Consider the following 54418-nt stretch of genomic DNA (forward strand, 5'->3'; position numbering starts at 1 on the left):
GCGGAGATCCACTCTTCTGTTTCGGGCTTTATTTCCTCTCCCTCAAGGCGGAAGAAAGACGTTTTGAGAAGGCAGGGCACCCGGACGAAACAGCGCCGCTGGACCCTCTCCGCATCGGAGACGGGAACAACCCAGAGCAGGGGAACACCGTCCTGGAGCCCTCCCCTGGCGACGGAAACGGTGGCCTGGTACAGGGCTCCTTCCGTCTCTATCTTGAGCTTGAGCTCCACGTTCCGAAGAACGGGAAGGAGGGCTCCGCGGAGCAGGGGATGGGAAAGACCCACCAGGTCTCCCTTCACGTCCTCCACCCTGGAGGGATAGGTTCCCTTGTACAGCCCGGCTTCGTTGAAGAGGATGACCTTCGAGCCGATTCTGCCGTTCAGGAAGGCCAGGAACGCCTGGGGAGTCATGGTCTCCATGGTTTACCTCCTCAATCCCAGCCCGCGGGCGAGCCTGAAAAAGAAGGATTTGACGCCCCTTCCAGGCCCAAGAGGCTCCTGCTCGTCCCCGAGACCGAGGATCTTACCGGCAACTGAACGGATGCAACGGGAGGCGTCGCTGTCCGGGAAGGCAGAGAGAACCGGCGTCCGTCTTTTCACCGCAAGGGCGACCGTCTCGTCCCGAAGCACAGTGCCGCCGAAAGCCGGCGAGAGGCCGAGGAACTGGGCCGCCGCGCTCCTGATGCGGTCGGCGACATCCTGCCCCTCTTCCGGGGAGGCCGCCATGTTCACCACCACGGTTACCTCCGTCTTGCCTGCCGCATCCGAAACCAGCGCTTTCAGAACGCTGTAGGCGTCCCTGATCGACGTGGGCTCGGGGGTGGTCACAAGCAGTACGGCGTCCGACGCGGCGCCGAAGGAGATGGTGTTCCTGTGGATGCCTGCCCCGGTGTCGATGACAAGAACGTCGGCCATACCCTCGAGGACGGACATGCTGTCGATGAGATTCAACAGGGCATCCTCGTCGAGGTCGGCCATCTCCCGGACTCCCGGTCCTCCGGGAAGAACGGAAATGTTCTCTCCCAGGGGAAGAATGATATCCCGGACCTGCTTTTCTCCCCGTACGACATGGGCAAGGTTGAACTTCGGCGAGAGGCCGCAGAGCAGGTCGACGTTGGCCATGCCGAGATCGGCGTCGAGAAGCACGACCCGTTTGCCTCTCTCCGCCATGGCCAGGGATAGGTTCACCGAGATGTTGCTTTTGCCCACCCCACCCTTGCCGCTCAGGACTGCGAGGGAACGGAGCCCGGAAAGCCGGCCGGCCGCCCTGTGCTGCATGCCGACGATACGCCGCAGGTCTTTCGCCTGGTCTCCCTTCCTCGTCTCAACGTCAGGCACCGCTTGTTCCCCTCTCTTCCCCGAGGAGCATTTCGGCCAGCCGCACTCCCGATGCCACCTCGATATCGTTGGGTACGTTCTGTCCCGTGGTGATGAAAGAGACAGGTCGGTCGAAGTCCAGGAGGATGTTGAGAAGGGGGCCGTAGGTGGTGGTCTCGTCGGTTTTGGTGAAGATGACCCTGGAGACGGGGACCACGCCCATGCGCTTCACCACGTCGAGCATGTCCCGGTACTTCATGTTCGCGGCGAGAACGAGGTGGACCGCGTCAGGCTGGTAGGCAAGATAAAGTTCCCGCATTTCTTCGATGCGGACCCCGTCCCTCTGGGAACGGCCGGCGGTGTCCAGAAGGACAAGATCAGACTCGCCGGTCTTCTCCAGGACGGGACCGATAAGCTTGGGATCGTCCACCACGTCCATGGGGATACCGAGGATCTTGGAATAGGTTTCAACCTGCTTCACGGCGGCTATCCGGTACGTGTCGGCTGTGAGCAGAAAGACCTTTTTCTTTTTCCACAGGGAATGAATGGCCGCCAGCTTGGCGATGGTGGTGGTTTTTCCCACGCCGGTGGGGCCGATGAGCATGACCTTCCGGCCTCCCAAGGCTTCCCAGGATTCCTGGGCCGCCACGGGAATCTTTTTGCTGAGCCACTGGGCAAAATCCTTCCCCCCGGGGTCGTCCCGGAACCGCTCCACCAGGGAACGGGCGTGAGTTTCGCTCACTTCGGCGGCAAGAAGCTTTGCCAGAATGTCCTTCCCCCCGTCGGACGGGAGGGGAGGAGGGGCCGGTTCGGACCGCTCGGTTTCAAGACGTTTCAGCACGAGGTCCAACCTTCGGGCGATTTCGTTGACTTCATTCTGAAGTTTCTCAGGGGAGACCGTTTCGGGAGGGCCGGCGGGCGGGGGCGTTTTTTCCGACGCCAGCGCAAGCCCTTGCCGCGAAAACTCCACGCCGTCAGGGGTGCCATCCTGGGGGAGAACTTCTTTCTTCACTTTCTGGGGCCGGAGAGAATAGACGCCTGCGGCGGAAAGTGTCCGGTCTCCCCTGAAGGTTTCCCCGTCCAGGGCGGAGGCTTCGTTCCCCGTAACGCCTTCTCCCGGCGAAACCATGGCCTGCTTGATCTCAAGCAGCTTCTGGAACGCCGCGAGCCGTTCCTTTTTCTCCGCGTCGCTCTCGGAACGACGTTCTTCCTCGAGAACGGCGGCGCTCACCTGGAGGACGGTGCGGCGGAAGAGACCGAGAAAGCCCCCGGCCTTCACCCGCCGGGAGGAGAGAATGACCGCGTCCGGCCCCAGACGGTCCCTGACGGTCCGGAGAGCTTCCGCGTCATCTTTCGCTTCGAAGGTGATTTGCGTCCCCCTCTTGATTTTTATAGCCAATTATTCCACCATCCCGACCGATTTAAGCTGTGCACCCTGTGATATTTCATTATAGGATATCACGAACAGGCTTGGCAACGATCCTTCAAGAATCCGCCGCAGGACGAGCCGTACATCGGGGTGGACAAGCAGCACGGGGAGCAGCCCCTTCACGGACATGTCCTCCGCGGCTCTCGAAACGGCTCCGATCATCTTCTGGACTTCCCCGGGATCCATGTTGAACTGCCATCCCCGGAGAAGGTCGCCTTCCATGGCGGCCTTGATCTTCTGCTCCCAGTTCGGGGAAAGGGTGGCTACTGTGACGGTGCCGGTTTCATCCTGCATGCGTATCGTAATCAGCCGGGCAAGGGATTCCCGCACCCGTTCGGTGAGAAAATCCACGCTCCTGGAAATCTTGCCGTAGTCGGCCAGCGCTTCGAAGATACTCACCAGATCACGGATGGGAACCTGTTCCCTGACGAGATTCTGGAGGACCTTCTGGATCTCCCCGAGGGACAGGGCGGCCATCATTTCCTCGACCACGGCCGGTGCGACCTCTTTCACCATGTCGGTGAGTTTTTGTACCTCCTGCCTGGTGAGCAGGTCGGCGCCGAACCGTTTGATGACCTCCGATAGGTGCGTGGCCAGGACAGAGGGAGCGTCCACCACGGTGTACCCGAGGGATTCAGCCTTGTCCCGCATCTCCGGGGAGATCCACACCGCCGGCAGCCCGAAGGCGGGCTCCACGGCGGGAACCCCCACGATTTCCTCCTCGGCGGACCCTGTGTTCATGGCCAGGTAATGGTCCGGAAGAAGCTCTCCCCGTCCCGTCTCCGCTCCCTTGACCCGCAGGATGTACTCCGTCGGTTTGATCTGGATGTTGTCCCGGATCCGTATGGGGGGCACGATGAGGCCGAGTTCCACAGCCATCTGCTTCCTGATGGTCCCGATGCGGTCCAGCATGTCTCCCCCCTGTCCCGGATCCACGAGGGGAATGATGGCATACCCGATTTCCACCTCCATGGGATCCACAGTCAGGAGGTGCATGACATCTTCCGGGGAAGACGGCGCCGCAGCCGCTTTCGCTCCCTCTCCCGGAGCGCCCGGCGCCTGGGGTTTCCCACCTTCCCGCCGCTTCTCCCCTCCTTCGGATTCCTGAATCTTCCCTTCCCTGTAAACCCAGTAGCCCATGAGGGTCAGGAAGCAGCCAAGAAGAAGAAAAGGAATGGTGGGAAGCCCCGGAACCATGGCCAGGGCAAAGAGCAGCACGGCCCCGATAAAGAGCGGCCGGGGATAGTTGGTCAGGGATGTGAAAATGTCCTTTCCCAGGTCCGTCTGCCCTGCGGCCCGGGTGACGATGACTCCGGTGGCCGTGGAGAACAGGAGGGCGGGAATCTGGGAGACGAGACCGTCCCCCACGGTCAGGAGGCTGTACAGGCCCAGGGCCCGTTCAAGGGGAAGGCCCCTCTGGAGCACCCCGATGGACAGTCCGCCGACGATGTTGATGAGGGTGATGATAAGGCCCGCAATGGCGTCTCCCTTGACGAACTTGGAGGCTCCGTCCATGGCTCCGTAGAAGTCCGCCTCCCGCTGGATGGTGAGCCGCCGCTCCCTGGCGTCCGATTCGTCGATGAGCCCGGCGTTCAGGTCGGCGTCGATGGCCATCTGCTTGCCCGGCATGGCGTCCAGAGTGAACCGGGCCGCCACCTCCGCCACCCGCTCGGCTCCCTTTGTGATGACGAGAAACTGGATGATCACGAGGATGAGGAAGACAACTGCGCCGACCACGTAGTTTCCTCCAACCACGAAATTGCCGAAGGCGCTGATGACCTGGCCCGCATCGGCGTTCAGAAGGATGAGCCTCGTGGTGGAGACATTCAGGGCGAGGCGGAACAGGGTCACGATCAGGAGCATGGTGGGGAACGCGGCGAGGTCGAGAGCCCTCCTGGCATAGAATGTGGAAAGCAGGACCACCACGCCGAGGGTGATGTTCACCGTCAGCAGCACGTCCAGAAGCCATGTCGGCAGCGGGATGATCATCATCACCACGATGAGTATCACGAGCCCTGCCATGCCTATATCAGAGTAATGAAGCATTTTTTTGAACACTGACATGTTCGTCGTCGATTCGACCACGCTATCCATCCTTCCCGTGAGCACGTGCCAAGATCCGTTCTATTCTACATGAAAACAGGGGGTTGCCCGTCCTTTTCTTCCGGACCCCGCTGTCCGGCGGCGGGGGAAGGGGGATGTTTTCCCGTCCTGATCCTGTAGACGAAGGCAAGGACTTCGGCTACGGCCCTGTAGAATTCCTCCGGGACTTCCTCCCCTACCTCGAGAGTACCAAAGAGCGACCTTGCCAGGGGCTTGTTCTCGACGACAGGGACGCCGTTTTCTTCGGCGACCTCCCGTATTTTTCCGGCCAGGAAGCCGCTGCCCTTTGCACAGACCACCGGAGCGTCCATGACCTTTCTGTCGTACTCGAGGGCCACGGCCAGGCGCGTGGGGTTGGTGATCACCACGTCGGCCTTTGGCACCGAGGACATCATGCGATTCCTGGCAAGTTCCCTCTGTTTCTGCCGTATCTTGCTCTTGATCTGGGGGTCTCCCTCCATCTGCTTGTACTCTTCCTTCAGCTCCTGCTTGCTCATCTTTATGGACCGCTCAAACTCCCACTTCTGGTAGGCGTAGTCGAACACGGCGATAACGAGGAGCAGGAAGGCCAGGCGAAAACTCAGTCCCAGGAGCTTCCACAAGAGCTGGGAGACCCCCGCCTCGAGGGGGAATCGGATGGCACGGATCAGCTCCGGAGTGTCCTTCCGAAGGGAAAAATAGATCACCAGGGCGAACAGGGCCGCCTTGAGCAGCCCCTTCGCCATTTCCACCAGGAAGCGGAGAGACAGGATTTTTTTCAGTCCCGAGACAGGATTGAACCTGTCCATTTTTGGCGTCAGGGGCTTCGGCGTGATAAAAAAACCAACCTGGGAAACGGTGACGACGAGAGCCCCCAGGGCAGCGGCAAGCCCGATGGGAAGCCAGGGAATCACCAAGGCATACGCCGTCTCCTCCCGGATGACTGATAACCAGCCGTCCTCCCTGAGGGTGTTCTCTCCCATGAAGGCGATCATGTCCGTGGTAAAGGCCACGATCCATGAAAAAAGAAACCTCCAGAAGACCAGGAGGGCAAAGAGTCCCACGAGGATGACGGCCGCGGCTCCGAGGTCCTGGCTTTTCGCCACTCGTCCTTCCTCCCGCTCCTTCCGCCTCTTTCTCGGGGTGGCGGGCTCGGTCCGTTCCTGGGAGAAAAACTGGAGATCGAAGATCATCGCCACGCCGTCGCTCCCTGGAGGGCGAATTCCACGAACCTTTCCAGCTGTTCCGCCATGACCTCTACCGTAACGGGAAGGACCACCATGAGCACGAAAAAACCGAGGGCGATCTTCAGGGGAAGGCCAAGGACAAAGATGTTCATCTGGGGGACGGTCCGGGCGAGAAACCCGAGTCCCACGTCCGCCAGGAGAATCGCCCCGTAAAAAGGGAGGACGAACCGGAGACTCAGGACGAAGGCCTGCTGCAGCCACTCTCCCAGACCAAGATCCCGGGAAAGGGCAAGGGCAAGCTTCCCGGGAGGGACCAGCCTGAGGCTTTCCACCACCGACTGGGTCATCAGAAGATGCCCGTTCCATCGGAAAAAGAACCACAGCCCCACGAGAAACTGGAGCTGGGCGATGATTGAGGCCTGGGTCTCGCTCAGGGGGTCCATGAGACTCACCATGGAGAGTCCCATGGATATGCCGATGAGTTCTCCCGAGATCTGGAGCGCGTACAGGGGGAGCGCCGCGAGAAATCCGATGGCCACGCCGATGAGAAACTCTCTCGCCGCCGCGAGCAGGATGGATGTCCAGTGGTCGAAAACCGCGACCGCCACCGCGGCGTCAGGGATGGTTCCCACCGCCGCGAGAGTGAGAAAAAAAGCGCACCAGAAGCGAAGAGGCAGGGGCATGCTTGACGCCATGAAGGCGGGAGCGGAGAACATCATCCCCGTGAACCGGATCCCCACGAGGAGATAGAAAAGGAGGAGGGTTACGAACCTGGTCTGTTCCGCCGTCATCGGACAAAACGCTCAAGCTGCCCGAAGATGAGCCGCGCCATGTCGCCGACCCGCCCGAACATCCAGGGACCGAAAACCACGAGAGCGAGCAGAACCGCCATGATTTTCGGGATGAAGATGAGGGTCTGTTCCTGGATGGAGGTGGCGGTCTGGAGAATGCCTATAACGAGGCCCACCAGCATGGCCACGAGGAGCACCGGGAGGGCGGTGGTGAGGGTGATCCAGATGGCGTTGCTGAGCACGTCGTACATGTTCACTGAAAACACCGTTCACCCCTCCTAGGAAAAACTTTTCAGCAGGCTCGTCACCACGAGATTCCAGCCGTCGGCCATGACGAAGAGCAGCACTTTGAAGGGAAGGGAGATCATCATGGGCGGCAGCATGATCATTCCCATGGCCATGAGGACGCTGGCCACGATCATGTCCACCACGATGAAGGGGATGAAGATGACCACCCCCATCTGGAAGGCCGTCTTCAGTTCGCTGAGCATGAAGGCGGGCAGGAGGACCCTGGTGGGGATATCTTCCTGGTTTCTCGGCTGCTCCATCCTGGCCATGGTGACCATGAGGGACAGCTCCTCCTGCCTGGTGAACCTGAAAAGGAACTCCCTGACGGGCTTGATGGCGCCCTCCCAGGCCTGGGCTGAGGTTATATTCCCGGCGAGATAGGGGGAGAGGGCGTCATCGTAGACTCTGCCCCATGTGGGCCCCATAACGAAAAGGGTGAGAAAAAGGGCGAGACTGACGATAACCTGGTTGGGGGGGGTCTGCTGGAGTCCGATGGCCCGCTGGACAAACCCCAGGACCACCAGAATCCGCGTGAAGCTCGTCACCATGAGAACGATGGCCGGGGCCAGGCTCAGCACGGTCAGAAGGGCAAGGATCTGGAGGGTCACCGCCACGTCTGAGGGAGATTCCGCCATGCGGACACCGAACTGGAGCGCCGGAAGGGGTATGAACGGAGCCCCGTCCTGCCCGAAGGCCGGGACGGCTCCCGACGGGGCGAGGAACACGGACAAAAGGAGAAGAATCCTATTGAGGGCGGTCTTCGTCCTCGTATTGTTTCCAGTCTTCATATCGCCACCTGCCGATCACCCTCGTCCCGGCACCTCCCGATGCCAGGGCGACCACGTCCGGTCCAAGCCGGACGATAAAAAGAACATCCTTGCCGAGAGGCAAGGATGCCAGCATGCTTACGGCTCCCTTCGCCTTCAGGGGAGCGGCCCGCCGGGAATAACGAACTGCGCCGTATCCCGCGAGAGCGAGAATGGCTAGGCTCAGGCCAATCCGGATCATGTACCCGGTCAAAGAGGGGGATTCAGCCGAAGAAGCCTCCGCGGCGGATGGAATGAGGAAAAACGCTGCCGCGGCGCAGTAACGGGTCATGGCAATCTTTCTAGCCGAGAGCCTTGTTGAGCGCTTCCACCACCCGGTCAGGCTGGAAGGGTTTTACGATGAAATCGGTCGCTCCGGCCTGGATCGCTTCTATGACCATGGGCTGCTGCCCCATGGCGCTCACCATGACGATCCTGGCGCTCCCGTCGATAGCCTTGATGGCCTTCACTGCGTCGATTCCGTTCATTTCCGGCATTGTAATGTCCATGGTGACGATGTCGGGCTTGAATTTCTGGTAGGAGGCCACGGCAACTTTCCCGTTTTCCGCCTCGGCCACCACTTCAAAATCGTTCTTCGTCAGAATGTCCTTCAGCATCATTCTCATGAAGGCGGCATCGTCGACTATCAACACTTTCCTTCCCATTCTTCCACATCCCTCTCTCGGAAACAGCTTGAACGGCGGATTCCTTCCTAGAGTGAATGAACCCTTCCTGCGGAAGACACGATTTCGGTTATGCGGACACCGAAATTTTCGTCAATGACAACCACTTCGCCCTTGGCGACAAGCTTGCCGTTGACCAGAATATCCACAGGCTCACCGGCCATTTTGTCCAATTCTATCACGGATCCCGGCGTCATGTTCAAGATGTCGGAAATATTTTTTCTCGTCCGGCCCAACTCCACTGTTACCCGAACGGGAATATCCGCCACGAGATCGATCCTGCTGTTGCCGTATCCCGTTCCGGGTTTCTGTAGCAGGGGGACGAACTCGGCAGGACGAACATCGACGGAGGACTGGTCATACACGTTTCCGAAGGATGGATGTTCCGCTTCCGGCGCTGCCGTTTCCGCCCGGGGAGCGCCCTGGGGCTGCTTTGGCCCTGACGAAGGGGTCCTGTCGGCTGCCGGAGCTTCTTTTTTCTCCTTCCCGGCGACGAGCTCCCGGACCTCGTCGGCCAGTGCCGTGGCCATGTCTAGGGGAAGCAGCACCCAGAGGGGAAAATCACCGAGCCCCTCGATGGAAACGGATGCGGAGACTGTCCATGTTTGGTCTTCCGGTGACCTGGTGGGAAAGGGTAACCATTCTTCCGGCTCAAGGGCGGAAGAAATATTTTCCGGTATGAGGCGCTTCCCTCCGAGCATGCCGCTCACACCCGTGAAAGCGGCCCCCACTACCTGGCTCAGTCCTTCCTGGGCGGCGTTCAGGTAAAGTTCCCCCGCCTCATCGGGAAGCTCCTTACCCTCTCCGCCCATCATGAGGTCGGCGAGGGTAAGGGCCCCCCGTTCCGTGATGACGAGCACCAGGGGAGCGTCATTGAGCCCGCCGCACGTCGCCCGGAAGGCAAAAGCCGCACCTTCCGGTCTGGAAATGAAATCTCTCTGGGAGAGCACTGCGGTTTCCCGGACAACGGAGGTGACCTCCTTGCCCGCGAGCATGCCGTAGACGCTGGACACCGACGCGGAAAAAATGCCTGCGATGTCGTCCAGAATGCCCTGCCGCTCCGGGGGAATTCCCCCTGTGTCCTTTCCGGCTCCTCCGTCTCCGCCGAAATCGGCTCCTGACAAGAGAGCGTTTATTTCGTCCTGGCTCAGAAGTTCGTCAATCATGGGGCCGCCCCTCCCTCTCTTTCGGGCAGATCATCCTCGCCCTGAATTATCTCCGAAATTTCCGCGGCATACCTGCCGTTTACCGAACCCGGTACGGCCCTGAACTTGACGAGGTTGCCGATGCGTACGCTCAGGGGGTCTTCAAGAGTCTCGTCGAGCTTGATCACATCGCCCGTCCTGAGCTGCATGACGTCCGCCACATTGAGTACCGTGTGCCCCAGTTCCAGGGCAACGGGAACGCGGACGTTCCGGAGGTGCCTCAGGATGTAGTCCCGCGATCCTTCTTCACCCTTCCTCCCCGTGGAGGCGAACCACTGCTGGGAGCTCAGCTTGTCCATGATGGGCTCCATGAGGAAGTAGGGAATGCAGATGCTCACCATTCCCTCGACGTCACCCACTTTCAGCTTCAGAATGACAAGGAGGACCATATCGGTTCCAGGACAGATCTGAACGAAGAAAGGATTGCTCTCGAGGTTCTCGTAGCGGAAACGGACGTCCACCACGGTGCTCCAGCTCTCCTCGAGGAGCTCGAGCATCCTCATGATGACCCTTTCCACCACGGTTCTCTCGATGTCGGTCAGCTCCCTGATCTTTCCCGAAAATCCCCCCTTGCCGCCGAGCATCCTGTCGATAATGGCGAACACAAGGTTCGGGTTGATCTCGATAAGGGCGTTCCCGCTGAAAGGGGACATCTCCAGAATCCCGATCACCGTGGGCTGGACCAGGGAGCGGACGAACTCGTCGTAGGCGAACTGGTCCACCGACGCGACTTCCGCGGAAACCATGGACCGGACCATGGTTGACATGGTCGTGGTCAGCTGCCGGGCAAAGGATTCGTGGATCATCTGGATGGCCCGGAGCTGGTCCTTGCTGAACTTGTCGGGACGACGGAAGTCGTACAGCTTGATCTTCTTTTCGTCTTCCTTCCGCATGGCGTCAACGTCGACGCTTCCGCTTGAGAGCGCTTCGAGGAGAGAGTCTATTTCACTTTGAGAGAGCACATCCGGTGTCACTATAATCCCCACCTCCTTCCCGGTGTACGGATACCCCCGCCCGGCCTACTGCAGAACGAATCCCTCGAAAAGGACCCTGACCACCGGGGCCTTGTCCCGTACGGGGGGCATAATGGCGTTTATCGTTCTCTTGATGTCCTCGGCAAGGGCGAGGATTCCCTCGGCATTCGTCAGGTCCTCGAACAGCCTGTCCTTCGTGAGGAGAATCACCTCGTTCTTCACCCTGGCGAGCCAGCTCGGAGACGCGATCATCTCAAGGGCCCTGGGGCTGCTCATCTCCATGGAGAGCTTGAAATTGACCACGTGATTTCCGGCACCAGCAAGGTTGGATATGAAGTCACCCACAAAAAAGACGGGGCCGGGTTCTTCGATCACCGCCCCCGGCGATCCGCCCTCGGGACTGAGCCACGTCCTCCCGGCGAACACGCCGCCGCCGAACCCGAGGGACAGCAGAAGAAGCGCCAGAAAAAGAAAAAGCAGTATCCGTTTCATTCGAACATCCCCCTTGTCGGCTGCCCTTGCCCCCAGCCTGTTTTACTGCTTCGGATGCCGGGACAGGAAGACCAGGTCCACCCGTCTGTTCAGCGCCATGTGCTCGGGTGTGTCGTTCGGCACAAGGGGCTGGTTGGGCCCGTATCCGATTGCCTGCAGTTTCCGGGGGTCGAAATTTGCCCGGGACTGAAGGTACGACGCAACCGCCGCCGCTCTCGCAGAAGAAAGCCCCCAGTTATCCCTGTAGATTCCGCCCCTGAGGGGAACGGAATCGGTATGCCCCTCCACGGCCACCGCCGGAACGGAATCCTTGATGAACTCCGCAATTTTGGAAAGAACCCGCATTCCTTCCGGCTTCAGATCAGCCTTTCCGGAATCGAAAAGGAACTGGTCCGAAATGGAGACTGCCACGCCTCTCTGGTCGATCCGGACAACCACCTGCTTGTCCAGTCCTTCGCTCCTGAGGTAGTTTCTGAGGTTCTGGGCGACCTGCTGGATATTGGGTGTTACCCTCCGGGACTCTCCGGCCTGGGACGCCGGCCGGCCTCCGAAGACGGCCGCGTCCTGCTGCACAGCTTTCCCTCCCGGCATGAAACCGAGGGCACCCTGGAACGACATGATCATCATCTCAAACTTCTGGACGTCGATGGAAGAAAAGGAGAACAAAAGCACAAAAAAGGTGAGGACCAGGGTCACCATATCACCGTAGGTGACAAGCCACAGCGGCGCCCCGGGAGATGATTCCTCTTTCTTCTTTCGTGTCATCAGGCTCCTCCTTTCGCCTCAGCGGCCTTCTCCTCGAGGTCATGACGCTGTTTCGGGGGAAGAAAGACCTTCAGTTTTTCCTCGACGATCCGCGGGTTCTCACCTGCCTGGATGGCAAGGACCCCCTCCACCATGAGCTCCATGGAGAGAACCTCCTGGGAGGAACGCACGGCAAGCTTTTTCCCTATGGGAAGGGCAAATCCGTTGGCAATGAGCGAGCCGTAAAAAGTGGTCACAAGAGCTACGGCCATGCCGGGACCCAGGGCGTCGGGATTCGAGAGGTTTCCAAGCATGGTGATAAGCCCGATGAGCGTCCCGAGCATGCCGAAAGCCGGCGCCAGTTCGGCCATGGAATCGAAGAAATACTTGTTGGACGAGTGGCGGCTCTCAAGAATACCTATTTCCGTGTCGAGGATGGCCTTGACGAGTTCAGGGTCGGTGCCGTCCACAACAAGCTGGATTGATCTTTTCAGGAATTCGTTGTCCAGTTCCGAAGCATCGGCTTCGAGGGCAAGAAGCCCTTCACGTCTCGCCTTTTCAGCAAAACTTACGATGGTCTGCACCAGGGAGACCAGATCCGGCGATCCTCCGGTAAATGCCATCTTCAGGATCTTCATAAAACTCTTGATCCTCTCGGGAGGGTTCGACACTATCAGCGCACCGCTCGTTCCCCCGAGGACGATCAACATGGACTGGAAGTCGATGAAAGCGACCCCCTGGCCTCCCGCCACCACACCTCCAATGACGAGGATGAAACAGACAGCCAAGCCGATGACGGTTGTAAGATCCACGAAAATCCTGCCTCCCCTGTTGCCGCGTCAGTTGCCGGGACTATAGATCAGTCCCGCTCTCCGTCTTCCGGAAGGGGGGATTTTCCCCCGAAGAAGGAAAAAAGAACCTTCTGCCTGTACTTTACCACTAAATCCACTATTTCATCCATCGGTTCGGCCACCACGTACCGATGACCGTTAACCAGACGGATGACCGTGTCGGGGGTAGACTCCACCGTTTCGATGAGGTCGGCGTTGATGGTGAAGGCCTCGCCGTTTATCCTGCGAAGGGTGATCATGCTTCAGACCTCCCCTACCGCTTGATGTTGATGACTTCTTCGAGTACCTGGTCGCTGGTGGTGACCACCCTGGCGTTGGCCTGGAAACCGCGCTGGGCGATGATGAGCCGGACGAACTCCTCGGAGAGGTCCACGTTGGCCATTTCCAGGGTGCCCCCCGCAATGGTTCCCGCTCCCCCTTCCCCTGCCGCCACGATCTGGGCGAGCCCGGAGTTGTTGCTCGACGCGAAGGCTGTGCTGCCCACCTTGGAAAGGCCCGTGGGGTTGGAGAACTGCGCGAGGGCGATCCGGTACAGCGGAATGGTGACGCCGTTGCTGTAGACGCCCGTTATGGTGCCGTCCTTGCCCGCCGCGAAGTCGTTCAGGATGCCCATGGCATAGCCGTCCTGGAAATACCCCTTGGTGGTGTAGGCGGATCCGTACTGGGTCACGCCCTCCATGACGTCCTTGCCGAAGGCCTCACCGGTGAAATCGAGGGTGATGGCGGCGTCCTCCGCACCGAGGGAAGCGAAATTCAGCCCGATGACCCCGGAGGACCCCGCTGTGATCTTTCCGTCGGAATTGAATTCCATGATCCCCGTATTGTTCGAAATGGTTATTCCGGGTTCGGACGGAAGCCATGCCCTCCAGCGCCACTGGTTGTTGTCGATCTTCTCCCAGCTCACCTCGAGGGTGTGGGCATTGCCCAGGCTGTCGTAGACATCGAGCTTCGTGTTGTGCACGCCGGCGATCTTCTGGTTGAGCGTGGCCACCGATACGCCCCCGTTGAGAAGGGTGACCCCGAGACCGTTCTCGGTGGCCCGGGCGCTCAGGGGACTTCCTCCGATGGCCGTGGCAGCGGCAAGCTGGAATGTGCCGTCGCTGTTCATGGGGATCTCGAGGGTCTCGGGGTCGGCGGCCGTTTCGCTCCAGAGATTGAGAATGCGGTTCCCCGTGGCGGCATCGTCGTCGAACTCCACGAGATAGTTCACGGCCGTTCCCGAGGAGGAGTCGGTCACCATCTGGATGTTCATGAACCCCGAGAGTTCGATCTTCGAAACGATCTGGTTCGAAGAATTGAGCAGGGTCAGGGTGCCGGTTGACGAGTCGTAGTCCGTAGTGAGAGGGTTCGTCGGATCGGCGAAGGCTCCGGTCAGGGTGACGTTAAGCAGGGGGTATCCGGACGTGGTGTCGATTCCGTCGTAGGCGCACACTATCCCGGCGGGGAAGGTTGCTCCCGCGGCGGTTGACAGTGTGAGGAATCCCGCCTGGGTACTGTTTCCTGAAATGTTGCTGAGCACATACCGGTCGGTTCCGAGGTTCACCGTCAGGGACGAGTCGTTGGTTTCAATTCCCATGGGGAGGTAGGCATCCACGCGGCTGTCGAGGTTGCACCGGAATCCGGCAAGCTCCGTGGCCTTGGCGGGAATCTTCTGCCCCACGGGGATGTTGATGTCCATGAGATTGGAACCCATGGTGTAGGAGGATGGGTCGATGGGGTTCACGGACATGCCGAAACCCTTGACCATGTAGCCTGTGCCCGACTGGACAAGATTGCCGTTCGCGTCGAGGATGAAGTTTCCTGCCCGGGTGTAGAGCTGGTTCGTTCCGTCGCTGACCACGTAATACCCGTCGCCCTCGACGGCCATGTCCGTCCGGTTGCCCGTGAACTGGAGCTGTCCCTGGGAATGGATGGTTTCGATGGCAGCTACGTTTACTCCCAGGCCCACCTGCATTGGGTTGATGCCCCCTCGTGCTTCGCCGGGGGCGGAAGCGCCCTTGCTGGTCTGGTACATGAGGTCCTGGAATGTCACGTTCGATTTCTTGAAGCCCACGGTATTTACGTTGGCGATGTTGTTTCCGACCACGTCGAGGAGGGTCTGGTGCCCCCGCACGCCTGATACGCCGGACATAAGGGATCGAAGCATGGTTTCATTTCCTCCTTGTCAATTCTGATATGCCGCAGTCCCTTGCAGTTTCCAGTTCGCCCGGCCTTCCCTGGAGGGCGGTGGTCGGTCCTTGTCGTCACTGAACCGATCCTTCTATTGAATCGGAGGTCCCGGCTGTTTTCTGAAGCCCTTTTTCAGCCCACCGCCACGACCTTTTCGAGGGGAATTTCGATTTCTTCTGTGGTGGCGAGGATAACCCCCGATGTATCGAACCGGACGAAGGCCACCGTGCCGTAGGCGCTCATCCCCTCGTCGTCGAGATACTCCACCACCCGGCCGATATAGTTCACCGCTGAGCCCTTGGTAACGGCATTCATCTGTTCGATGCTCTTGTTCATGTTGGTCATCTGCTCCAGGGTGCTGAACTGGGCCATCTGGGCTATGAAATCCTTGTCCTTGAGCGGGTCGAGAGGATCCTGGTTGCTCAGCTGGGCGATGAGTATCTTCAGGAAGGCATCCTTCCCGAGCTCGCTGTTCGTATCCCTGAGGGCTTCGTCCGCGGCCGCCGTGTAGTTCGCTTCATTTCCGCCGGTTACTGCCGATATGGTCATTTCTCCACCTCCTAGGCCACCCAGTGAAGGAGGCCCTGTTCAAGATCCACCGCAAAGGATGGAGCGTCCTCTTCCGTTTCTCCTGTTCCTGCCGCTGCGCGGACATTCCTGCCCTTCGTCCGGTCATGGGCACCGCGACTGCCGTCCCCGCCGCTGTCCCTGATGTCCACGGTAAACTCGGCAACCTGCACGCCCTGCTGCTGAAGGTGCGTCCTCAGAAGGGCTATCTGGTCCTGGACCAGCTGACGGAGCTGTTCGTTGCCGACCCTTATGGATGCCTCCACGCCGCCCGTTGTGGCGGCGAGTTCGATCTCCACCCGCCCGAGAGCGGGAGGATCAACGATCATGGATGCCCGGTGGTGTCCTTCCGCCCTCATGAACCTCACCACGTTGTGCATTCCGTCCTCGAGGGCGGCGCCGCCCCGTCCGGCCAGAGCCAGTTCCCGGGCGAACCCGCCGGGGAAGGGAGACGCAGCAACACGGACTCCGGCCGGCCCCTGGGCCGGCCTCTGGACGAAAAGGGCCGCTCCGGGGTCGTCGTTCTTTCCGGAAAAGGACTGCCGTCCCTCGCCCTTCTCTCCGTCTCCGTTCTTTGAAGTTCCCGGGAGAACGCTCTCTTTTCCTGAAGCGGAGGCCGACGGCCTGTTGCCCCGATCTTCGGCGCCGCCGTTCCTCTCCTGTCGCTCCTGAGTGCGGTCCGTCGCAAGGGCTCCGGCAGTTTCCTCCTGCTCCGCGTTGTCGTTGCGGGGAACGGTTTCACTTGCCCGTTTCCCGCCTGGAAGAACGCCGGAGAGTTGCTTTTCAGGGGAGGCACCGTCCTCCTCCCCGGTGCCGGCAGCTTCACCCCGTTGACGGAACGGCGATTCCTTTGGCGATAGTTCGGCAGAGGAATCTGCGGGAAGGGGCGATCTTCCTTTCTCTTCCCCCGGACGGGGCACTGCCTCCTGTGCCGGAGGCTCTCCCTGCTTTTCATGGAGGAGCCGGTCATCCCGGACGACCATTACTCCGCCCGCAGCGGCCGACTCGCCGCCAAGCGCACCCTCCTGGGGGAGATCGCCGGAAAGTGAAAGTTCTTCTTCTGGCGAAAGCGTTTCCTCTTCCGGGATTTCGCCCGAAAAAGGGAGGTCGGTTTCCTGTAGGGAAAGGACGGCTTCCGTCCCTTCGATTTCCGCGGATATATCGTCGGCGCTCCGGGCAATTATGCTCTCGCTCGTGGCTTCCGCCCCTTCGATTTCCGTGGAGATATCGTCCCCTCCGTCGGCTCCGGTCACTCCCCGGAGCATCGCCGGAAAAACCGCGCGGGGCAAAGGGAAGGGAGTGTCCTTCGGTCCGGTTTCCGCAGAAGAAGCCGTCGGCCCCTGCTCGCACCGGTGAAGCAATCGGGAGAACCGGTCGTTCTTTTCTCCTTCGGGTTTCAGTTTTGTTCCGACCGGATCCGGGAAAAGCTCCGAAGCACTCTTTTTCTGTACTGCCGCAGAAAAGGGAGAGATCATAGGCCGCACCTCCGAGTGTGTCACCGCGACCCGCCGGCCGCCAGCCGTTCCGTCAGCCTTGCCGCTCTCACCGCTTCCATGCGGCCGAGAATCGATGCCCGGGCATCCCTGGGCATTGCCTCCAGGAGTTTCACAGCCAGGTCTTCCCGCAGCTGCTCGAGAATGAGAGCCGCCCTCCTGGGCGAAATTTCCTGGTAGGTTTTCATGAGCATGTCGAGGTATTCTTTTTCCTCCTGCTGGTTCTCCGGAGGCTTGATCCGGGCCGCGGCCCGCTCCGCCTCGATTTTTTCCAGGGCGGCGGACCGCATTTCCAGGTCCGCCGATAGGGCGGCTAAGCGTTTTTCCCGCTCACCCAGTTCCCTCTCTCTTTCATTGAGCCGGTCGTTCCATTGCTGAAGCTCGATAGCCCGTCTCTGTTCGGCCGTCAGGGAGTATTCCCCGGGGATTCCGACGGCGGCCGCGAGATTCTTCCCTATCCACGGAATGCGCGGGACGGACCAGTACATCACCGGGCGGGCATCCCAGCTTCCCGATACGTGGAGACCCACGGCCGCTCCCGCCGCGAGAAAAAGAAATAAAAAAAGGAGCGTTCCTTTCCGGCTCTTTTTCTTTTCGTTTATCCTCGCCGGCTGGGGGGAACTCTCCTCCCGGTCATCCTCCAGGTTTCGGGGTTCGTCAGCCATCAGTCATCGCTCCCTGAATTCTTTCGGTACATGGAGAGGACGTTTTTCACATATCTTTGCGTCTCCGCAAACGGGGGAACCCCTCCGTAGGAGTCCACCCGCCCCGGCCCGGCATTGTAGGCCGCAAGAGCTTTCACCAGGTCTCCCTGATATTTATCGGACAGTTGGGAAAGGTATTTAATCCCACCCTCGAGATTCTGGACCGGATCGAAAGGATCATCCACGCCGAGCATCCCGGCGGTTTCGGGCATGAGCTGCATCAGTCCCATGGCACCTTTCGGGGAGACGGCCATGGTCTGCCCGCCCGATTCCATCCGTATCACCGCCCGGACCAGGGCTTCTTCCACTCCGTACTTCGCAGCCAGGGGGGCGATATGGTCCTCCCAGCCGCCGGACATCGTTCTCACCGGTGAAACGATGCCGGGAACGACGGGATGCCGCGTTTTTTTTTCCTTTTCCGGCAATTTTCTTTCTTTTTCCTCCGCCGTTTCCAGAACGTCCACAAAACGGTCCTTTTTTTTGTCCAGGACGTCTTCGTCCTTTTGCGGCCGGATTTTCCGCTCGATCTCCTCGATGCGGCCCATGACCCTCGACACTCCCGAAAGATTCGGTCTCATTGCCTTCCCTCCTTCGGTGGACCATGACGGATGCAGGCGATGTCGTCCAGCTCCGACTGCTCCTTCTTTCTCGTTTCCTCCTGAAGGTTCAGGACCATGAAGGAAATGTATTTTTCCATCGCTTTCACGTCCCGGTGTTTTTCAAGCAGCCGGGCCTCGGTATCCTCTATGGACCGCCGCACGCCGCAGAGAGACTCTCCCTCGCGGCAGATCCTGTTTTCCAGAAGGTCGATGGCCTTCCGTCTGAACCAGATATCCTGTACGGTGAAGGTTTCGTCCTTCTGGGAGCCGAAGGACTCAAGGGCTTTTTCCTTTTCCGTTCCGAGAGATTCAAGGACGGAGAGAAGGCGCTCCTCCTCCTTTTTTTCACTGGAAAGAAGGATCCGCTCGTCATCCCTCACCTTGACCTTCGTCCTGAGAATACGTTCAAACCTGTTCACTTTCGCGTTCATGTGCTCCTCCGGCTGAAGACATTACATACTTATTCATCGGCAGGGGGATGCCCTGCCTTGACCCCTGTCAGGGTACAAGGGAAAGGAGCCGGCCTTCCATCTCCTCAAAGCCCACCTTCTCCCCCACGGTCTGGCGGAGGAAGGAGTGAACCCCCTGAAGATGTTCCACCGCCCAGTCCACTTTCGGGTTGGAGCCGCTTTTGTAGGCCCCTATGCTGATAAGGTCCTCGGCCTCCCCGTAGACGGCAAGGAGCTCCCGGACCCGTCCCGCTGCGGAAAGGTGCTCCGGACTGACGATGGAGGGCATGACCCTGCTCACGCTTTCAAGTACGTCCACGGCGGGATAAAAATTCCTGGCGGCGATTTTCCTCGACAGGACAACGTGGCCGTCAAGAACGCCTCTCACCGTGTCCGCCACAGGTTCGTTCATGTCGTCCCCTTCGACCAGGACGGTGTAGATGCCCGTGATGCTCCCCCGTTCTCCCGCACCGGCCCGTTCGAGAAGCCGGGGAAGCATTTCGAAGACGGAAGGGGTGTATCCCCTCGTGGTGGGAGGTTCGCCGATGGCCAGTCCCACTTCCCGCTGAGCCCTGGCCACCCTGGTCACCGAGTCCATCATGAGGAGTACATTTTTGCCCTGGTCGCGAAAATACTCAGCGATGGCTGTGGCGGTGAGAGATGCCTTGAGACGGATGAGGGGAGGCTGGTCGGAGGTGGCGATGACGAGGACTGAACGGCGGCGCCCCTCGTCGCCCAGGTCGCGGTCGACAAACTCCCGGACCTCCCTTCCCCGTTCCCCCACCAGGGCGATGACGTTCACGTCCGCCTCGGTGTACCGGGCCATCATGGCGAGCAGGGTGCTCTTTCCCACTCCCGATCCGGAAAAGATGCCGATCCTCTGCCCTGTTCCGAGGGTGAGAAGGCCGTCGATGACCTTGACGCCCACGGGAAGAGGGGAGGTGATCATTTTTCTGCGGAGAGGATGGGGAGGGTCTGCATAGAGAGGATAGAATCCGGAAGCCGCAACAGGCCCCCGGTCGTCGATGGGGTTTCCCAGGCCGTCGAGAATCCGGCCGAGAAGAGAATCGCCCACCCGGACACCCAGGGGGCGCTCCATGGAAAGGACGTCGCATCCCGGACCGATGTCCTTGAGGTTGCCCAAGGGCATGAGGAGAACCCGGTCGCCCCGGAAGCCCGCAACCTCCGCCGACAGGGATGCCCTGGCGCTGTTTCTGTACCGTATGGAACAGAGATCGCCCACCCGGACGTCGGGACCCCTGGATTCCGCCACAAGGCCTACCACCTGGACGATGCGTCCGTTGATCTTGGTGAGCTGGACCCCCGAAAGGCGCTGCTCGAGAATGGCCAGCAGCCCTCCTTCAGAAACTGCCGTCATTCCCGTTCCCTCCCTCGATGAACAGGTGCTCGATCTCGCCGGAAACCTGTTCCAGTTGGATCCGCCACCGGGCATCGTAAATACCGAGGTTGGTTTCCACGATACAACTTCCGGCGTCCACGTTCCCGTCGGGAATAAACTCGAGGTGCCGGATTCCCCTGAGGAGGTCGCTGAATTCGTCCTTCCTGCCCCGTACAGCGTCCACGTCCTCCGGGTTCAGGTAAACGATCACCCTTTCCTTGTCGCTGATGCGCTCCAGGACACCACGGAGCATCCTGACGGCCGTTTCACCGTCGATGGAGACTTCTTTCCGGAGCATACGGGAAAGAAGGAATTCCCACATGCGGATGAGCCTGGGCATCTGGAGGGAACAGAGAGCCCCCAGGTTCTCTTCGAGGGAGCGGTGGACGGATTCAAGCAGCGATACAGCCGAGCGGACCTTATCCCCGGCTTCCTTTGCCGCCTCTTTGCGGGCATTTTCAATGCCCTGTTCGTACCCGGCCTTCCTCCCTTCCTCGAATCCTTCGGAAACCGCTTTTTTCCGGGCTGCGGCACCCTCGGTCTCGAGAGCGGACACCATCTTCTGCCGCTCTTCTTCGAGACGGACCCGCTCCCTGGAGAGCTCTTCCTCGAAGACGGACGCCCGGAAGGCGAGGTCCCGTTTTTCCCTTTCCGATTCCTCGAGCCTTGTTTTCAGAAGGGAAAGTTCTTCATTAAGCTGGGAAAGCAGGTCCACGGGATGGTTCCCTGCTTCCGGTTCCCGAGGAATCTTCTCCTGGTTTTCCCTCTTGTCCCGGGGGACATTTCCGATCCGGACGGCCTCCGGAAGCAGGCGCACCGCCCGGAGGACGTTGGGACGAAGAAGTTTAGACAACCAACTCTTCCTCTCCTCCTCTGGAAATGACGATTTCTCCCACATCCTCCAGGGCCCGGATCACGTTGACCACCTTCTGCTGGGCTTCCTCCACGTCCTTCACCCTGACGGGGCCCATGTAGTCCATGTCCTCCTTGAGCATTTCGGAGGCCCGCTTGGACATGTTCTTGAAGAACTTGCCCCGGAGCTCTTCCGTGGCACCCTTGAGGGCCAGGGAGAGCTCCTTCATCTCCACTTCGCGGAGCACTCTCTGGAGAGACCGGTCGTCCATCTTGATGACGTCCTCGAAGACGAAGAGCCGCCGCTTGATTTCCTCCGCAAGCTCGGGATCGTTCTCCTCGAGGTGTTCCATGATGTTCCGCTCCGTGGCCCGGTCCGCGTTGTTTATGATGTCCACGATGGCGTCGATGCCGCCTGCAAGGGTAAAGTCCTGTCCCATGACGGTGCTCAGCTTCCTTTCCAGTACCCGCTCCACCTCCCGGAGCACTTCCGGGGTGATCCGGTCCATCCTGGCGATCCGCTTGGCCACCTCGGCCTGCACGGCCCCGGGAAGGCCGCCGATGATGGACGCCGCCTGCTTGGGGTCGAGGTAGGACATGATGAGGGCCACGGTCTGGGGATGCTCTCCCTGGATGAAGCCGAGAATCTGCTGTGCGTCGGTGTGCCGCATGAAGTCGAAAGGCCGGACCTGGAGGCTGGCAGTGATCCGTGTAAGGAGGTTCTGCGCCCTTTCGGGGCCGAGGGCCCGTTCGAGGATATCCCGGGCATAGTCCACGCCTCCCCTGGCCATGTACTCCCTGGCGAGGAGCATTTCCTGGGCATCCTTCAGAACCCCGAGCCGCTGTTCGGGGGTCACTTTTCTCAGGTTGGCTATTTCCAGGGTAAGGATTTCGATGGTGGAATCGTCCAGCCGCTTGTAGACTTCGGCAGCCACTTCGTTTCCGAGGGCCACCATGAGGACGGCCACCTTTTCTCTTCCCGTCAGTCCCTTGGTCGTTGTCTTCGCCATGATCCCGCCTCCTAAGACTCGTCCGCAAGCCAGTCCTGAGTCAGGTTGGCTATTTCTTCTGGCTTGCTTCTCGCGTAGGCGCGAAGCTGTTCTTCCAGTACGGCCAGTTCTCCCTGGGCTTCAAGCAGTTCCGGGGAAGAAAGAAGTTCCTGTATGCTCGGGATGCGCTTCCGCTCCTCCGCGGGAGGGAGAGCGGCTTTCCTGGACCTGCGTCTCCTCATCCACAGAACCCCCGCGAGGGCGGCGAGAAGAAGAAGCACCGCCGCTGCGACAAGGGCGATGATAAGCTGCATTCTCTGCTGGAGCTGAAGCTGTTCCGCAAGGCTGTCGGCAAAGGTGGTTGAGAATTTCATGGACTGGATGACGAGCTGGTCTCCCCTGGCGGCATCAATACCCAGGGCAGGCGCCACGAGGGCCCGGAGCTCCGTCAGCCGTTCCTCCTCAAGCTCCCCGTCCACCAGTACAGACGCGGAAAGCCGCCTGACCGTCCCGGGAGTCACTACCTGCTGGGTTTCCCGGGTGGTGATCTCGTAGTTGTTGGTGGTTTCGGTCTTGTTGTATTCGCTCGCCGTTCCCTGCTGCTGGGCGATGGCGTAGCCCGGGATGTTCGTGGTGGTTCCCGGGGCACCGCCGACGGGGGCACCCGTTCCCGTGTAGGTTTCCTCCATGTTCTGCTGGCTCCGGAGGACGCCCCTCCCCGTCTCTCCGGGGATAAATTCCCTGGAGGAACTGGTCCTGCGGTCGAAGTCGAGGTCCACCTTGATCCGGACTACGACCCTGCCCGGCCCGAAGACCCGTTCGAGCATGATCCTGACCTTGTTTTCGAGCTCCCGTTCCTGCTGCCGCTCAAGCTCCCGCTGGACCGAGGAAACGGTCCGGCCGTCGCCGCCCTGGCCGTAGATGAGCAGCTCCTGGTCAAGCAGGTCAGAGAGGACTTTGCCTGAAGTGTCCACCACCGTTATGTTCTCGGGGAGCAGGCCCTGGACCCCGTGGGACACGAGATGCACTATGGATTTCACCTGGTCCGGGCCGATCTGCATTCCCGTCTTCAGGCGGACGAGGACCGATGCCGTGGAGGGCTGCTGCTGCTCGAGGAAGAGGCGCTGTTCAGGGACGACGATGTTCACCTTGGCGTAGTCCACTGCGTCGATCTGGCGGATGGTCCGCTCCAGCTCTCCCTCGAGGGCCCGTATATAGGTGATCTTCTGCTGGAATTCGCTCAGGCCCATCTTCGTTGTGTCGAAGATCTCGTAGCCCACGCTGCCCCCTTTCGGAAGACTTTCCTGGGCCAGGCTGAGACGGGTTTCATAGACGATGTCCCGCGGAACGAGGATGGCGTTCGCGGCGGGGTCAAGCCTGTAGTCGATCCTGTTTTCCCTGAGATAGGCCACGATGGCCGACTGGTCCTCTACTTCGAGAGCGGTGAAAAGGGGTTCATAGGAGGGCTTGCCCGCCCAGTAGACGGCAAGCGCAAGAGCGGAAATCACCATGACGGAGGCCCCGACGATGGAGAGCTTCTGCCACGGCTTGAGGGAAGACCAGAAGAGCCCGAGACGGGCGGAAAATCTTCGGAACCAGTCCATTCACAAAACCATTACACAGGCATCCGGGCAAGCTGCTGGTAGGCGTCAAGCAGTTTGTTCCTGACCTCGGTGATCATTCTGAGGGCGAACTCCGCCCTCTGGGAAGCGAGGACAACCCGGGAAATATCGTCCACGTCTCCCGTGGCGAGACTGTTCACCAGGCCGTCGGACTCCACCTGAAGATCGTTTACCCTCTTCATGGAATTCTGAAGAAGCTCTTCAAAGGAAAGGCCCGTACCGGCGGAACGGTCCTTCGCGGGAACCGCTTCCGGCCCGCGGACCGCAGCGGGTGAAGCGAGCTTCATAAGATCGATGTTCAACGAACCCATGGGGGCCCCCTCCTCATTTTTCCGGACAATATCGATACCGCGACCATACTATATTATCACAGCAGAGATAGTTATAACAAAAACGGGAAACGCAGGTATGCGCCTCCCGTCTGTTGTTCCATGAGCCTGAAGTCCTTTGTATTCAGGAACTTTCCGTCTGCTGTCCGATTACCGGGAGGAGCCGCTACCCCCGCATTATTTCCAGGGCTCCCGTCCACATGTTCCGAGCCGCGTCGACCACCGCGAGGTTCGCCTCGTAGGCCCTGCCGGCGGTGAGCATGTCCGCCATCTCCCTGACCACGTTCACGTTCGGGAAGGCCACGTATCCTTCCTCGTCAGCGTCCGGGTGGTCAGGCTGGTAGGCCAGCCGGGGAGGGGTGTCGTCCGTAGCGATCTCCACTACCCTGACTCCACCGGTATCCTCATAGCCGCCTATGGTCTTGTCGAGCATTTCGGCGAAGACAGGCACCTTTCTCCGGTAGGGGCCGCCTTCCGCTGTCCGGGTGGTGTTCACGTTCGCCAGGTTCGCCGATATGGAGTCGAGCCAGAGCCTGTGCGCCGTGAGGGAACTGCCCGATACGTCGATGGCCCGGAACATTCTCATGGTTATCTCCCCCCTATGACGAGGCGGTACAGGGAACTTTTCTTCGCTGCGAACCGGGTCATGGCGTTATAGGCCATACGAGTCTGGGACATGACGGCCATCTCCCGTTCGGGATCCACGTTGTTCCCGTCCAGCCGGAATTTTTCGTCATACACCTTGATTTCCTCGGGAACCACTGAACTGACTGTGAGGGGCCCCGAAGGTATGTGCCCTTCGTTGGTAACCGTCATGGGAAGCCGCCTCGGACCGTCCACGAGATCCCTGAGCTGATCCTCGAAGGAGACGTTCCGCCGGGCGAACTCCGGTGTGTTCGCATTGGCGATATTTCTCGACGTGGCTTCAAAGCGCTTCGAAAGCCCCTCGAGGTTTTTCTCCATTACTTTCCAGTTGAAGTCGCCCATCATGGCCTTTTCCCTCCCGCCCCGGTTCTTCCTGTTTGTTTCGGCGGGCTTTCCCCCGGACTTGAATCAGTCTTTCTGGAGCACTCCCAGCTCTTCCACGAAGAGAGGGCTGAGCACCTTGATGAAGGTTCCCTTCATGCCGAGGCTCCGGCTTTCGATGATGCCGGCGCTTTCCAGCTTCCGGAGGGCGTTCACGATGACGCTCCTGGTGACGCCCACCCTGTCCGCCACCTTGCTTGCGATGACCACACCCTCGAAGGAGCCGAGCTCGCTGATGATGTGCTTCACCGATTCCACTTCCGAATAGGAAAGTGCTCGCATGGCCATCTGGACGATAAGGCGTTCCCTGGAGCGCTCCTCGATGTTCTTTGTCCGTTCGTGGAGAATTTCGATGCCCACGAGGGTGGCCAGGTACTCCGCCAGGACGAGGTCCCGCATGGAGAAGGGCTGGAAGAACCGGACGAGAAGCAGCGTACCGAGTCTCTCCGCGGCACCGTAAATGGGAATGTAGAGCATGTGTTTCTCTGGCGCTTCGGTGCCGGCGTCGTCGAACAGGTAACCGTCGGTCTCGCTCAGCATGGTCTCCCTGTGCTGGTTCATCTTTTCGACGAAAGCCTCGGGCATATACCCCTTGTCGATGAAGTTGGACACTTCCTCGGAATGATACTCGGAAATCCACGAATGGCCGAGGATCTTGCCCTCCCGGTTGATCAGGTACACGTTGGCCGTGGAGAACTCGCACAGCAGCTTGGCGAGCTTGTTGTAGTCGGGCCTTGTACCTTCCCTGCGGCTCTGGAGGGCCCTGCCCACCTGCCGGGTTTTGTCGAGAAGATCCTTCAGTCCTGGTTCCTCATCGATTACGTGAGGTTCCGCCGCCCTTGCTTCTTCGATCGTTTTGCTTTTCTTTACGGCCACTCAAAATCCCTCCTGATATGGTATCCGTGCGCACCATCCGCACCGGAGCATGTAATGTAATCTACAGAAGATATCTTCTGATATCGCTGTCCGAAATTAGGGGTTCCAGCCTCTCCCGAACGAACTCGGGCGTTACCGTGAACTTACCCTGTCCCTCCTCGGGGGCGGCGAAGCTGATGTTCTCGAGAAGGTGCTCAATCATGGCATGGAGCCTCCTGGCCCCGATGTTTTCCATTTCGCCGTTCATCCGCTCCGCCAGGCGGGCCATTTCGTCCACCGCCTCGGGGGTGAAGTCCAGATTCACGCCTTCGGTGGAGAGAAGGGCTGTATACTGCCTTAGCAGGCTGTTTTCCGGTTCCACCAGAATGCGGGCCAGGTCCTCTCTCGTCAGGGGCTGAAGCTCCACCCGGATGGGGAACCTCCCCTGCAGTTCGGGCACCAGGTCCGACGGCTTCACGCTCGAGAAAGCCCCAGCGGCGATGAACAGAACATGGTCCGTGTTCACCGTGCCGTACTTCGTCTGGACGGGGGAACCTTCCACGATGGGCAGAAGATCCCGCTGAACCCCTTCCCGGCTGACATCGGGGCCGCCCGCGCCGCCACGGGCAACCACCTTGTCGATCTCGTCGAGAAAGACGATTCCCTCTTCCTGGGCCTTGTCGAGGGCCTCCCGGACGACGGCGTCCATATCCACCAGCTTTTCCGCTTCTTCTGCGGCGAGAATGGTCCGCGCCTCGGAGACCTTCATCCTGCGGCGCTTCGTCTTTTTGGGCAGCAGGCCGCCGAGCATGTCCCCGATGTTGATGCCCATGGAATCCATCCCGCCTCCACCGAGAAGGGGAATTCCCACCGACTGGCTCTCGGTGACGTCGATCTCCACTTCCCGGTCGTCGAGTTTGCCCTCCCGGAGCAGGGCAAGAATCTTCTTCCTGGTGGAATCCCGGAGCCTTTCCTCCTCGGGCGAATCATCCCGTTCCTGGTCCCTTTCCGGTGATCCCCCGCCACTGAAGAGGCGCATGAAATCGGGAACGGCGCTTTTTTTCTCCGGCCTGGGCAGCAGCACGTCCGCCAGCCTCTGTTCCGCCCGTTCCGCTGCGGGAACCTGAACATCCTCGATTTTCCGTTTCTTCACCATGGCCACGGCCGCCTCTGCCAGGTCCCGCACGATGGATTCCACGTCCCGCCCCACGTAGCCTACCTCGGTGAACTTGGTGGCCTCCACCTTGACGAAGGGGGCTTTCACAAGGTCGGCGAGGCGCCGGGCGATCTCGGTCTTGCCCACGCCCGTGGGCCCAACCATGAGGATGTTCTTCGGCGCCACTTCCTTCGCAATATTCTCGGGAAGGCGCCTTCTCCGGATGCGGTTTCTCAGGGCTATGGCCACGGATTTCTTTGCCTTCTCCTGCCCTACGATATACCGGTCGAGGTATTCCACGATCTGGCGCGGAGTGAGATCGAACCGGTCATTTTCCAGAATGTTCATTCTCCAAGTGCCTCCACTGTGACGGTGTTATCCGTATAGATGCAGATCTCCGAAGCGATTTCGATGGACCTCCGGGCAATCTGCGACGGAAGCAGGCTGCCGCTTTCAAGAAAGGCGAGGGCCGCAGCCTGGGCGTACCCCGATCCCGACCCTATGGCCGCCACGTTGTTCTCCGGCTCCAGAATGTCCCCCGCTCCCGAGAGCATCAGGGTGAGCCTCGAGTCGGCGACGATCATGAGAGCTTCGAGCCTCCGAAGAGCCCTGTCCGTCCGCCATTCCTTCACCAGCGACACGGCGGACCGCATCAGGTCACCCGAATTCTCCTCCACCCGGCTCTCGAACCTCTCCAGGAGGGTCATAGCATCGGCGGTGCTCCCGGCGAAACCGGCAAGGACCGTTCCTTTGTGGAGCCGGCGGACTTTTTTCGCTCCAGCCTTTATGATCTGGTTTCCGAGGGTCACCTGGCCGTCACCGGCCATGGCAACCATGTCATTTCTGCGAACACACACTATCGTCGTTCCCTTGAACATCTCCGTTGTCTCCTTTCGCCCGGGGGTGGGCCAGTTCATAGCTCTTCCGCAGGTGATCCGCCCCGACGGCGAGGTAATGCTGGGTGGTGAGGAGGCTCTCGTGCCCGAGCAGCTCCTGGAGGACTCTGAGGGAAGCCCCCCCCTCGAGGAGGTGGGTCGCGAAGCTGTGCCGGAGCACGTGGGGCGTCACGTTCGCCACCCCTGCCTTCAGGGCCGCCCTCCGGACGATCCGGTGGACCGTCCTCACCGTGATTGCCCCTCCCCTTCTGCCGGGGAAGACGAACCCGCCGTTCCCGGCGCCGGAATCTCTCCAGTTCCGGAGGGCTTTGAGTGCACACGTCCCGAAGGGGACAATCCTTTCTTTGTTTCCCTTGCCGAGCACCCGGACCATTCGTTCGTCCAGGTCAACATCCTGCCAGCGGAGGGAAGCCAGCTCGGCGATCCTGAGACCGCAGCCATAAAGAAGCTCAAGAACGGCCGTATCCCGCACGGGATCTTCCCCCAGCTGCCCTGCGTCAACCAATTTGAACGTGTCCTCCTGCGAGAGGGCCCTGGGCAACCTGGAAGGGAGCTTCGGCCCCCGGATTCCCTTCGCGGGGTCGGAGGAAATCAGCCCTCGGTCAAACAGAAAGGCAAACCAGCTCCGGACCGAGGACAGCTTTCTGGCCGCCGAGGTTTTCGCGTAACCGTACCCCATCATCTCCCGAAGCCAGGACCGTATGGTCTTTCCGTCCACTTCCGCCGGTGAATTTATGCCCCGCACCTCGAGAAACTCGGCGAACTGGGCAAGATCCACGGAGTAATTGGTCACGGTGTGGAGCGACGCCTCCTTTTCATACCGGAGGTAATCGAAAAACCGATCAAGAAAAACAGATATCTTTTCCTGCATAAGCATATTTTAGCATCTTTTTCTAGATTATCGATATTTTTCAAAAGAATCAATTAACGTTTTTTGGGCAGAAGCATAAAAGCTGTCCCTGACCGGATTTTTTCTTTCCCACATCTCTTTTTCCCATTTTTTGAGAGAGAAATTTAAGAGAAAAAAACAGACGGGGGATTTATCCGGCAGGTCCCGCGAGTTCCGCCAATCCGGCGAGGAAGGGGACAAAAGCCTCCCGTGCCCGCTGGGCGACCTGTTCGCACCGCAGGGCCTTGTTCCGTACTTTCCCCCCCAGGGGGGGAAAGATGCCGAGGTTAACGTTCATGGGCTGGAAACGGCGCCCCAGAGCGTCTCCCAGGTAGTGAAGAAGGGAACCAACGGCCGTTTCCCTTGGCCACTCGGGGAAGGGTTTCCCGAGAAGCAGGGCGGCCATGTTGAGGGCCGCGACGCAGCCCATGGCGGTACTTTCCATGTACCCCTCCACACCGGTGATCTGGCCGGCGAGGAAGAGATCCTCCCGCCCGTTCCGGAACCGGAGGCGGCCGTCCAGTACTGCCGGGGCGTTGACGTAGATGTTCCTGTGCATGACCCCGAAGCGGGCGAATTCAGCATCGGCAAGCCCCGGGATCATCCGGAAGACCCGCTCCTGCTCCCCCCACCGGAGACTGGTCTGAAACCCCACGAGATTGTAGAGGGTTCCCTCCCTGTTGTCCTGCCGGAGCTGAGCCACAGCCCACGCATCTTCCCCCGTTCCGGGGAGGGGAAGACCCACGGGGCGCAGGGGGCCGAACCGGAGGGTGTCCGTTCCCCGGGACGCCATGACTTCCACGGGAAGGCACCCCTCGAACCAGGACGGCGATTCCTCGAAATCGTGGGGAAGGGTTCTTTCAGCGCTCGTCAGGGCGGAAATGAAGGCCTCGTATTCCTCCCGGGTGAAGGGGCAGTTGATGTAATCGTCCTCCTGGCCCCACCGACCGAGACGGAATGCCTTCGTCATGTCGATGGAGTCCGCCTCCACCACCGGGGCGACGGCGTCGAAGAAGGAGAGGTACTCCTCCCCGGCCATCTTCCTGATCTCCCCCGCCATGGCGGAGGAGGTAAGAGGGCCCGTGGCAAGGATCGCAGGCCCTTCCGGAACGGAGACGCATTCCTCTCTGACGACTGTGACGAGAGGATGTTTCTCCAGGGTCTCCGTCACCAGCCGCGAAAAGATGTCCCGGTCCACGGCGAGGGCCTTGCCCGCCGGTACCCGCGATTCGTCCGCGCACTTCAGGATGAGACTGCCGAGGCCGCGGAGCTCCTCCTTGAGAATTCCCGCCGGGCTGGTGGTGGAATCGGCCCCGAAGGAATTGCTGCAAACCACCTCCGCCAGTCCGTCCGTCCTGTGGGCCGGCGTTGTGGTCCCGGGCCGCATCTCGTACAGGGTCACGGGAATTTCCCGGGTTGCGAGCATCCAGGCCGCTTCGGACCCGGCAAGCCCGCCGCCGACTATGGAGACGGAGCGGTCAATCATCGTCCCGGGTCTCCTTCGGGGGGACATACCCGCATTTCGGGCACTCCTCGCCGCCCTTCCGTCCGGTGGTCATCATGGCGGCGCCGCACTTGGGGCACTCCTTTCCCGACGGGGGGTTCCACGAGACGAAATCGCACTCGGGGTAGCGGGAACAACCGTAGAACGGCTTCCCCTTCCTGCTTTTGCGCTTTACCACGTCCCCCGTGCCGCATTTCGGGCAGACAGCGCCCGTCTTGACGAGGACTGGACGGGTAAACCGGCATTCAGGGTAGCCGCTGCAGCCGACGAACTCACCGAAGCGGCCGTTTTTCAACACGAGGGGTTTGCCGCACTCTGGGCAGTCCTCCCCTATGGGTTCGGGGGGCGGAAGCTGCGCCGGCGGGGCCGTCTCGGCCTCGGCCATGGTGACGGTGAAATTTTTCCAGAAATCCCGCAGAACGGAGAGCCAGGGAACCTTCCCCTCCTCCACGTCGTCGAGGCTTTCCTCCATGCGGGCGGTAAACCCGGTGTCCACGATGGAAGAGAGGCTTTCGCCATTGAAGTACTTCATCAGGAATTCGTCCACCGTCTCCCCGAGGGGTGTGGACTGGAGCCGCCGTTCCTCGTTCCTTACCACGTACCCCCTGTCGTAGAGCGTTTCCACGATGGAGGCGTAGGTGGACGGACGGCCGACACCCTCGTCCTCGAGGACCTTGATGAGGGTGGCCTCGGAGTACCGCGCCGGCGGGCGGGTGAATTTCTGTTCCTTTCCCGTTTCCTCCACGGCGAGCACCTCTCCACGGACCGCCGGCAGAAGGGATTCTCCCTTGAGGTCCAGGGGCCACACGGCGCTCCACCCTGGGAAGAGCAGGGTCTCCCCGAGCTGCCGGAACCCCGCCCTGCCCGCGGAAGCGGTGAGGGCGGCGTTGGCCACCCTGGCGGGGGTCATCTGGGAGGCCACGTATCGCCTCCAGATGAGGGAATACAGTTTCATCTGGTCCGGAGTGAGAATGCCTTCCAGGCTTTCCGGGGCAATGGTCACGTCCGTCGGCCGGATGGCCTCGTGGGCGTCCTGGGAACGGCCCTTGGCGGAATAGACGTTCTCCTTTTCGGGCAGGTACGGCGGCTCGAAGGAAGAGGCGATGTAGGCCCTGCATTTTTCCACGGCCTCGGGGGCTATCCTGAGGCTGTCGGTGCGCATGTAGGTGATCAGGCCCGTAGGTCCCCGTCCCGGGATGGATACCCCCTCGAAGAGTTCCTGGGCTATTCTCATGGTTCTGCGGGGAGACAGGCTGCACCTTCGGGCAGCCTCCTGCTGGAGGGTGCTCGTCTTGAAGGGGGCGGGGGCCGCCCTCAGGCTCTCCCTCACCTTGAAATCGGTTACGGTGAGGGGAAATTTCTCCACCTCGCCGAGTATGGCATCCACGACATCTTCGGAATCTATGAGAAGGGACTTTCCCTCTTTCCAGAGGGATTTCCCGTCCAGGCTGTCCGCCCGGAGAACGTACTTCCTGCCGTCGCCGGCGGCCGCCGAGACGGTGACGAGCCAGTAGGCCCTGGGAACGAATTCCCTGATCTCCCGCTCCCGGGCACAGATGAGGGCAAGAGCCACTGACTGCACCCTTCCCGCGGAGAGGCCCCTCCGGATTTTTTTCCACAACAGCGGACTCAGGGTGTACCCAACGAGCCTGTCCAAAATCCGCCGGGCCTGCTGGGCATCCACCTTGTTCATGTTGACTTCTTCCGGGTTGTTGATCGCTTCCCGAACGGCCCCGGGGGTGATCTCGTAGAAGCGGACCCTGCAGGGGGACGATGGGTCAATGCCGAGGAGCTCACAGAGATGCCATGCGATGGCCTCCCCTTCCCTGTCGGGGTCCGAGGCGAGAATGACCCTGGAGGCTTTCCGGGCCAGCCCGGCAAGTTCGTTTTTCACCTTCGCCTTTCCCTTGACGAGAATGTACTCGGGAGCGAAGTCGTTGTCCACGTCTATCGCCAGCCGGCTTTTCGGCAGGTCGCGGACGTGCCCCACACTCGACTTGACCACGTATTTCGATCCGAGGATCTTGGCGAGGGTTCTTGCCTTCGTGGGGGATTCGACGATGACAAGAGACGTTCCGGCCCCCGCTTCGGAGGGGGCCGAAGCAGCCCGGGACCGCCCGGAGGTTTTCTGCCGGGGTGCTTTGGAGGCACTCTTCGTTCCCGTGGTCTTTTTCCCGGCGGAAGAGGTTTTTCTGCCCTTCCCGGAAGACGGGGACTTCTTCCCGGCAGGGGGTGCGCTTTTCGCAGCCCCTGCCGGTACGGATTTCCCTGCGGCGATTTTTTTCGCGCCGGCCGGGGAGGTCTTCTTCCCGCCGGAGGAACGGGCCGTCACCGCCGCCGCCGTCTTTTCAGAAGGGGGAAGGGGCGCCGTTTCCGGGGCGGTCTTTTCCTTTTTTCCTTCCTTTGCCATGGAACCTTCTCAGCAGATCCAGCAGCTCGAAGGATACATCTTCTCCGAGGGGCTGCCGGGGATCTCAAAGGACCGGTCGTCGAGAAGGGCATCCACGATGGCCTCGAAGAGAGGGGCCTCCACGGCGGAGTTTTTCATGGCGCCGAGGGACACGGCCTCCTGGATGGCCCTCTCGGTGATCTCGAGAGGGACCTCTTCCGTGGCGATGTAGCGGTATATTCTTCCCTGCGTCTCGGGGGTCAGGTATCTTTGTTCGCAGTTATGGAGAACTCGGCGGACGAGGAGCGAGTCCACCAGCCTGCCTCCTCGGGCTCGGTCCGTATTGTGTGATTTGGGCACCAGGCTCTTCCTTTCCGATCCAGTCTTGTCTACCGGGGAACGGCACTCCACCGCCCCGGTCCAGAGGGGAAAACGTGCCCCGCCGCGGCCAGAAGGGCCAGGCAGGAAAAAACGTCAGCGGGAGACATTGTACATTCAACGGCGAGGTTGTCAACAGTTCTTTCTCCATATTTTTTTAAAACGGCAAGAATTCTTTGCTCTTTTTCAGTCAATGAAGGAGTTTTTTGCCGTTCCTCTCCGGGAGGAAACAGGCCGAGCTGCCTTCCGAAAGCCAAGGAGACAAATTCCGCCACGGAGACAAGGGGCAGGGCCCCGTCAAAAAGCAGCCTGTTCGACCCGGCGCAGCCTTCCTCGGATATCCTTCCCGGAACGGCCCAGACCTCCCTGCCGGCCTCAAGGGCGTGGCGGGCCGTGCTCATGGCTCCGCTTTTGAGCGGTGCCTCCACCACCACGAGACGATCGGCCATTCCAGCGATGATCCTGTTCCGCTCGGGAAAACGCCACTGCCTCGGAGGAGAACCGAGGGGATACTCGGAGACCAGGGCGCCCCCCTCCCCGACAATGCGCCCGAAGAGGCCTTCGTGTCCCCGGGGATACACCATGTCCACCCCCGTCCCGAGGACCGCGATGGTGGCGCCGCCTCCGGCCAGGCATCCTTCGTGGGCCGCACCGTCGATGCCGGCGGCTCCGCCGCTGATCACCACGCCGCCGGTCCCGGCCACCGCCCGGCCTATTTCCGCCGCCGTCCGCCATCCGTAGGAACTGCATTTCCTTGTTCCCACCACGGCTGCTGACGGCCCGGCAAGAGGCCATTTTCCCTTGACGTACAGAAGCAGGGGGGCGGAGGGCGTTCCGGCGAGTCCCCGGGGGTAGTCCCGGTGCTCAAAGGAGACGAGGCGTACGCCCGCCCGGCGGGCCCGGTCTTCCTCCAGCTCGGGCCATCCTGCCCCGGCAAGCCGGGCAAGGTTATTCCGTACCGTCTCGGAATACCCAAGCCGTTCCCACAGGGAAGGCCCTCCCTCAAGGAACGCTTCGGGCGGAAGGTCCTCCTTCCTGAAGGATTCCCAGAGAACCGGGGGGAACCCTCCCGACGCGGCCAGGAGCAGGAGCACTCTCAGGAGTCCGGTCATCGGCCTTCCCCTCCCTCCCGGTAAGCCATGGCCTCCGCCACGTGGGACACCTCCACGTCCACGCTTCCCGCCAAGTCCGCTATGGTCCGTGAGACCTTGAGCACCCGGCTGATTCCCCGTCCCGAGAGCCTGAGGCGTTCCGCCATGGAGGCAAGAAAGGGCCTCACCCCCGGGGAAAGAGAGAGGGCCCGTTTCACGAGCCGTTCAGGCAGCTCGGCGTTGCAGGTGAACCCTGTCCCGGCCCACCGTTTCCTCTGGATCTCCCGGGCCGCCCTCACTCTCGCGGCGATGGGGGCACTCGGTTCGCCGCCCTCAGATTCCACCGCCACGAGTTCTTCCGGGAGCAGTCTCGGGACTGCCAGGTGAAGGTCGATCCTGTCGAGGATGGGGCCGGAAATCTTCCGCCTGTACCGTTCCCGCTCCGATGACGAGCAGGTGCACCGCTCCACCGGGTCTCCGTCCCACCCGCACGGGCAGGGGTTGCACGCGGCCACGAGAAGCACCCTGCACGGGTAGACTACCGAGCCCGAAGCCCTGCTCACGGTGATCCGTCCGTCCTCAAGGGGCTGCCTGAGGGCTTCCAGGAGATCGCGGCGGAATTCGGGAAATTCGTCGAGGAACAGAACCCCCCGGTGGGCCAGGCTGACCTCGCCGGGCCGGAGGGTGGCGCCGCCCCCGCAGATGGAGACGATACTGGCAGTATGGTGGACGGTTCTGAAAGGGGGGTGCATTCCCCGGTCGAAGGGAACGCCGAGGGTGCTCCGGACAAGGGCGGCCTCAAGAAACTCGTCCCGGGACAGCGGGGGAAGGATCCCGCGAAGTGCCCGGGCCAGAAGGGTCTTACCGCTGCCCGGGGCACCGGTGAAGAGGATGTTGTGATGCCCGGCGGCGGCTATTTCCAGGGCTCGTTTTGCCCCTGACTGGCCCCGTATGTCGGCGAAATCAGGGTCGGCCACGACCGGCTCCGCCTCAAGAACCGCAGGAACCACGGGAGTGAGATTCCTTTCACCCCGAAGAAAGGCGATCATGTCGCCCAGGCTTTCGGCTGCCCAGGCTTCGCACCCCTCCACCAGGGAGACTTCGTCCGCGTTGTCCGCAGGGACGAAGAGCGGAATTCCCGTATCCTTGGCGAGAATGGCCGCGCCGACGGCCCCCCGGACTCCCCGGAGGCGTCCGTCCAGGGCCAGCTCGCCGAGAAAGATTGCCTTTGGGACTTCCGGAATGCTTCCCATGGCCCCGGCGATGCCGAGGGCGATGGGAAGGTCCAGGATGGCCCCCTCCTTCGGAAGGTCGGCCGGCGCGAGGTTCACCGCAACCCGTCCCCTCACGGAAAGGCCGAGGGAGCGGAGGGCCGCCCTCACCCGTTCCTTCGACTCCCGGACCGCCGCATCGGGCAGGCCGACGATGGAGATGGCGAACAGGCCCCCGGTGATTTCCGCCTCCACCTCCACCCTCAGGGCTTCCATGCCCTTCAGGGTGATGCCCCAGACGGGATTCACGTGAGGTACGCCCCCGCCGTGACATCCTCAAACCGCTCCACCGTAGGGTCTTTCCCGGGGTGCAGGGTCACGGAGAGAATGTCGATCCTCCACGGGCCGGTCCACCCCCGGGTCTCCACGTACCGCCTTCCGGCCCGCACGAGACGCCCCAGCTTCCGGGGCCCCACGGACTCCTCTCCCCGCTGCATCCATCCTTCGGAGCGGGTCCTGACCTCCACCACCACGAGCTCCCCGCCTGAGAGGGCCACCAGATCAAGCTCCCCTCCCCTGAAGACCACGTTGCGATCGAGTATCTTCCACCCCAGACCGGCAAGGAAGGCCGCGGCGATCTCCTCGCCCCGCCGTCCCCGTTCGAGATGTTCCGCCGTCATGGTTTTTCTCCTTTGTCGAGTTTGTAGATAAAGGCGAGAATTCGGGCCACGGCCTCGTAGAGTTCCGCCGGAATCTCTTCGCCGAGCTCCAGCACCATCAGGGCGCTCACGAGAACAGCGTCCTCCACCACGGGGACATCCGCCTCCCCGGCAAGCTCGAGGATTTTCTCCGCCACGTATCCCTTTCCCGAGGCGGTCACCCTCGGGGCGTCATCATGTTTTTCGTCGTACCGGACCGCCGCCGCCTGAAGCCGTTTCTTTCCCTTCCCGTTCATACCGTTATGTCCAGCCCCCTGCAGGGAATCCGGGGCGCTCTCCGCCCCCGGGCCACGGTGATATGCTGCAGCGCCAGGGGAAGGTCGCCGAGCTGCTGCCGCAGAAGACGGCGGCGCATGCGGAAGATTTCGAATGTCTCGCTCCGCTCGGCCTTCAGGGTAACCCCGAGATTTTTGCCGTCGCTCTCCACGTCTCCCCCGACGGGCCCGATGCGGTCACCCTCCATCTCGAAGGAAATGGACCAGAAAGACTTTCCCTGCCGTTTCCAGGCCCCGGTGGTGATCCGTGCCGTGAGGGCCCCTTCCCCTTCGCCGGCCGGAAGAAGGGCGGGCGCGAGGAGGGACGGGTCGATCCCTTCCCGTGACGGCCTGGAAAGCAGGGCGTGCCCCCGGAGAAAGGCCGCCCGGTCGTCGTCTCCCTCCGTCATCTCTTTCAGGACAGCCAGGGGATTCTCACCCTTGGCCGCCCGGCTCCTGATTTCATCCCGCACCCTTTTCCACAGGGAAGCGGCGTCTTTTTCGCCGAGGCTGAAATACCATGCGAGGACCTGGACATTCCCCGCAGTGAGGGGAATGCCCCGGGCCCAGAGTTCCGCTAGGGGACCCGGCTGGGAGGGCAGACCGCCCATGCCGGCCCAGGCGCTTTTCAGGGAGGCGAGGGCCTGGCTGTCGAGGGGAAGCCCCCGGGAGAGAAGGGCGGAGGCCATTTCCCGGTCCCCCGCGGGGAGTTTTCCGAGAAGGGCCGCTTCCCCGTCGGAGAGGCGGAGGACCGGGATGTCGCCGGAGGCGTCCCACACGGCCCGGAAATGCTGCCCCGGGATGAGGGGAAGGTTGGCCCGGGCAAGAAGAGCCTGTCCGGCCACCCGGACAAGATAGGATCCCTCCTCCCGGGCTTCCAGGACGAGGCCGTTCACCACCGTGCCGTCGGCAATCCGGGGAAGCTGGGTTCCCGGCTGCCTGGGGCTTCCGTCCACCCGGGGCTGGGTCTGCCCCTCGGGAAGGCCGGGACGGACCGACGGACCGGGGATGCCGCCGATGCCCTGGGCTGCCATCAGGGGGCCCTCCAGGTGAAGGTGGCCCTGTGGACCGGCGAAGGACCGAGAACCTCGAGGGCTTTTCTGTGGGCCGCCGTCGGGTATCCCTTGTGCTTTTTGAAACCATAGCCCGGATACAGGCCGTCAAGGATATCCATGACCCTGTCCCGGAGGACCTTGGCGGCCACGGAAGCGGCCGCCGCTGCGGGGACGAGGCTGTCGGCCTTCGGGAGGGGAATCTGGCGGAAGACACATCCCGGAAGGGGGAAGGTGCCGTCCACTATGACCGTGTCGAAGCAGGGGGGAAGCTTCTCCACGCTCCGCCCCATGGCCCAGAGAGACGCCCGGAGAATGTTCATTCCGTCGATCCTCGCCGGAGAGGCGGCCTGGGCCCGCCACTGAACTTTCAGAGAGAGCATCCGCTCAAAAAGGAATTCCCGCCTGCGGGGGGTGAGTTTCTTGGAATCGGTGAGCCCCAGGGAGAGCAGTTCCTCCTCCTGGGCAGGGGTCAGAACCGCAGCCGCGGCGACTACCGGCCCTGCGAGGGGGCCCCGTCCCGCTTCATCCGCTCCGGCGATCCTTCCCCATCGGTTCAGATCCATGGCGAGTCCCCCGGCAGCTCCAGGGTCACCGGACCGAGCCGGCCGGTGGAAAAGGCCTCCACAAACTTGCGGCCTGCGGAGAGAATATCCACGGCCCCCCCGGAGACAAGGCACCCGAGCCGCCGTCCCAGCGCTTCGAGAATTTCCTCCCCTGAGAGCTCTTCCGGTGCGGGAACGCCCCACTTCTCCTCCACCATGGCCCAGAGCCCCCGCCTCCGGAGTACCGAGATCAGGTCGAGGGCGATGAGATCATACCCCCCGATCACCTCTGACTTGCTGCTCCCGAGCCACGCGAGGCAGCGCTGTACTGAATCGCCTGAGCGGGGGTCCAGGATGCCCGGCGAATCCACCGCCAGGAACCCCTTTCCCTTGTACCAGGAGACTCCCCTGGTGATTCCGGGAATGCCCCCCACCTGGGCGGAGGACTTGCCCACCAGGGCGTTCAGGAACATGGATTTACCCACGTTCGGTATGCCCACCACGGCCAGGCGGACTTCCCTGTGGGAGGGTCCGAAGGGTGCAAGGTCCTTCCGTACCTGGTCCATCCGGGGCTTGAGCAGGTTCACCGCCCAGGCCTTTCCGCCCGAAGAGGCAAACCAGGAGAGCCAGGCAGCCGTGCCCTTCTCGTCGGCCAGGTCCTTCTTCGACAGTACCACGGCCACGGGACAGATCCGGGAGAGTTCATCCGTCAGGGGAGAGGACGTCACGAGGGGAGCCCGGGCATCCCGGACCTCCAGTATGATATCCAGCTTTTCGGCGAGTTCGGCGAGCTTCCGCTTCCCCTTCGCCATGTGGCCGGGATACCAGACGGTCCGTCCCAATCATTCCACCGTCCCGATCCTGTTCAGGGGCCAGTACCTGAAAAAAACCGGCCCTCGGATGTTCTGCTTCGGCACGAATCCCCAGAACCGGCTGTCCTGCGAGTTCGGGCGGTTATCCCCCATGGCGAAGTAACTGCCCTCGGGAACCGTCACCGGAACCTCCTTGAAAATCGGCCCAGTCGTCAGGGAGAAGGAGTCGCGGTTCTTCACGTACTCCTCCCGGAGAGGCTGTCCGTTGACGTAGACTATCCCGGCCCGGATTTCGAGTACGTCTCCCGGAAGACCGATGATTCTTTTCACGAAATCCCGCTTGGGATCCACGGGATACTTGAAGACAAAAATCTGACCGCGCTTCGGCTCAGTGAAGTGATACCAGAATTTTGCCACGAGAACGCGGTCGCCCACCTCGAGGGTGGGAATCATGGACCCGCTGGGGATCCAGAACGCCTGAACAACAAACGTACGGAGCACGATAGCGAGGACGAGTGCCCACAGCACCGTCTCGATCGTCTCCCTCCACCATGGTTTTACAGCTGGCGCCATCAGGACAACCTCCGTTTCCTATGTGCGCTCCCGAAAAAACGGGAACGCCGGTTTCTCTTTATACCCCGAAAGAAGGTGTCTTTCAATCCCGGGGAGGGTCATCCCTGTAGGATACCTTGCAGAAGGGGGTAACTACAATGTACTTGAGGGGGCGCCTCCGGTCCGGGGAAGATCCCGCCTCGATGGTGAACGCCGGAGAAATGGTGTTCCACTTCGGCGAGTAGGTGCAGAAGGCCGGAATGCCACTGTGATTCGTGAACCAGACGCGCCCCTTTCCGTCATAGATTTCTTCGCTTGCGTCGGCCCACTGTATCTTTAGTCTTTGCTGGGGCACGGAGGTGGAAAGCCTGAAGACAAAGGACCTGCCCGAGAGCAGGGCCTTGTGGAAGATCCGCTGCAGCCACTGGGCGGCGTACTTCCCCTCCCGGACCGCCGTTTCGTCGGAAGGAGGCCCCGCAAAAGAGGAGACGAGAGCCACGGACGCTCCGCCGCCGAGGATGAGACAGATCGCCAGAACCGCCAGCAGTTCCGCCAGGGAGAAGGCCGAACCCAAAAAAAAGGGAGACCGGAAACGCCCCCCCTTTCCAGTACGCTCCAACCTTACCTCCCGCCGCTGATGGCCTCCGCCCCGAGTGCCAGGACCTTCATGTTGGCATCCTGGAATTGGGGAGGAGAAAGTTCCTTCACCGCCCGGGAGACCTCTCCTAAGGAAAGACCGCTCACCCCGGCGCCGCACATGGCCCCCATGAGGAGCACGTTAAGAAAGAGGAAATTTCCTCCCATGTGCTCCTTCAGCAGGGCATACCCTTCCAGGGAATGGACCGAGATCTCCCTGTCCCGGATCATTCCGGCGAGAGCGGAGTTCTCCAGGGCTGCCCGGTCGTGGACGTTCACCACGAGACTGCCCTTCTTCTTCAGGAAATGGAGGTTCCGCACCGCCTCGTTCTGGTCGAAGGCGAGGAGGATGTCCGCTTCTCCGGCCATGACGAGAGGACTCCGGTAATCCCCCACCTTGAAATGGCTGATCACCGACCCGCCCCGCTGGGCCATGCCGTGCACTTCGCTCCCGATGACGGATTCGCCCCGTTCGAGGGCGATCTTCCCGAGGACCTTGCTCGCGAAAAGAATGCCTTGGCCGCCGATGCCCACAATGACGTACTGCATGTTATTCTCCCTCCCCGGAAATTTCCCCTATGGCCCCGTGGGGGCAGACGGAAACACAGACCCCGCAGGACACGCAAAACCGCTCGTCGATGTATGCCTTGCTCTTCTTCTCATCGAAGACGAGGCCGGGACAGTTGAAGAAATTGATGCAGAACTTGCAGCCGATGCACTTTTCCGGGTCCACCTTCACCTGGACCGCCGATTGCTGGGGACGGAGGAGCATGCAGGGATGCCTGAAAATGATCACCGCCGGTTCCGAGCGTGATTTCGCGTGCTCCCAGGCTTCCTTCACCGCTTCCTTTCCAGCGCCGACGTCATAGGCCTCGATAGTCCTGACGAAGGTCACGCCGCAGCCCCTGCAGACGGCCTCGATATCCACTTTCCGGCCTGCGTCTCCCTTCCTGAGCTTTTCGCCCACCGCCGGGTTCGCCTGTCCGCCCGTCATGGCGGTGGTGCTGTTGTCCAGTATGGCGAGAACGAAAGCATGCCTGTTGTAAACGGCACTCGCCAGACCGGGCAGCCCCATGTGGAAAAAGGTGGAATCCCCGATGGTGCTCACGATGGGGCGTTCCATCCCCGCAGCCTTGTGGACAAGGAAAAATCCGGATCCCATGGTTACCGAGGCTCCCATGTCCATCACGGCATCCACTGCCTTCTGGTTTACTCCGAGGGTATAACAGCCGATGTCCGAGGGGTTTACCGCGTTGGGCAGGGCCTGCCTGATGGAAAAAAAGCTCGCCCGGTGGGGGCACCCGGGGCAGAGCATGGGCTTCCTGGGGGTGATCTTCAGCTCCTCCATGGCTTGTCTGAGAAGGGGCGATCCTTCCCCTGCGGGATGATCCATCCCGAGGATCTTTGCGAGAATGTCCGCGACAGTCTCCGGAAGAAGCTCTCCGGCCCCGGGAACGATCCCGTTCCACCGGCCGAGGATGCCCGTTCTGTCGGGAAGCTGCATTTCCATCACCGGGTATGTTTCTTCGAGGAAAAGCACCTTCGGTTGGCGGGAGATGAAATCGGTCACCATCTTCACCGGCAGGGGATGGGGCGTGCCGATCTTGAGCACCGCCACATCCTCCCGGCCCCACCCCTTCAGGATGTCGCTGACTACGGAAAAGCAGACCCCGGAGGCCACGATGCCCAGGACGCTCTTTTCCTTCGAGGGGACTTCGTAGTTGTACTTTTCGAACTCCGTCTCGAAGGCAGCCCGAATCTCCTCCACCTTGGCGTTCAGCCGGGGATGGTTCACCTTCACGCTGGCGGGAAGGCAGACCCACCGGGAGGGTTCCTTGTCGAACTTCACCTGCCCCTTCGGCGGACGAAGCTCACCGAGCTCCACGTCCTGGCGGCAGTGGTCCACCCGGACACTAGGGCGGAGCATTGTGATGATGCCGAACCGCTCGGAAAGGTCGAAGGCGTCGAAGACCATCTCCCTCGCCTCTGCGGCGGAACAGGGATCGAAGCAGGGGACCTTGGCGAACATGGCGAAATAGCGGCTGTCCTGTTCAGTCTGGGAGCTGTGGGGCCCCGGATCGTCGGCCACGACGAGAAGCATACCGCCCTTGAGCTGGAAGTGGGCGGCGCTCATGAAGGGGTCGGCCGCCACGTTCAGCCCCACCTGCTTCATGACGGCACAGGAGCGGGCGCCGGTGAAGGAGGCGGCGGCGGCCACCTCAAAGGCCACCTTTTCGTTCACGCCCCACTCGACCGCCATGGGGGAGCCCAGTTCGTCGGCGAACTTCGCCACCGCAGGCAGTATTTCGGACGATGGCGTTCCCGGGTAGGCGGACGCCACAAGACACCCCGCTTCAACAATTCCCCTGGCGATTGCCTCGTTTCCCAACAGTATGGCTTTCGTGCTCACTGTACGCGACACCTCCGTCATCCCGCCAGCGCCTCGATCCACCGGCGCAGGGGGTTATCTCCTCTCAGAAGCCTTCCGTTCCGATCCACGAAGGCATGACGGGTCCATCCCGAAGCGATGGGCTTGCCGTCGGCGGCCCGTTCAATGCGGCATTCAAAAACTATGGACGATGCCTTCACTTCACCGATTTTCGTGAAAATTGTAATTTCGTCCTCGTACCTGGCAGGATGCTTGTAGCGGCAGTGGGATTCCACCACGGGAAGGAAAATACCCTCATCCTCCCAGTCGGCGTAGGATTTTCCGTGGGCGCGGCAGAATTCCGTCCGGCCCACCTCGAACCAGTAGAGATAATTTGCGTAATAGGCGACTCCCATCCGATCGGTATCGCCGTACCTGACCCTCAGGGCGTACGGATATTCGGAGGACATCGGAATTACCTCCTCTGCGGTGCGGATTTCTTCCTCCCGGGGAAAGACAGCGGAAAATACTCAGGAGTTAGGGAGGCAAGTGCGGTTTTTTCTGTGATTATATACAAATTTGCACCTGGGGGCAAGAATTTTTTATCATCCTAAATCCGCAGGCAGCGGGGAGTGTCACCGGGGAACGCTTGGGCGGGGGGTGCAGATTGTCGTCCTTGACAACTGCCCAAGCGATCAACACGGCTCCCTGCGTTCGCCGGTTGCCTGCTTGTGAAACCGACATCCGTGTCGGTTTCTCTCCCCCGGGCGCCCTCCCCCAGGGGATAATCTCTTCGCCCCTGGCGGGGCGAATTCACCTTATGCCCGGCGACATTCCCTCTGCCTGAAAAATTTGCGGATTTAGGATCATCCTGATGGCTTCAGGATCGAGAAATTATTATCACCTGCATTTGTTCATGTGGGCGGCCATGAGGCAGTCCGACGGCACCACATCATATCCTTTCCCCTCCAGCTCTGCGGCGAGTTCTTCATTCTCCGCCCCCGGCTGGAACCAGACCACGGGCCGTGAAGACAGCTTCTCCAGGTCGGCCGCCACATTTTCCTGCTGTTTCGCCGAAAGGAACAGGGCGACCACGTCAACCTCACCTTCGAGAAATTCGAGCCCGGCAACGCAGGGTCTCCCCAGGATCTCCGTCCCCGCATACCCTGGATTCACGGGGTAGAGGGTGAAGCCCGCCCCCGCAAGATAACTCATGACCCGGAAGACGGGGCGGTCCTCCTTCGGCGAGGCTCCCACCACCGCCACCCTTGACGGAGTGCATACGAACCTCTCAAGAATCTCTTCTTTTTTCACCAGGAATCACCTCACGAGAAAAATCGGTCCACTCCCGACCATTATACTCTCCGCAGAATTCGCCTGCGTCGCTCCTTCATCCGTTGGCAACAACGGAAAATACATGTATAATCTCCTCGTTCCGCGGAGGGCTGTCCGAGTGGTCTATGGTGGCTGACTTGAAATCAGCTGGGCGAAAGCCCCAGGGGTTCGAATCCTCTGCCCTCCGCCATTTTTCCGCAAAAGAGGAAGCTTCACGAATGAAAAACGGCCCCGCCGGGGGACCGTTTTTGCGGCTGATTCGTCTCGGAAGGACTTTTCGCCCCGCTACTCCACAACGTTTTCCAGGGTTCCGATCCCTTCGATCTTCACCTGCATGACGTCACCCTTTTTCACGGGCCCGATGCCCGACGGGGTGCCGGTAATGATCACGTCGCCCGGCAGGAGGGTCATGACTTTCGAGATGTGGCTCACCAGCACGTCCACGGGGAAGATGAAGTTGCTCGTCCTGGAGTGCTGGACCTGCTTCCCGTTCAGGTACATGCCGATCTCGAGGTCGGAGGGGTCAATACCGGCGACGATCCACGGTCCGAGGGGGCAGAAGGTGTCGAAGGCCTTGGACCGGGTCCACTGTCCGTCCCTGGATTGGAGGTCCCGAGCCGTGACGTCGTTGGCGCAGGTGTAGCCCAGGATGCAGTCCTTCGCCTCATCGGGTTCCACGGAGGAACATTTTCTGCCGATGACGACCGCGAGCTCGGCTTCGTAGTCCACACGCTCCGACATGTGTCCGGGATAAACCACTGGGTCGCCGTGGGCAATGACCGTGGTGGAAGGCTTCAGGAACAGAAGGGGTTCCCCGGGGATGGGAAGACCCACCTCGATGGCGTGGTCCCGGTAATTGAGTCCCACCGCCGCTACCTTGGAGGGCTCGACAGGGGAAAGGAAACGCTCCGCCTCGTCCACCGACCCGAGGGCGGGGCCCCGGGAACATTCGCCGAACATATCACCTTCCAGCCGGTAGATGATGCCGTTCTCCACCAGCCCCGTTTCTCTTTTTCCCTTTATGACGCACCGTACGAACGTTCTCTTCATTTTTCTCTCCTCCGGCTTGTTTCCCATGGATTATCCGACTGAAATACCGAGACAATTCTACCATAGAAAAAATGACCCTGAGAAAGAGGATTTATCCCCCTTCGCCGCCTGAAAATAGGGACCTAAATCCGCAGGCAGCGGGGAGTGTCACCGGGGAACGCTTGGGCGGGGGGTGCAGATTGTCATCCTTGACAACTGCCCAAGCGATCAACACGGCTCCCTGCGTTCGCCGGTTGCCTGCTTGTGAAACCGACATCCGTGTCGGTTTCTCTCCCCCGGGCGCCCTCCCCCAGGGGATAATCTCTTCGCCCCTGGCGGGGCGAATTCACCTTATGCCCGGCGACATTCCCTCTGCCTGAAAAACCTGCGGATTTAGGGGGGAATTCGCTTCTTGACAATCCTCCCGGTACGCCGTAAGTTGTAACATTATCGTTACATGCCTGTAACATCGCTGAAGACTTTTCTCCCGCTTTCAGGGCAAGGGCCCCCGCAGGGCGCCCGGAAAGAAAAGGTACTTCCCGGAGGCAGGCTGTACCGAGGAGGGAGGGACTGTAGAGATGTTCCGGAAGAAAAACGAGAAGGTTGAATCCCTTCTGTATTCCGCCGACAGGGCGAAAATCATTTCCATGGTCCGTGAGATGGGGTCCATGGCGAGCGAGGCGTTCTCCGGCGCTGTCCGTTCACTGATAGAGCGGAACGACGCCCTGGCGGACGAAGTCATCCGTTCGGATGATGCCATAGATGATCTCGAGGCATCCATCGACCAGGAATGTCTGAGTTCCATCGCCATGCGCCAGCCCGTCCGGGAGGACCTCAGGTTTGTTTTCGCCGTCCTGAAGATCATCACCGACCTCGAGCGCATCGGCGACCAAGGCGTGAACATCGCGAAAAAGGCCAAGACCCTGAACCGGTATCCTCTTCTGAAGCCGCTGGTGGACATCCCGAAGATGAAGGTCATTGCCGCGGAGATGGTGGCCGACTCCCTCAAGTCCTTCGAAGAGAACGACACCGCCCTCGCCGAGGACGTCTGCCTCAGGGACGATGAGCTTGACATCCTCTACGAAAACATTTTCGACGAACTCCTTCTCATCATCGGCAACAAGCCCGAAGGAGACCTGGCCACCGCCCAGTGCGCCGCCGGGCTCCTCTGGGTGGCGCGTCATCTCGCCAGGATAGGCGATCACGCCACAAACGTGGCGGAACGGGTGTTCTTCATGGTCAAGGGAGAGCGGCTGAAACCCCTTCTCGAGAAGAAGAAAAAAGCCCTCTCCGAAAGCAAAGGAGGTTGACGCCGGAGAACGACACGGAAGCACGGATCAAAGGACCCCAATTCTGAAAGGAGACGATACTATGAAAAAAATGGTTCTGGCTATTCTCGTTCTGTGTCTCGCCCTCGGAACGGGGGCGGCCCTCGCCGCGGAATACCCGACGAAGCCGGTCACCATCATCGTGGCGTCCAACGCGGGCGGCGGCACCGACACCATGGCGAGGCTCTTCGCCAAGTTCGCCGAGAAGTACTTCCCCCAGCCCTTCGTGATCAACAACATCGACGGCGCCGGCGGCCTGAGGGGCTTCGATGCCCTCGCTCGGGCGAAAAAGGACGGCTACACCATCGGAACCCTGTACACGCCTCACGTGACGGCCCACATTTCCGCCAAGCGGGCAAAGTATACCCTCGATGACTTCGCCATGCTGTTCAACTTTGTCACCGACCCAGGCGTCCTGGTAGTCCCCGCTTCCAGCCCCTTCAATTCCATCCGGGACATCATCGACGCCGATAAGGCGGCTCCCGGGACCCTCACCGGCTCCACGTCCGGCCCCGGCAGCGACGACGCCTTCGCCCTCGCCCAGTTCAACGAGGCCACGGGCTGTACCGTGAAGAGCGTTCCCTCCACGGGATCCTCCAACGCCAAGGCCACCGTCATGGGGGGACACGTATCCATGGGATTCATGAACCTCTCCCAGATCGAGTCGAACCTCAAGGCCGGCGAAATCCGGGTCCTGGCCATAATGACCGCCAAGAGACACCCCAACGTGCCCGAAATCCCCACCTTCACCGAACTGGGCTACAAGGTAATCTCCGACTCGTCCAGGGGATTCGCCGCTCCCGCGGGCATTCCCGAGGATGCCCTGAAGAAACTCGTGGAAACCTTCGAGAAAGTCCTTGCCGACGAGGAATTCCAGGCAGCGGCCAAGGGACAGCTGCAGATGAACGTGATGACTCCCGGGGAGTACAAGGCGTACCTTGAAGACCTTCTTGTGATCACCAACAAGGCCTACGAGAAGGACCCCTGGTAGATCGAGGCTCATTCCATGACCCGATCTTCCATGAACCGTCTCTTCGCGGTCGGAGGATTGGGACTTTCCGCCGCCCTGTTCCTTGGGGCAAACAGCTTTCCCGACCGGGCCGCGGATGCGGCCCGGTATATCTTTTTCCTGGCGGGAATGCTCGCGGTGCTGTCCCTGATCCTTTTCCTGCAGAAGACACCGTCGCCCGATTCCCATGTCCGGTGGGTCCGCTCACCGAAGAATTTCACACTGACAGTGGCATCCATGGCAGCCTACGGAATACTTACATCCTACCTCGGCTTTTTCCCGGCCAGCGCCCTTTTCATGGTCGCTCTGTCCTGGATGCTCGGCTTCAGGCGCCCCGTCTTCATTCTCCTGGGGACCGCCCTGATCCTTGGCTTCGTCCGGCTCGTGTTCGTTCATTTCCTTGGGGTACCCATACCCATGGGCATCTGGGGAGAATAGACCATGACTGAATTCTTTCTGCCCGCGCTTTCGGAACTGATGAACCCCGGCGTTCTCTTCGCCATTTTTTCCGGCACCGTGGTCGGCATCATTGTGGGCGCCATACCCGGCCTCACCGCCACCATGGCAGTGGCCCTGCTCATCCCGGTCACCTTCGGCATGAACCCTCTCATGGGCCTTGCCATCATGGGCGGAGTCTACAGCGGAGGCATGTACGGAGGAGCCATATCCTCCATCCTCCTCTCCACGCCGGGCACTCCCGCCGCCGCCGCCACAGCCTTCGACGGCTATCCCATGACCAGGCAGGGCAAGGGCGGCACGGCGCTCACCGTGGCCACCTGGGCCAGCTTCTGGGGCGGCATCATCTCCACGGTGGCCCTGCTTCTCATGGCCCCCGCCCTGGCCAAATTTTCCCTGCGATTCGGCCCTCCTGAATATTTCGTCCTGGCTATCATGGGCCTTTCCAGCATCGTCACCCTGACAAAGGGCAGCATGGTGAAGGGGCTGATCTCCGGATTTCTCGGCCTCGTTCTGGCCACTGTCGGCATGGATCCCCTCTCGGGCTACATGCGCTTCACCTTCAACATCGTGGACCTCTACGACGGCATCCCCTTCATGCCGGCTCTCATCGGCCTCTTTTCCGTAAGCCAGATCCTGGACCTGACGGCGGAGATCCGCATCGTGAACGACCTGAGCGACACCATCTCTTCAATCAAGCGGAGCAGGCTTCCGAAAGGACTCGCCCCTACCATCGTCAGGGGGGGCATCATCGGGACCATCGTGGGAATGCTTCCCGGTGCAGGTGCGACCATTTCTTCCTTCATTTCCTACAACTTCGCGAAGCAGAGCTCGAAGGATTCAGACACCTTCGGCAAGGGGAACCCCAAGGGAGTGGCCGCCTCCGAAAGCGCCAACAACGGCTGCGTCGGCGGGTCCCTCATTCCCCTGCTGACCCTCGGAATTCCGGGAAACAGCGTGGCGGCGGCTCTCATGGGAGGTCTCATGATCCATGGGCTCATCCCGGGACCGGAGCTGTTCTCCAAGTACGGGACCATGACGTACGGGTTCATCATCTCCCTCTTCCTGGCCAATATCATCTTCCTGGTGCTGGGAATCTACATGGCCCCCTACTTCGCCCGGGTGACCTCCACCCCCAACGCTCTCCTGATTCCTGGCATCGCCGTTCTTTCGGTCATCGGCAGCTACGCCATCAACAACAACATGTTCGACGTGTGGCTCATGTTCGGCTTCGGTGTCGTCGGCTACTTCCTCGAAAAGGGAGGATTCTCCACAGGGGCCCTTGTATTGGGGCTCATCCTCGGCCCCATTGCGGAACTGGGCTTCGGCCAGTCCCTCATCATGGCCGCAGGCTCCCCCATGATTTTCTTTGAGCGGCCCCTCTGTCTGCTTCTCTGGGCCATTACCATTCTTCTCATGGTTCCGGCTTTTTCGGGCCATTTCAAGAAGAGCAGGAACAAGGTGGACTGAAAATAGCGGGCCGACCTTCAGGGCCGGCCCGCTATTTCGTTCCGGGCTTCTTCGCCTCGACATTTCTTTTCCTTTGTGATAGTTTTTTCCCGTTGATTCCAATCCTGCCCATTTCAAGGAGACGGCATCATGGACAGTGGACCGCACCCTGTAGAGGATTCCACAGCGACGTAGCAGCGCCGCCCGACCTCCCTTCGGCGGAATGCCGGCGCATGCCGGAAGTGTGTAACCGCCGGACATCCCGCATAATGAACCGGTCGAAATGAAAAGGCACGGAGGACGCCCCGCGCGGATGCGTTTCCGTACAGGCCATGGGACAGGGGGGAAGGGTCATGAAGGACACCCGGAACAAGTTTCTCGCAAGCGTTGAAAAACTCTTCGAACGGAAGCAGTTCAAGAACCTGAAGGAACTGCTGAGCGCCATGGAACCCGCGGACATCGCAGAAGTTCCGGCGGAGAAGGCACCCGCGGAGCGGGTCTTCCTCTTCCGCCTCCTTCCCAAGGATCTCGCCATCGAAGTCTTCGAATTTCTCGAGGGAACCGAACGGGAGGAGCTTCTCGGGAGCTTCACCGATTCGGAAGCGGCGGGCATCATCGAGGAGATGTCCGACTACCGACCAGGAAGAAGCGGCGAGGATCATGTCGAAATACGACCTCCAGACCGTCCCCGTGGTAGACAGGGAACACCGCCTCGTGGGCATACTCACTTTCGACGACATTCCGGACATCGTCCAAGAGGAGGCCACCGAGGACTTCGAGCGTATGGCCGGTATCTCCCCAGTGGACGAAAGCTACCTGGACGCGGGGATCCTGACCCTCACCCGAAAGCGGCTGACCTGGCTGCTCGTCTGCATCGTCACCCAGCTTTTTTCGTCCTTCATCCTTAAGCATTACTCCTTCGCCCTCGAAAGTGTGGCGGCCCTCGCCTTCTTCATCCCCCTCCTCACGGGCACCGGCGGAAACACGGGCACCCAGGCTGCTACGCTTGTGATCCGGGGCTTTACTGTGGGGGAAATCGTCAGGGGGGACCTTTTCAGGGTCATTTCGAAGGAGGCAGTCTCAGGCCTGCTCCTGGGGGTTTCTCTCGCGGTGCCGGCCTCTATCCGGGCCTGGACCATGGGGACGGGGTACGGCGTGGCTTTCACCGTGGCGGTGTCCGTGGTGGGGGTGGTCATGCTGGGCAACATGGTGGGAGCCTTCCTCCCCTTCGCGGCGAAAAAACTGGACATCGACCCGGCAGTCATGTCCGGTCCCTTCATTACCACCGTGGTGGACATCCTGGGGCTGCTGCTCTACTTCGAAGTAGCCCGGAGAGTGCTTGTACTGGGGTGACCTCCTCTACGGAAACCAGGCGGCACTGGAAAAGGGGCAGCGTCCGCTGCCCCTTTATTTTTCAAATTTCATGTCGCCGGGCCGGATGTGTCCCGTCCTCCTGAGAATTTCCGAGAAGAGAAGAGAAAGTACAGCGGGGAGAAGGAAGTGAAGCAGCAGAATCCCCGGCCAGGCTGAGGAGCCCATGACAGCGAGGGTGGAGACCTGTCCCACCAGGCCGCTGGTTCCCATGCCGGCACCGACGGGGCTGTTCTCCATCCGGAAGACCACGGTGGAAAGGGGGCCGAGCACGGCCGCCGCCGCAGTGGGGGGAACCCAGATCCAAGGGTTCCGTATGATGTTGGGAATCTGGAGCATGGAGGTGCCCAGCCCCTGGGCGATGAGCCCTCCCGTTCCGTTCTCCCGGAAACTCGCCACGGCGAAGCCGATCATCTGGCAGCAGCACCCCGTCGTGGAGGCTCCCGCGGCAAGGCCGGAAAGCCCCAGGGAAATGGACAGGGCGGCGCTGCTGATGGGCAGGGTGAGGATCATTCCCATGGCGACGGAAAGGACAATCCCCATGGGAAAGGGGTGAAGGGCGGCGGCGGCGTTGATGGCGCTGCCGAGCCAGTACATCATCCGGGCGACCGCAGGACCAGCGACCACACCCACCGCGCCGCCGGCGACTATGGTGGCGGCGGGAACGAGCACGATATCCACGCTCGTTTTTCCGGCGACCCTCCGGGACACTTCCGCTCCCGCCCAGGAGGCCGCGAGGGCGCCCACAGGCTCGCCTACGGCGGCGGCAGTGCCGGAAAAGGTCCCTGCACCCACGGCCCCGGCGATGAGAGAGGAAAAAATGCCCAGGGGCGGTGCCCCGACGGCAAATGCAACCCCGGCGCCGATGGCGGGGCCCATGAGGAGCTGGGCGACCCGGCCGAAGTGTTCGAGGTGGGGGAGGGAGAGCAGTTGGCCGCACTGCCGGAGGATAAGACCGATGATGAGGGAGGAAAAAAGGCCGAGGGCCATCCCGTTCAAGACCTTGATCAGGTACCCCCGAAAAGGAGAAGACGCCGTTCCTGCCATTGGACCACTTCCTTTACAGGTGTCTTGTCACATGTAAAGGATACACCCTTATTTTCCCTCCGGCAAGTAGTTCTTTTCATCGAGTCTGACGAGCAGACGCTCCCATACCTCCTCGCCGTCCACTTCCAGGGTGTGGAGGTGAACGCCCCCCGTCAGGGAGGAGAGAGGTTCCCCTGCGCTCTTCCTGATGGACTCCATGAAACGGGCCACGTCGGCGGGAGTGGAGAGCATGAGATTGCCGGTGATTTCCCCGTAGAGGGGATGCTCCACGATGACGTTGAGCACCTTCGCCCCGCAGCCCACCATGATCAGGAGCTCCTCCTCCATGGATTCGTAGTCCCTGTGCCTTGTGACCACGGTCTTCACAAGCTTTCCCGTCCCTTCGGGGCGCATCAGGATATAGCCCCTGGGGGTGGCCGTCACGGGAAGGCCTTCCGCCCGGAGCACCGCCATGTCCTGGACGATCACCTGCCTGCTGACGCCGAACCGGGAGGCCAGGTCACTTCCCGTGACCGCCTCTCCCGCCCCGGAGAGTTCTGCGGCGATCATCCGCCTCCGCTCATCGGTCTTCATGCCGATTCCTCCTTTCACGGACCCGGCCGAGAACATTTCCGAAGTTCCGGAGTTCCGTCCGGAGGACTTCCGCCATAGGGGCGCCGTTCCCGTCCTCCCGCCACGATTTCTCCGCTCTCCAGGCCGCTGCCCGGACTCTTTCCGCCCCGATGTTGGCCGACATCCCCTTCAGGGTGTGGGCGGCCTCAGCCGCCGCCTTCCCGTCCCCCCGCTCTTCCGCGTCTGCCATCCGGTCAAGAATCTCAAGGGCATCCTCGAGATATTCCCCCGCAAGAGCATCGAGTTCCTCTCCCTCGATGTTCAGCCTCCGTACGGCTTCTTCCCTGCAGTACACTCCGTCGATTCCTTCCGCCGGGGCGTCGCTTTGCTCCGGCCTGCGCCGGGACAGATGGATCGAGAGTTTTTCTTCGAGATCCCTGAACCTGACCGGCTTCGGAAGATAATCGTCCATTCCTGCGGCCAGACACTTCTCCCGGTCTCCCGGCAGGGCATGGGCCGTCATGGCGATCACGGGAACGGAGCCGTTGCATCCGGTCCATTCCGGGCTCCGAAGGGCGGATGTGACGTCAAGGCCGTCCTTTCCCGGCATCTGGACGTCCATGAGAACAATGTCAAACCTCTCTGTTTCCAAGATGCGGAGGGCTTCTTCTCCGTCCGCCGCCCCGGTGACGGAACAGCCGAGCTTCTGCAACATCCGTTCCGCCACCATTCTGTTCACACGGCTGTCGTCGGCAATCAGAACCCTGGCCGGGAGAAGAGCACTCCGAGAACTTCCCGTCTGTTCAGAGCCGCCGGGGGAACCCTGCCCCTTTCCCCGGTCAGTCTCAGCAGCGGAGAGAACGGCTTCACGAAAGGGCCCCCGCCGTATCGGGGCGCTTATCCGGCCGGCGAGCCCCTCCCGGAGAAGGTACCCCGTCTCCGGGAATGTCCCCGGGGGGTCTACGGAAAAGAACAGGGCACCCCTCCGGAGGTCAGCCGGGAGCCGGGTTGGAGCCCAGGCCGCTTCCTTTCTCAGCAGGTCCCGGTCGATGAAAACGGCGCACCGCCCTTCCCCGTCTCTCCCGAACCGTTTCTCAAGCAGGTTTCTCAGGTCCTCCGGGCTGTCCGCGCTCCGGACGGAACAGAGCCACTTCCCTGCCAGGCCGGACGCTTCAGCCTGCCAGGAGGCCCCGCCCCCCGCCAGAACCACGGGAAGCCCCATTAGGTGCTGGTCCACCGGCAGGTCTTCCGCCTCGCCGAAGGGTACCCTGCCGAAGGGCAGTTCGCACCAGAAAACCGATCCGCCGCCGCTGCGGGGGGTCATTCCCAAGGATCCTCCCATGGCCTCCACGAGCCTCCTGCAGATGGAAAGGCCAAGTCCCGTCCCCCCGAACCGGCGGGTCATGGAAGGATCTCCCTGGGAAAAGGGCTGAAAGAGCGTCCCCGCAGCGTTTTCAGGAACACCGATGCCCGTGTCGGACACGGAAAAGCGAAGCACGAGACCCTTGATTCCCGAATCCACGGGAGAGACGTCCAGCCGCACCTCACCGGACAGCGTGAATTTCACGGCGTTCCCCAGGAGGTTCCCCAGTATCTGGCGGGTACGCACCGGGTCGCCCTGCAGGACGGACGGAACGGAAGGGTCCACGGAAAAGGCCGTGTCAAGCCCCTTTCCCGCTCCCCGAACCGCCGTCTCTGTGACCAGATCTTCCACCATCTCTCTCAAATCGAAGGGGACCGATTCCAGGACAAGCTTTCCCGCCTCAAGCTTCGACAGGTCGAGGATTTCGTCCACCAGCGACAGCAGGTGTTCGGCGCTCCTCCGTATGGTCTCGGCGCATTCTTCCTGTTCCTTCGGCAAGGGTGAATCCAGAAGGAGATCGGTCATCCCGAGGATTCCGTTCAGCGGAGTGCGGATTTCGTGGCTCATGTTCGCCAGGAAGGCGCTTTTCACATTTTCCGCCCTTCCGGCCTCCTCGGCCAGGCCTTCGGCCCGTTTTCTCTCCTCCTCCAGCTCCCTGTTCTTCGCCTCAAGCTCGCTCATAGCCCCGACAAGCTTCTCCTTCGCCCTTTTCCTTTCCGAGCAGTCCCGATGAACCTCCACCAGGGCAACCGTTTCGCCGTCGGCGTTCCGGACCGGCCGGCTCTTCACCTCGAACCATGCGTCCCTCTCCGGGATAAACACTTCCCGCAATTGAAACCGCCCCGTTTCAGCCGCAGGCGCAGACAGGCATCCGCTGCAAGGTTCCTGCCTTCCGAGCAGCTCGAAGCACCTGCGGCCCTTCCCTTCTTCCTGGGAAACCCCGAGGAAGGCGGCCCCCGCACTGTTGAGATAGAGAATGGTCAGGTTCCTGTCTTTCACCGTAACGATGTCGTCCGTTTCTCCGATATAGGAGAGGAGAAAGGAGACCACGTCCTCTCCGGGAAAGGGAATTCCTTCACTTCCGCTCCTCGGGCTGTTTTTCACAGGTCTGACCTCCCTTCCGCGG

The 54418-nt window shown here is 61.0% G+C and carries 58 protein-coding genes, 1 tRNA gene and 1 pseudogene; 7 read left to right on the forward strand and 53 right to left on the reverse strand.

Going from position 1 to position 54418, the window contains the following annotated elements:
* The 49 genes from JMJ95_RS03570 to JMJ95_RS03810 form a co-directional block, all read right to left on the reverse strand.
* A partial coding sequence (locus JMJ95_RS03570; protein WP_290682720.1) for a flagellar brake protein occupies positions 1–419 on the reverse strand: 419 nt, incomplete at its 3' end.
* A gap of 3 nt (positions 420–422) precedes the next feature.
* Positions 423–1337, reverse strand: coding sequence for a MinD/ParA family protein (locus JMJ95_RS03575; protein WP_290682722.1), 915 nt, complete (start codon positions 1335–1337; stop codon positions 423–425).
* On the reverse strand, positions 1330–2715 hold the full coding sequence (flhF, locus tag JMJ95_RS03580) for a flagellar biosynthesis protein FlhF (RefSeq protein ID WP_290682723.1): 1386 nt from the start codon (positions 2713–2715) through the stop codon (positions 1330–1332). The genes JMJ95_RS03575 and flhF overlap by 8 nt, the downstream gene beginning before the upstream one ends.
* On the reverse strand, positions 2716–4839 hold the full coding sequence (gene flhA, locus JMJ95_RS03585; protein ID WP_290682725.1) for a flagellar biosynthesis protein FlhA: 2124 nt from the start codon (positions 4837–4839) through the stop codon (positions 2716–2718).
* A gap of 35 nt (positions 4840–4874) precedes the next feature.
* Positions 4875–6020 (reverse strand): flagellar biosynthesis protein FlhB, encoded by a 1146-nt coding sequence (flhB, locus tag JMJ95_RS03590; protein WP_290682876.1) that lies wholly within the window; start codon positions 6018–6020, stop codon positions 4875–4877.
* The gene (locus JMJ95_RS03595; protein WP_290682728.1) at positions 6017–6805 is read right to left on the reverse strand and encodes a flagellar biosynthetic protein FliR; all 789 of its coding nucleotides are present in this window, start codon (positions 6803–6805) and stop codon (positions 6017–6019) included. The genes flhB and JMJ95_RS03595 overlap by 4 nt, the downstream gene beginning before the upstream one ends.
* Positions 6802–7071, reverse strand: coding sequence for a flagellar biosynthesis protein FliQ (gene fliQ, locus JMJ95_RS03600; protein ID WP_290682730.1), 270 nt, complete (start codon positions 7069–7071; stop codon positions 6802–6804). The genes JMJ95_RS03595 and fliQ overlap by 4 nt, the downstream gene beginning before the upstream one ends.
* Positions 7072–7083: 12 nt before the next feature.
* Positions 7084–7881, reverse strand: coding sequence for a flagellar type III secretion system pore protein FliP (fliP, locus tag JMJ95_RS03605; RefSeq protein ID WP_290682732.1), 798 nt, complete (start codon positions 7879–7881; stop codon positions 7084–7086).
* Positions 7838–8191: a hypothetical protein gene (locus JMJ95_RS03610; protein WP_290682734.1), complete on the reverse strand. Its 354-nt coding sequence runs from the start codon at positions 8189–8191 to the stop codon at positions 7838–7840. Before JMJ95_RS03610 ends, fliP begins: the two co-directional genes overlap by 44 nt.
* Before the next feature lie 10 nt (positions 8192–8201).
* Positions 8202–8564, reverse strand: a complete 363-nt coding sequence (locus tag JMJ95_RS03615) for a response regulator (RefSeq protein WP_133955443.1) — start codon at positions 8562–8564, stop codon at positions 8202–8204.
* A gap of 47 nt (positions 8565–8611) precedes the next feature.
* A complete protein-coding gene (gene fliY / locus JMJ95_RS03620) occupies positions 8612–9748 on the reverse strand; it encodes a flagellar motor switch phosphatase FliY (protein WP_290682737.1) in 1137 nt (378 codons plus the stop codon).
* A complete protein-coding gene (gene fliM / locus JMJ95_RS03625; protein ID WP_290682739.1) occupies positions 9745–10761 on the reverse strand; it encodes a flagellar motor switch protein FliM in 1017 nt (338 codons plus the stop codon). The genes fliY and fliM overlap by 4 nt, the downstream gene beginning before the upstream one ends.
* Before the next feature lie 45 nt (positions 10762–10806).
* Positions 10807–11253, reverse strand: coding sequence for a flagellar basal body-associated FliL family protein (locus tag JMJ95_RS03630; RefSeq protein WP_290682741.1), 447 nt, complete (start codon positions 11251–11253; stop codon positions 10807–10809).
* Positions 11254–11295: 42 nt separating this feature from the next.
* Positions 11296–12018, reverse strand: a complete 723-nt coding sequence (locus tag JMJ95_RS03635; protein ID WP_290682743.1) for a flagellar motor protein MotB — start codon at positions 12016–12018, stop codon at positions 11296–11298.
* Positions 12018–12809 carry a motility protein A gene (locus tag JMJ95_RS03640; RefSeq protein ID WP_290682745.1) on the reverse strand — a complete coding sequence of 264 codons (792 nt, stop codon included), beginning with the start codon at positions 12807–12809 and terminating at the stop codon, positions 12018–12020. Before JMJ95_RS03640 ends, JMJ95_RS03635 begins: the two co-directional genes overlap by 1 nt.
* A gap of 47 nt (positions 12810–12856) precedes the next feature.
* Positions 12857–13087, reverse strand: coding sequence for a flagellar FlbD family protein (locus tag JMJ95_RS03645; protein ID WP_290682747.1), 231 nt, complete (start codon positions 13085–13087; stop codon positions 12857–12859).
* 14 nt (positions 13088–13101) lie between these two features.
* The gene (locus JMJ95_RS03650) at positions 13102–14994 is read right to left on the reverse strand and encodes a flagellar hook protein FlgE (RefSeq protein WP_290682749.1); all 1893 of its coding nucleotides are present in this window, start codon (positions 14992–14994) and stop codon (positions 13102–13104) included.
* A gap of 155 nt (positions 14995–15149) precedes the next feature.
* Positions 15150–15566, reverse strand: a complete 417-nt coding sequence (locus JMJ95_RS03655) for a flagellar hook capping FlgD N-terminal domain-containing protein (protein WP_290682752.1) — start codon at positions 15564–15566, stop codon at positions 15150–15152.
* Between the two features lie 11 nt (positions 15567–15577).
* On the reverse strand, positions 15578–17059 hold the full coding sequence (locus tag JMJ95_RS03660) for a flagellar hook-length control protein FliK (RefSeq protein ID WP_290682754.1): 1482 nt from the start codon (positions 17057–17059) through the stop codon (positions 15578–15580).
* Between the two features lie 20 nt (positions 17060–17079).
* Complete coding sequence (locus JMJ95_RS03665) at positions 17080–17742, reverse strand: MgtE intracellular region (protein WP_290682756.1); 663 nt, start codon at positions 17740–17742, stop codon at positions 17080–17082.
* Positions 17742–18359: a lytic transglycosylase domain-containing protein gene (locus JMJ95_RS03670; protein ID WP_290682758.1), complete on the reverse strand. Its 618-nt coding sequence runs from the start codon at positions 18357–18359 to the stop codon at positions 17742–17744. The genes JMJ95_RS03665 and JMJ95_RS03670 overlap by 1 nt, the downstream gene beginning before the upstream one ends.
* The gene (locus JMJ95_RS03675; RefSeq protein WP_290682760.1) at positions 18356–18811 is read right to left on the reverse strand and encodes a flagellar export protein FliJ; all 456 of its coding nucleotides are present in this window, start codon (positions 18809–18811) and stop codon (positions 18356–18358) included. Before JMJ95_RS03675 ends, JMJ95_RS03670 begins: the two co-directional genes overlap by 4 nt.
* Before the next feature lie 67 nt (positions 18812–18878).
* Positions 18879–20207: a flagellar protein export ATPase FliI gene (gene fliI, locus JMJ95_RS03680; protein WP_290682762.1), complete on the reverse strand. Its 1329-nt coding sequence runs from the start codon at positions 20205–20207 to the stop codon at positions 18879–18881.
* Complete coding sequence (locus JMJ95_RS03685) at positions 20191–21081, reverse strand: FliH/SctL family protein (protein WP_290682764.1); 891 nt, start codon at positions 21079–21081, stop codon at positions 20191–20193. The genes fliI and JMJ95_RS03685 overlap by 17 nt, the downstream gene beginning before the upstream one ends.
* Positions 21074–22090, reverse strand: coding sequence for a flagellar motor switch protein FliG (gene fliG, locus JMJ95_RS03690; RefSeq protein ID WP_290682766.1), 1017 nt, complete (start codon positions 22088–22090; stop codon positions 21074–21076). Before fliG ends, JMJ95_RS03685 begins: the two co-directional genes overlap by 8 nt.
* Positions 22091–22101: 11 nt before the next feature.
* Positions 22102–23673, reverse strand: a complete 1572-nt coding sequence (gene fliF / locus JMJ95_RS03695; protein WP_290682768.1) for a flagellar basal-body MS-ring/collar protein FliF — start codon at positions 23671–23673, stop codon at positions 22102–22104.
* A gap of 11 nt (positions 23674–23684) precedes the next feature.
* Positions 23685–24002: a flagellar hook-basal body complex protein FliE gene (gene fliE, locus JMJ95_RS03700; RefSeq protein ID WP_290682770.1), complete on the reverse strand. Its 318-nt coding sequence runs from the start codon at positions 24000–24002 to the stop codon at positions 23685–23687.
* A gap of 184 nt (positions 24003–24186) precedes the next feature.
* Positions 24187–24606 (reverse strand): flagellar basal body rod protein FlgC, encoded by a 420-nt coding sequence (gene flgC / locus JMJ95_RS03705; RefSeq protein WP_290682772.1) that lies wholly within the window; start codon positions 24604–24606, stop codon positions 24187–24189.
* Positions 24607–24608: 2 nt separating this feature from the next.
* Positions 24609–25010 (reverse strand): flagellar basal body rod protein FlgB, encoded by a 402-nt coding sequence (gene flgB, locus JMJ95_RS03710; RefSeq protein ID WP_290682774.1) that lies wholly within the window; start codon positions 25008–25010, stop codon positions 24609–24611.
* Between the two features lie 63 nt (positions 25011–25073).
* Positions 25074–25847, reverse strand: a complete 774-nt coding sequence (gene codY, locus JMJ95_RS03715) for a GTP-sensing pleiotropic transcriptional regulator CodY (RefSeq protein ID WP_290682878.1) — start codon at positions 25845–25847, stop codon at positions 25074–25076.
* Between the two features lie 136 nt (positions 25848–25983).
* Positions 25984–27405: an ATP-dependent protease ATPase subunit HslU gene (gene hslU / locus JMJ95_RS03720; RefSeq protein WP_290682776.1), complete on the reverse strand. Its 1422-nt coding sequence runs from the start codon at positions 27403–27405 to the stop codon at positions 25984–25986.
* Positions 27402–27935, reverse strand: coding sequence for an ATP-dependent protease subunit HslV (gene hslV / locus JMJ95_RS03725; RefSeq protein ID WP_290682778.1), 534 nt, complete (start codon positions 27933–27935; stop codon positions 27402–27404). The genes hslU and hslV overlap by 4 nt, the downstream gene beginning before the upstream one ends.
* Entirely contained in the window at positions 27895–28830 is a 936-nt protein-coding gene (locus JMJ95_RS03730; protein WP_290682780.1) for a tyrosine recombinase XerC, read from the reverse strand. The genes hslV and JMJ95_RS03730 overlap by 41 nt, the downstream gene beginning before the upstream one ends.
* Positions 28831–28993: 163 nt before the next feature.
* A complete protein-coding gene (gene trmFO / locus JMJ95_RS03735) occupies positions 28994–30328 on the reverse strand; it encodes a methylenetetrahydrofolate--tRNA-(uracil(54)-C(5))-methyltransferase (FADH(2)-oxidizing) TrmFO (RefSeq protein ID WP_290682782.1) in 1335 nt (444 codons plus the stop codon).
* A complete protein-coding gene (gene topA, locus JMJ95_RS03740) occupies positions 30321–32756 on the reverse strand; it encodes a type I DNA topoisomerase (protein WP_290682784.1) in 2436 nt (811 codons plus the stop codon). The genes trmFO and topA overlap by 8 nt, the downstream gene beginning before the upstream one ends.
* A 9-nt stretch (positions 32757–32765) precedes the next feature.
* Positions 32766–33050: a hypothetical protein gene (locus JMJ95_RS03745; protein ID WP_290682786.1), complete on the reverse strand. Its 285-nt coding sequence runs from the start codon at positions 33048–33050 to the stop codon at positions 32766–32768.
* A 74-nt stretch (positions 33051–33124) separates the two neighbouring features.
* Positions 33125–34225, reverse strand: a complete 1101-nt coding sequence (gene dprA / locus JMJ95_RS03750) for a DNA-processing protein DprA (protein ID WP_290682788.1) — start codon at positions 34223–34225, stop codon at positions 33125–33127.
* The gene (locus tag JMJ95_RS03755; RefSeq protein WP_290682791.1) at positions 34222–35724 is read right to left on the reverse strand and encodes a YifB family Mg chelatase-like AAA ATPase; all 1503 of its coding nucleotides are present in this window, start codon (positions 35722–35724) and stop codon (positions 34222–34224) included. The genes dprA and JMJ95_RS03755 overlap by 4 nt, the downstream gene beginning before the upstream one ends.
* The gene (locus JMJ95_RS03760) at positions 35721–36095 is read right to left on the reverse strand and encodes a YraN family protein (RefSeq protein ID WP_290682793.1); all 375 of its coding nucleotides are present in this window, start codon (positions 36093–36095) and stop codon (positions 35721–35723) included. The genes JMJ95_RS03755 and JMJ95_RS03760 overlap by 4 nt, the downstream gene beginning before the upstream one ends.
* Positions 36092–36370, reverse strand: coding sequence for an EscU/YscU/HrcU family type III secretion system export apparatus switch protein (locus JMJ95_RS03765; RefSeq protein ID WP_290682795.1), 279 nt, complete (start codon positions 36368–36370; stop codon positions 36092–36094). Before JMJ95_RS03765 ends, JMJ95_RS03760 begins: the two co-directional genes overlap by 4 nt.
* Positions 36367–37422, reverse strand: a complete 1056-nt coding sequence (locus tag JMJ95_RS03770; RefSeq protein WP_290682797.1) for a hypothetical protein — start codon at positions 37420–37422, stop codon at positions 36367–36369. Before JMJ95_RS03770 ends, JMJ95_RS03765 begins: the two co-directional genes overlap by 4 nt.
* Positions 37422–38006, reverse strand: coding sequence for a ribonuclease HII (locus tag JMJ95_RS03775; RefSeq protein ID WP_290682799.1), 585 nt, complete (start codon positions 38004–38006; stop codon positions 37422–37424). The genes JMJ95_RS03770 and JMJ95_RS03775 overlap by 1 nt, the downstream gene beginning before the upstream one ends.
* Positions 37997–38827, reverse strand: a complete 831-nt coding sequence (locus tag JMJ95_RS03780) for a GTPase (protein WP_290682801.1) — start codon at positions 38825–38827, stop codon at positions 37997–37999. Before JMJ95_RS03780 ends, JMJ95_RS03775 begins: the two co-directional genes overlap by 10 nt.
* Positions 38828–39370, reverse strand: coding sequence for a signal peptidase I (gene lepB / locus JMJ95_RS03785; protein ID WP_290682803.1), 543 nt, complete (start codon positions 39368–39370; stop codon positions 38828–38830).
* An 82-nt stretch (positions 39371–39452) separates the two neighbouring features.
* Positions 39453–39968: a hypothetical protein gene (locus JMJ95_RS03790; RefSeq protein ID WP_290682805.1), complete on the reverse strand. Its 516-nt coding sequence runs from the start codon at positions 39966–39968 to the stop codon at positions 39453–39455.
* 2 nt (positions 39969–39970) lie between these two features.
* The gene (locus JMJ95_RS03795; protein ID WP_290682807.1) at positions 39971–40534 is read right to left on the reverse strand and encodes a 2-oxoacid:acceptor oxidoreductase family protein; all 564 of its coding nucleotides are present in this window, start codon (positions 40532–40534) and stop codon (positions 39971–39973) included.
* A gap of 1 nt (position 40535) precedes the next feature.
* Positions 40536–42416: an indolepyruvate ferredoxin oxidoreductase subunit alpha gene (gene iorA / locus JMJ95_RS03800; protein ID WP_290682809.1), complete on the reverse strand. Its 1881-nt coding sequence runs from the start codon at positions 42414–42416 to the stop codon at positions 40536–40538.
* Positions 42413–42823 carry a thioesterase family protein gene (locus tag JMJ95_RS03805; protein ID WP_290682811.1) on the reverse strand — a complete coding sequence of 137 codons (411 nt, stop codon included), beginning with the start codon at positions 42821–42823 and terminating at the stop codon, positions 42413–42415. Before JMJ95_RS03805 ends, iorA begins: the two co-directional genes overlap by 4 nt.
* 430 nt (positions 42824–43253) lie before the next feature.
* Positions 43254–43667 (reverse strand): CoA-binding protein, encoded by a 414-nt coding sequence (locus JMJ95_RS03810; RefSeq protein ID WP_290682813.1) that lies wholly within the window; start codon positions 43665–43667, stop codon positions 43254–43256.
* Between the two features lie 125 nt (positions 43668–43792).
* Here JMJ95_RS03810 and JMJ95_RS03815 point away from each other — a divergent pair.
* Positions 43793–43878, forward strand: a tRNA-Ser gene (locus JMJ95_RS03815).
* Between the two features lie 95 nt (positions 43879–43973).
* Here JMJ95_RS03815 and JMJ95_RS03820 read toward each other — a convergent pair.
* Positions 43974–44738, reverse strand: a complete 765-nt coding sequence (locus tag JMJ95_RS03820; RefSeq protein ID WP_290682815.1) for a fumarylacetoacetate hydrolase family protein — start codon at positions 44736–44738, stop codon at positions 43974–43976.
* 557 nt (positions 44739–45295) lie between these two features.
* Here JMJ95_RS03820 and phoU point away from each other — a divergent pair.
* The 6 genes and pseudogenes from phoU (at position 45296) to mgtE (ending at position 50312) form a co-directional block, all read left to right on the forward strand.
* Positions 45296–46027, forward strand: coding sequence for a phosphate signaling complex protein PhoU (gene phoU / locus JMJ95_RS03825; RefSeq protein ID WP_290682817.1), 732 nt, complete (start codon positions 45296–45298; stop codon positions 46025–46027).
* Between the two features lie 61 nt (positions 46028–46088).
* On the forward strand, positions 46089–47036 hold the full coding sequence (locus tag JMJ95_RS03830) for a tripartite tricarboxylate transporter substrate binding protein (protein ID WP_290682819.1): 948 nt from the start codon (positions 46089–46091) through the stop codon (positions 47034–47036).
* A 15-nt stretch (positions 47037–47051) separates the two neighbouring features.
* Positions 47052–47492: a tripartite tricarboxylate transporter TctB family protein gene (locus JMJ95_RS03835; RefSeq protein ID WP_290682821.1), complete on the forward strand. Its 441-nt coding sequence runs from the start codon at positions 47052–47054 to the stop codon at positions 47490–47492.
* Between the two features lie 3 nt (positions 47493–47495).
* Entirely contained in the window at positions 47496–48980 is a 1485-nt protein-coding gene (locus tag JMJ95_RS03840) for a tripartite tricarboxylate transporter permease (protein WP_290682822.1), read from the forward strand.
* 422 nt (positions 48981–49402) lie between these two features.
* Positions 49403–49528: pseudogene (locus JMJ95_RS03845) on the forward strand (hypothetical protein); the annotation flags it as partial.
* A 91-nt stretch (positions 49529–49619) separates the two neighbouring features.
* Positions 49620–50312, forward strand: a complete 693-nt coding sequence (mgtE, locus tag JMJ95_RS03850) for a magnesium transporter (RefSeq protein WP_290682824.1) — start codon at positions 49620–49622, stop codon at positions 50310–50312.
* A 54-nt stretch (positions 50313–50366) separates the two neighbouring features.
* Here the strand turns inward: mgtE and JMJ95_RS03855 are convergent, their stop codons facing one another.
* Genes JMJ95_RS03855 through JMJ95_RS03865 form a run of 3 tightly spaced genes read right to left on the reverse strand, consistent with a single transcriptional unit; the run spans position 50367 to position 54396 of the window.
* Positions 50367–51377 (reverse strand): PTS transporter subunit IIC, encoded by a 1011-nt coding sequence (locus JMJ95_RS03855; RefSeq protein WP_290682827.1) that lies wholly within the window; start codon positions 51375–51377, stop codon positions 50367–50369.
* Positions 51378–51425: 48 nt separating this feature from the next.
* Positions 51426–51950: a transcription repressor NadR gene (locus tag JMJ95_RS03860; protein ID WP_290682829.1), complete on the reverse strand. Its 525-nt coding sequence runs from the start codon at positions 51948–51950 to the stop codon at positions 51426–51428.
* Positions 51937–54396: a response regulator gene (locus JMJ95_RS03865; RefSeq protein WP_290682830.1), complete on the reverse strand. Its 2460-nt coding sequence runs from the start codon at positions 54394–54396 to the stop codon at positions 51937–51939. The genes JMJ95_RS03860 and JMJ95_RS03865 overlap by 14 nt, the downstream gene beginning before the upstream one ends.
* Positions 54397–54418 lie beyond the last annotated feature (22 nt).

Source organism: Aminivibrio sp. (genome assembly GCF_016756745.1).
Classification (GTDB): domain Bacteria; phylum Synergistota; class Synergistia; order Synergistales; family Aminobacteriaceae; genus Aminivibrio.

Bases quoted from the DNA above. Each gene is read 5' to 3' on its own strand.
- flhA (WP_290682725.1), bottom strand. From the start codon at position 4,839: ATGGATAGCGTGGTCGAATCGACGACGAACATGTCAGTGTTCAAAAAA.
- flhB (WP_290682876.1), bottom strand. From the start codon at position 6,020: ATGATCTTCGATCTCCAGTTTTTCTCCCAGGAACGGACCGAGCCCGCC.
- JMJ95_RS03595 (WP_290682728.1), bottom strand. From the start codon at position 6,805: ATGACGGCGGAACAGACCAGGTTCGTAACCCTCCTCCTTTTCTATCTC.
- fliP (WP_290682732.1), bottom strand. From the start codon at position 7,881: ATGAAGACTGGAAACAATACGAGGACGAAGACCGCCCTCAATAGGATT.
- JMJ95_RS03610 (WP_290682734.1), bottom strand. From the start codon at position 8,191: ATGACCCGTTACTGCGCCGCGGCAGCGTTTTTCCTCATTCCATCCGCC.
- JMJ95_RS03615 (WP_133955443.1), bottom strand. From the start codon at position 8,564: ATGGGAAGGAAAGTGTTGATAGTCGACGATGCCGCCTTCATGAGAATG.
- fliY (WP_290682737.1), bottom strand. From the start codon at position 9,748: ATGATTGACGAACTTCTGAGCCAGGACGAAATAAACGCTCTCTTGTCA.
- JMJ95_RS03630 (WP_290682741.1), bottom strand. From the start codon at position 11,253: ATGAAACGGATACTGCTTTTTCTTTTTCTGGCGCTTCTTCTGCTGTCC.
- JMJ95_RS03635 (WP_290682743.1), bottom strand. From the start codon at position 12,018: ATGACACGAAAGAAGAAAGAGGAATCATCTCCCGGGGCGCCGCTGTGG.
- JMJ95_RS03645 (WP_290682747.1), bottom strand. From the start codon at position 13,087: ATGATCACCCTTCGCAGGATAAACGGCGAGGCCTTCACCATCAACGCC.
- JMJ95_RS03650 (WP_290682749.1), bottom strand. From the start codon at position 14,994: ATGCTTCGATCCCTTATGTCCGGCGTATCAGGCGTGCGGGGGCACCAG.
- JMJ95_RS03655 (WP_290682752.1), bottom strand. From the start codon at position 15,566: ATGACCATATCGGCAGTAACCGGCGGAAATGAAGCGAACTACACGGCG.
- JMJ95_RS03660 (WP_290682754.1), bottom strand. From the start codon at position 17,059: ATGATCTCTCCCTTTTCTGCGGCAGTACAGAAAAAGAGTGCTTCGGAG.
- JMJ95_RS03665 (WP_290682756.1), bottom strand. From the start codon at position 17,742: ATGGCTGACGAACCCCGAAACCTGGAGGATGACCGGGAGGAGAGTTCC.
- JMJ95_RS03670 (WP_290682758.1), bottom strand. From the start codon at position 18,359: ATGAGACCGAATCTTTCGGGAGTGTCGAGGGTCATGGGCCGCATCGAG.
- JMJ95_RS03675 (WP_290682760.1), bottom strand. From the start codon at position 18,811: ATGAACGCGAAAGTGAACAGGTTTGAACGTATTCTCAGGACGAAGGTC.
- fliI (WP_290682762.1), bottom strand. From the start codon at position 20,207: ATGACGGCAGTTTCTGAAGGAGGGCTGCTGGCCATTCTCGAGCAGCGC.
- fliG (WP_290682766.1), bottom strand. From the start codon at position 22,090: ATGGCGAAGACAACGACCAAGGGACTGACGGGAAGAGAAAAGGTGGCC.
- fliF (WP_290682768.1), bottom strand. From the start codon at position 23,673: ATGGACTGGTTCCGAAGATTTTCCGCCCGTCTCGGGCTCTTCTGGTCT.
- fliE (WP_290682770.1), bottom strand. From the start codon at position 24,002: ATGGGTTCGTTGAACATCGATCTTATGAAGCTCGCTTCACCCGCTGCG.
- flgC (WP_290682772.1), bottom strand. From the start codon at position 24,606: ATGAGAATGTTCCGGGCCATCGACGTATCGGGCAGTTCCCTCACGGCG.
- flgB (WP_290682774.1), bottom strand. From the start codon at position 25,010: ATGATGGGCGACTTCAACTGGAAAGTAATGGAGAAAAACCTCGAGGGG.
- hslU (WP_290682776.1), bottom strand. From the start codon at position 27,405: ATGAACATTCTGGAAAATGACCGGTTCGATCTCACTCCGCGCCAGATC.
- hslV (WP_290682778.1), bottom strand. From the start codon at position 27,935: ATGTTCAAGGGAACGACGATAGTGTGTGTTCGCAGAAATGACATGGTT.
- JMJ95_RS03730 (WP_290682780.1), bottom strand. From the start codon at position 28,830: ATGCTTATGCAGGAAAAGATATCTGTTTTTCTTGATCGGTTTTTCGAT.
- trmFO (WP_290682782.1), bottom strand. From the start codon at position 30,328: ATGATTGACCGCTCCGTCTCCATAGTCGGCGGCGGGCTTGCCGGGTCC.
- topA (WP_290682784.1), bottom strand. From the start codon at position 32,756: ATGGCAAAGGAAGGAAAAAAGGAAAAGACCGCCCCGGAAACGGCGCCC.
- dprA (WP_290682788.1), bottom strand. From the start codon at position 34,225: ATGACCGGACTCCTGAGAGTGCTCCTGCTCCTGGCCGCGTCGGGAGGG.
- JMJ95_RS03760 (WP_290682793.1), bottom strand. From the start codon at position 36,095: ATGACGGCGGAACATCTCGAACGGGGACGGCGGGGCGAGGAGATCGCC.
- JMJ95_RS03765 (WP_290682795.1), bottom strand. From the start codon at position 36,370: ATGAACGGGAAGGGAAAGAAACGGCTTCAGGCGGCGGCGGTCCGGTAC.
- JMJ95_RS03770 (WP_290682797.1), bottom strand. From the start codon at position 37,422: ATGGCAGCCCAGGGCATCGGCGGCATCCCCGGTCCGTCGGTCCGTCCC.
- JMJ95_RS03775 (WP_290682799.1), bottom strand. From the start codon at position 38,006: ATGGATCTGAACCGATGGGGAAGGATCGCCGGAGCGGATGAAGCGGGA.
- lepB (WP_290682803.1), bottom strand. From the start codon at position 39,370: ATGGCGCCAGCTGTAAAACCATGGTGGAGGGAGACGATCGAGACGGTG.
- JMJ95_RS03795 (WP_290682807.1), bottom strand. From the start codon at position 40,534: ATGCAGTACGTCATTGTGGGCATCGGCGGCCAAGGCATTCTTTTCGCG.
- iorA (WP_290682809.1), bottom strand. From the start codon at position 42,416: ATGACGGAGGTGTCGCGTACAGTGAGCACGAAAGCCATACTGTTGGGA.
- JMJ95_RS03805 (WP_290682811.1), bottom strand. From the start codon at position 42,823: ATGTCCTCCGAATATCCGTACGCCCTGAGGGTCAGGTACGGCGATACC.
- JMJ95_RS03820 (WP_290682815.1), bottom strand. From the start codon at position 44,738: ATGAAGAGAACGTTCGTACGGTGCGTCATAAAGGGAAAAAGAGAAACG.
- phoU (WP_290682817.1), top strand. From the start codon at position 45,296: ATGTTCCGGAAGAAAAACGAGAAGGTTGAATCCCTTCTGTATTCCGCC.
- JMJ95_RS03830 (WP_290682819.1), top strand. From the start codon at position 46,089: ATGAAAAAAATGGTTCTGGCTATTCTCGTTCTGTGTCTCGCCCTCGGA.
- JMJ95_RS03835 (WP_290682821.1), top strand. From the start codon at position 47,052: ATGACCCGATCTTCCATGAACCGTCTCTTCGCGGTCGGAGGATTGGGA.
- JMJ95_RS03840 (WP_290682822.1), top strand. From the start codon at position 47,496: ATGACTGAATTCTTTCTGCCCGCGCTTTCGGAACTGATGAACCCCGGC.
- mgtE (WP_290682824.1), top strand. From the start codon at position 49,620: ATGTCGAAATACGACCTCCAGACCGTCCCCGTGGTAGACAGGGAACAC.
- JMJ95_RS03855 (WP_290682827.1), bottom strand. From the start codon at position 51,377: ATGGCAGGAACGGCGTCTTCTCCTTTTCGGGGGTACCTGATCAAGGTC.
- JMJ95_RS03860 (WP_290682829.1), bottom strand. From the start codon at position 51,950: ATGAAGACCGATGAGCGGAGGCGGATGATCGCCGCAGAACTCTCCGGG.